55 protein-coding genes (2 of these 55 only partly in view) are annotated in these 57671 nt (G+C 40.6%); 26 read left to right on the forward strand and 29 right to left on the reverse strand.

Annotation, left to right across the window (positions count from 1 at the left end):
* The 3 genes from ilvN to ilvA form a co-directional block, all read left to right on the forward strand.
* Window positions 1-322, forward strand: the 3' portion of a protein-coding gene (ilvN, locus tag F565_RS0107780) for an acetolactate synthase small subunit (RefSeq protein ID WP_035642085.1). Its footprint begins 266 nt before the window's first position; only the last 322 of its 588 coding nucleotides appear in the window; its start codon lies off the left edge, out of view; the stop codon is at window positions 320-322.
* 214 nt (window positions 323-536) lie between these two features.
* Window positions 537-1583, forward strand: a complete 1047-nt coding sequence (gene ilvC / locus F565_RS0107785; protein WP_020212650.1) for a ketol-acid reductoisomerase — start codon at window positions 537-539, stop codon at window positions 1581-1583.
* A gap of 290 nt (window positions 1584-1873) precedes the next feature.
* Complete coding sequence (ilvA, locus tag F565_RS0107795; RefSeq protein WP_020212652.1) at window positions 1874-3139, forward strand: threonine ammonia-lyase IlvA; 1266 nt, start codon at window positions 1874-1876, stop codon at window positions 3137-3139.
* A gap of 42 nt (window positions 3140-3181) precedes the next feature.
* Here ilvA and F565_RS0107800 read toward each other — a convergent pair whose 3' ends face one another.
* The 4 genes from F565_RS0107800 to F565_RS0107815 form a co-directional block, all read right to left on the reverse strand.
* The gene (locus F565_RS0107800) at window positions 3182-4264 is read right to left on the reverse strand and encodes a hypothetical protein (protein WP_154652562.1); all 1083 of its coding nucleotides are present in this window, start codon (window positions 4262-4264) and stop codon (window positions 3182-3184) included.
* A gap of 70 nt (window positions 4265-4334) precedes the next feature.
* Window positions 4335-4751, reverse strand: a complete 417-nt coding sequence (locus F565_RS0107805; RefSeq protein ID WP_020212654.1) for a hypothetical protein — start codon at window positions 4749-4751, stop codon at window positions 4335-4337.
* 50 nt (window positions 4752-4801) lie between these two features.
* Window positions 4802-5257, reverse strand: coding sequence for a GyrI-like domain-containing protein (locus F565_RS0107810; protein ID WP_020212655.1), 456 nt, complete (start codon window positions 5255-5257; stop codon window positions 4802-4804).
* Window positions 5258-5365: 108 nt separating this feature from the next.
* Window positions 5366-5905, reverse strand: coding sequence for a tetratricopeptide repeat protein (locus F565_RS0107815; RefSeq protein ID WP_020212656.1), 540 nt, complete (start codon window positions 5903-5905; stop codon window positions 5366-5368).
* A gap of 182 nt (window positions 5906-6087) precedes the next feature.
* On the opposite strand from F565_RS0107815, the gene rpmH reads away from it, so the two are divergent.
* Window positions 6088-6249: a 50S ribosomal protein L34 gene (gene rpmH, locus F565_RS22650; RefSeq protein ID WP_008464848.1), complete on the forward strand. Its 162-nt coding sequence runs from the start codon at window positions 6088-6090 to the stop codon at window positions 6247-6249.
* A gap of 284 nt (window positions 6250-6533) precedes the next feature.
* On the forward strand, window positions 6534-9386 hold the full coding sequence (gene carB / locus F565_RS0107820; protein ID WP_020212657.1) for a carbamoyl-phosphate synthase large subunit: 2853 nt from the start codon (window positions 6534-6536) through the stop codon (window positions 9384-9386).
* Window positions 9387-9756: 370 nt separating this feature from the next.
* Here the strand turns inward: carB and F565_RS0107825 are convergent, their stop codons facing one another.
* The 3 genes from F565_RS0107825 to F565_RS0107835 form a co-directional block, all read right to left on the reverse strand.
* On the reverse strand, window positions 9757-10221 hold the full coding sequence (locus F565_RS0107825) for a glycosyl-4,4'-diaponeurosporenoate acyltransferase CrtO family protein (protein ID WP_020212658.1): 465 nt from the start codon (window positions 10219-10221) through the stop codon (window positions 9757-9759).
* Window positions 10222-10331: 110 nt separating this feature from the next.
* The gene (locus F565_RS0107830; RefSeq protein WP_020212659.1) at window positions 10332-10829 is read right to left on the reverse strand and encodes a hypothetical protein; all 498 of its coding nucleotides are present in this window, start codon (window positions 10827-10829) and stop codon (window positions 10332-10334) included.
* Between the two features lie 10 nt (window positions 10830-10839).
* Window positions 10840-12831 (reverse strand): S9 family peptidase, encoded by a 1992-nt coding sequence (locus F565_RS0107835; protein ID WP_020212660.1) that lies wholly within the window; start codon window positions 12829-12831, stop codon window positions 10840-10842.
* Between the two features lie 229 nt (window positions 12832-13060).
* On the opposite strand from F565_RS0107835, the gene F565_RS0107840 reads away from it, so the two are divergent.
* Together F565_RS0107840 and F565_RS21330 are read left to right on the forward strand one after the other, a co-directional pair.
* On the forward strand, window positions 13061-14029 hold the full coding sequence (locus F565_RS0107840; protein ID WP_020212661.1) for an ion channel: 969 nt from the start codon (window positions 13061-13063) through the stop codon (window positions 14027-14029).
* A 130-nt stretch (window positions 14030-14159) separates the two neighbouring features.
* Complete coding sequence (locus tag F565_RS21330) at window positions 14160-14735, forward strand: T9SS type A sorting domain-containing protein (RefSeq protein WP_020212662.1); 576 nt, start codon at window positions 14160-14162, stop codon at window positions 14733-14735.
* A gap of 296 nt (window positions 14736-15031) precedes the next feature.
* Here F565_RS21330 and F565_RS0107855 read toward each other — a convergent pair whose 3' ends face one another.
* The 5 genes from F565_RS0107855 to F565_RS0107875 form a co-directional block, all read right to left on the reverse strand.
* Complete coding sequence (locus tag F565_RS0107855; RefSeq protein ID WP_020212664.1) at window positions 15032-16303, reverse strand: adenylosuccinate synthase; 1272 nt, start codon at window positions 16301-16303, stop codon at window positions 15032-15034.
* Window positions 16304-16415: 112 nt separating this feature from the next.
* Window positions 16416-16892 carry a Fur family transcriptional regulator gene (locus F565_RS0107860; protein WP_020212665.1) on the reverse strand — a complete coding sequence of 159 codons (477 nt, stop codon included), beginning with the start codon at window positions 16890-16892 and terminating at the stop codon, window positions 16416-16418.
* 171 nt (window positions 16893-17063) lie between these two features.
* The gene (locus tag F565_RS0107865) at window positions 17064-19289 is read right to left on the reverse strand and encodes a RelA/SpoT family protein (RefSeq protein WP_026299947.1); all 2226 of its coding nucleotides are present in this window, start codon (window positions 19287-19289) and stop codon (window positions 17064-17066) included.
* 657 nt (window positions 19290-19946) lie between these two features.
* Window positions 19947-20696 (reverse strand): SDR family NAD(P)-dependent oxidoreductase, encoded by a 750-nt coding sequence (locus tag F565_RS0107870; protein WP_020212667.1) that lies wholly within the window; start codon window positions 20694-20696, stop codon window positions 19947-19949.
* A 156-nt stretch (window positions 20697-20852) separates the two neighbouring features.
* The gene (locus F565_RS0107875; RefSeq protein WP_020212668.1) at window positions 20853-21125 is read right to left on the reverse strand and encodes an ArsR/SmtB family transcription factor; all 273 of its coding nucleotides are present in this window, start codon (window positions 21123-21125) and stop codon (window positions 20853-20855) included.
* Between the two features lie 260 nt (window positions 21126-21385).
* Here F565_RS0107875 and F565_RS0107880 point away from each other — a divergent pair, with 260 nt between their 5' ends.
* Window positions 21386-21730: a hypothetical protein gene (locus tag F565_RS0107880; RefSeq protein WP_020212669.1), complete on the forward strand. Its 345-nt coding sequence runs from the start codon at window positions 21386-21388 to the stop codon at window positions 21728-21730.
* 854 nt (window positions 21731-22584) lie between these two features.
* On the opposite strand, the gene F565_RS0107890 is transcribed toward F565_RS0107880, so the two are convergent.
* From F565_RS0107890 to F565_RS0107935, 10 genes are all read right to left on the reverse strand, one after another.
* Complete coding sequence (locus F565_RS0107890) at window positions 22585-23142, reverse strand: cupin domain-containing protein (protein WP_020212671.1); 558 nt, start codon at window positions 23140-23142, stop codon at window positions 22585-22587.
* Window positions 23142-23663 carry a hypothetical protein gene (locus F565_RS0107895; protein ID WP_154652563.1) on the reverse strand — a complete coding sequence of 174 codons (522 nt, stop codon included), beginning with the start codon at window positions 23661-23663 and terminating at the stop codon, window positions 23142-23144. Before F565_RS0107895 ends, F565_RS0107890 begins: the two co-directional genes overlap by 1 nt.
* 79 nt (window positions 23664-23742) lie before the next feature.
* Window positions 23743-24261: a hypothetical protein gene (locus F565_RS0107900; RefSeq protein WP_020212673.1), complete on the reverse strand. Its 519-nt coding sequence runs from the start codon at window positions 24259-24261 to the stop codon at window positions 23743-23745.
* A gap of 14 nt (window positions 24262-24275) precedes the next feature.
* A complete protein-coding gene (locus tag F565_RS0107905) occupies window positions 24276-25070 on the reverse strand; it encodes a TrmH family RNA methyltransferase (protein WP_020212674.1) in 795 nt (264 codons plus the stop codon).
* 203 nt (window positions 25071-25273) lie between these two features.
* Entirely contained in the window at window positions 25274-26182 is a 909-nt protein-coding gene (locus F565_RS0107910) for a hypothetical protein (RefSeq protein WP_020212675.1), read from the reverse strand.
* A gap of 33 nt (window positions 26183-26215) precedes the next feature.
* Window positions 26216-27547, reverse strand: a complete 1332-nt coding sequence (locus F565_RS0107915) for a DUF58 domain-containing protein (RefSeq protein ID WP_020212676.1) — start codon at window positions 27545-27547, stop codon at window positions 26216-26218.
* Complete coding sequence (locus tag F565_RS0107920) at window positions 27547-28635, reverse strand: AAA family ATPase (RefSeq protein ID WP_020212677.1); 1089 nt, start codon at window positions 28633-28635, stop codon at window positions 27547-27549. Before F565_RS0107920 ends, F565_RS0107915 begins: the two co-directional genes overlap by 1 nt.
* Window positions 28632-29828, reverse strand: a complete 1197-nt coding sequence (locus tag F565_RS0107925; protein ID WP_020212678.1) for a DUF4350 domain-containing protein — start codon at window positions 29826-29828, stop codon at window positions 28632-28634. Before F565_RS0107925 ends, F565_RS0107920 begins: the two co-directional genes overlap by 4 nt.
* A 1-nt stretch (window position 29829) precedes the next feature.
* Window positions 29830-30618, reverse strand: coding sequence for a DUF4129 domain-containing protein (locus tag F565_RS21335; protein ID WP_154652564.1), 789 nt, complete (start codon window positions 30616-30618; stop codon window positions 29830-29832).
* Window positions 30619-30652: 34 nt separating this feature from the next.
* A complete protein-coding gene (locus tag F565_RS0107935) occupies window positions 30653-31624 on the reverse strand; it encodes a stage II sporulation protein M (protein ID WP_020212680.1) in 972 nt (323 codons plus the stop codon).
* Window positions 31625-31644: 20 nt separating this feature from the next.
* Between F565_RS0107935 and F565_RS0107940 the strand changes: the two genes are divergently transcribed.
* Entirely contained in the window at window positions 31645-32388 is a 744-nt protein-coding gene (locus tag F565_RS0107940; RefSeq protein ID WP_020212681.1) for an RDD family protein, read from the forward strand.
* A 29-nt stretch (window positions 32389-32417) separates the two neighbouring features.
* Here F565_RS0107940 and F565_RS0107945 read toward each other — a convergent pair whose 3' ends face one another.
* A complete protein-coding gene (locus tag F565_RS0107945; RefSeq protein ID WP_020212682.1) occupies window positions 32418-33344 on the reverse strand; it encodes a hypothetical protein in 927 nt (308 codons plus the stop codon).
* A gap of 209 nt (window positions 33345-33553) precedes the next feature.
* On the opposite strand from F565_RS0107945, the gene F565_RS0107950 reads away from it, so the two are divergent.
* From F565_RS0107950 to F565_RS0108025, 13 genes are all read left to right on the forward strand, one after another.
* Window positions 33554-33898, forward strand: a complete 345-nt coding sequence (locus tag F565_RS0107950) for a LysM peptidoglycan-binding domain-containing protein (protein ID WP_020212683.1) — start codon at window positions 33554-33556, stop codon at window positions 33896-33898.
* Between the two features lie 101 nt (window positions 33899-33999).
* Window positions 34000-35928, forward strand: coding sequence for a muramidase family protein (locus tag F565_RS0107955; protein ID WP_020212684.1), 1929 nt, complete (start codon window positions 34000-34002; stop codon window positions 35926-35928).
* A gap of 2 nt (window positions 35929-35930) precedes the next feature.
* The gene (locus F565_RS0107960) at window positions 35931-36329 is read left to right on the forward strand and encodes an OsmC family protein (RefSeq protein WP_020212685.1); all 399 of its coding nucleotides are present in this window, start codon (window positions 35931-35933) and stop codon (window positions 36327-36329) included.
* Between the two features lie 142 nt (window positions 36330-36471).
* Window positions 36472-36966 carry a hypothetical protein gene (locus F565_RS0107970; RefSeq protein ID WP_154652565.1) on the forward strand — a complete coding sequence of 165 codons (495 nt, stop codon included), beginning with the start codon at window positions 36472-36474 and terminating at the stop codon, window positions 36964-36966.
* A gap of 185 nt (window positions 36967-37151) precedes the next feature.
* The gene (locus F565_RS22845; protein WP_154652566.1) at window positions 37152-37496 is read left to right on the forward strand and encodes a hypothetical protein; all 345 of its coding nucleotides are present in this window, start codon (window positions 37152-37154) and stop codon (window positions 37494-37496) included.
* 81 nt (window positions 37497-37577) lie between these two features.
* The gene (locus tag F565_RS0107980; protein WP_020212689.1) at window positions 37578-37814 is read left to right on the forward strand and encodes a DUF3820 family protein; all 237 of its coding nucleotides are present in this window, start codon (window positions 37578-37580) and stop codon (window positions 37812-37814) included.
* A 511-nt stretch (window positions 37815-38325) separates the two neighbouring features.
* Window positions 38326-39966: a CTP synthase gene (locus F565_RS0107990; protein WP_020212691.1), complete on the forward strand. Its 1641-nt coding sequence runs from the start codon at window positions 38326-38328 to the stop codon at window positions 39964-39966.
* Window positions 39967-40014: 48 nt separating this feature from the next.
* On the forward strand, window positions 40015-41919 hold the full coding sequence (gene yidC, locus F565_RS0107995; RefSeq protein WP_020212692.1) for a membrane protein insertase YidC: 1905 nt from the start codon (window positions 40015-40017) through the stop codon (window positions 41917-41919).
* Between the two features lie 351 nt (window positions 41920-42270).
* Window positions 42271-42978 (forward strand): toxin-antitoxin system YwqK family antitoxin, encoded by a 708-nt coding sequence (locus F565_RS0108000; protein WP_035642079.1) that lies wholly within the window; start codon window positions 42271-42273, stop codon window positions 42976-42978.
* A 43-nt stretch (window positions 42979-43021) separates the two neighbouring features.
* Window positions 43022-44209 (forward strand): tRNA 2-thiouridine(34) synthase MnmA, encoded by a 1188-nt coding sequence (gene mnmA, locus F565_RS0108005; RefSeq protein ID WP_020212694.1) that lies wholly within the window; start codon window positions 43022-43024, stop codon window positions 44207-44209.
* A 153-nt stretch (window positions 44210-44362) separates the two neighbouring features.
* A complete protein-coding gene (locus F565_RS0108010) occupies window positions 44363-44908 on the forward strand; it encodes a hypothetical protein (protein WP_020212695.1) in 546 nt (181 codons plus the stop codon).
* Window positions 44909-45662: 754 nt separating this feature from the next.
* Complete coding sequence (locus F565_RS0108020) at window positions 45663-46307, forward strand: TatD family hydrolase (protein ID WP_020212697.1); 645 nt, start codon at window positions 45663-45665, stop codon at window positions 46305-46307.
* A complete protein-coding gene (locus tag F565_RS0108025) occupies window positions 46300-47016 on the forward strand; it encodes a tRNA threonylcarbamoyladenosine dehydratase (RefSeq protein WP_020212698.1) in 717 nt (238 codons plus the stop codon). Before F565_RS0108020 ends, F565_RS0108025 begins: the two co-directional genes overlap by 8 nt.
* 171 nt (window positions 47017-47187) lie before the next feature.
* Here F565_RS0108025 and F565_RS0108035 read toward each other — a convergent pair whose 3' ends face one another.
* The 5 genes from F565_RS0108035 to F565_RS0108055 form a co-directional block, all read right to left on the reverse strand.
* On the reverse strand, window positions 47188-47370 hold the full coding sequence (locus F565_RS0108035; RefSeq protein ID WP_020212700.1) for a CsbD family protein: 183 nt from the start codon (window positions 47368-47370) through the stop codon (window positions 47188-47190).
* Window positions 47371-47461: 91 nt separating this feature from the next.
* Window positions 47462-47932, reverse strand: coding sequence for a hypothetical protein (locus F565_RS0108040; protein ID WP_020212701.1), 471 nt, complete (start codon window positions 47930-47932; stop codon window positions 47462-47464).
* Complete coding sequence (locus tag F565_RS0108045; RefSeq protein ID WP_020212702.1) at window positions 47932-48978, reverse strand: COX15/CtaA family protein; 1047 nt, start codon at window positions 48976-48978, stop codon at window positions 47932-47934. Before F565_RS0108045 ends, F565_RS0108040 begins: the two co-directional genes overlap by 1 nt.
* Before the next feature lie 130 nt (window positions 48979-49108).
* Window positions 49109-50545: a CCA tRNA nucleotidyltransferase gene (locus tag F565_RS0108050; RefSeq protein WP_020212703.1), complete on the reverse strand. Its 1437-nt coding sequence runs from the start codon at window positions 50543-50545 to the stop codon at window positions 49109-49111.
* Entirely contained in the window at window positions 50545-51120 is a 576-nt protein-coding gene (locus F565_RS0108055; protein WP_020212704.1) for an L-threonylcarbamoyladenylate synthase, read from the reverse strand. Before F565_RS0108055 ends, F565_RS0108050 begins: the two co-directional genes overlap by 1 nt.
* 233 nt (window positions 51121-51353) lie before the next feature.
* Between F565_RS0108055 and F565_RS0108060 the strand changes: the two genes are divergently transcribed.
* A complete protein-coding gene (locus F565_RS0108060) occupies window positions 51354-52700 on the forward strand; it encodes a DEAD/DEAH box helicase (RefSeq protein ID WP_020212705.1) in 1347 nt (448 codons plus the stop codon).
* 192 nt (window positions 52701-52892) lie between these two features.
* Here F565_RS0108060 and F565_RS0108065 read toward each other — a convergent pair whose 3' ends face one another.
* Window positions 52893-54005 carry a lactonase family protein gene (locus tag F565_RS0108065; protein WP_026299951.1) on the reverse strand — a complete coding sequence of 371 codons (1113 nt, stop codon included), beginning with the start codon at window positions 54003-54005 and terminating at the stop codon, window positions 52893-52895.
* Window positions 54006-54122: 117 nt separating this feature from the next.
* Here F565_RS0108065 and F565_RS0108070 point away from each other — a divergent pair, with 117 nt between their 5' ends.
* The 3 genes in view from F565_RS0108070 to F565_RS0108080 are tightly spaced (at most 50 nt apart) and all read left to right on the forward strand, a layout consistent with a single transcriptional unit that may run on beyond the window.
* A complete protein-coding gene (locus F565_RS0108070; protein ID WP_020212707.1) occupies window positions 54123-56051 on the forward strand; it encodes a vWA domain-containing protein in 1929 nt (642 codons plus the stop codon).
* On the forward strand, window positions 56048-57301 hold the full coding sequence (locus tag F565_RS0108075) for a dihydroorotase (protein WP_020212708.1): 1254 nt from the start codon (window positions 56048-56050) through the stop codon (window positions 57299-57301). Before F565_RS0108070 ends, F565_RS0108075 begins: the two co-directional genes overlap by 4 nt.
* 50 nt (window positions 57302-57351) lie before the next feature.
* Window positions 57352-57671: the 5' portion of a magnetosome magnetite crystal formation protein family gene (locus tag F565_RS0108080; RefSeq protein ID WP_020212709.1), read on the forward strand. The gene runs 4 nt beyond the window's last position; the window shows 320 of its 324 coding nt (coding positions 1-320); its start codon is at window positions 57352-57354; the stop codon falls past the right edge of the window.

Here is a 57671-nt window from a genome sequence, read left to right on the forward strand (position 1 = left end):
TATGTATAAAGTACCTACCAAGGTTATTGCCGAGCAGGTTAAGGTAGAAAGGCTGCTACGACAGTATGGTGCCAATACGGTTGTTATAAGAAACGATTATACGGTATTTGAAACCACAGGGCACAAGGAGGAGATTGATGCCCTGGCCGAAGCACTGCAACCTTGGGGGCTTATAGAGTTTGTGCGCAGTGCACGTATTGCCATTATTAAGGCAAGCGAAGGCATGCATAATGCTGTCCTTGAATTTGAAGCTGCAGAGCCAAGCGAACCCGCGGCAGAGAATGAGTTCCTTGATAAAAGGGATGGTGTTTTTACAATGTAAAACATTTTTAAAGCGTTCAATTAAAAGTACATACCCCTAACCCCCTCTCAAGAGGGGAACCAGCTTTACCCTGCTGTTAAGCAAGAGTAGTTAAGGGTTTGAGTGCTCCCCTCTTGAGAGGGCTTAGGGGGTATGTTAGTAAAGAAAATTAAAAGTCTGTTAGATTAAATTTCTTACAGGATAAACAAATCAATAAAAAATTAAACAAACAAAGATGGCAAAATTAAATTTTGGAGGAGTAGAAGAAAACGTGGTAACCCGCGACGAATATCCGTTACAAAAAGCACAGGAAACACTTAAAGATGAGGTTGTAGCCGTAATAGGTTACGGTGTGCAGGGCCCGGGCCAGGCGCTTAACCTTAAAGATAATGGCATTACTGTAATTGTGGGCCAGCGTAAAAACTCTAAATCGTGGGATAAGGCCGTTGCCGATGGCTTTGTACCGGGCGAAACACTTTTTGAAATTGAAGAAGCCCTGCAAAAAGGCTCTATTATATGTTACCTGCTTAGCGATGCCGCACAAATTGAGTATTGGCCATTGGTTAAAGAAAACCTTACTGCCGGTAAAGCATTATATTTCTCTCATGGGTTTGGTGTAACATTCAACGGGCAGACAGGCATTGTACCGCCGGAAAATGTAGACGTATTTTTAGTTGCGCCAAAAGGATCGGGTACTTCATTGCGCCGTATGTTCCTGCAAAACCGAGGACTGAACAGCAGCTATGCTATTTTTCAGGATGCTACAGGCAAAGCGTTTGACAGGGTTGTATCGTTAGGTATCGCCATAGGCAGCGGATATTTGTTCGAAACTGATTTTCAGAAAGAAGTATACAGCGACCTTACCGGAGAGCGTGGAACGTTGATGGGAGCTATACAGGGAATTTTTGCTGCACAGTATGATGTACTTCGCAAAAGGGGACATAGCCCGAGTGAGGCATTTAACGAAACGGTGGAGGAGCTTACACAGTCGCTAATGCCATTGGTATCTGAAAATGGTATGGACTGGATGTATGCCAATTGTAGTACTACGGCACAACGTGGTGCACTTGACTGGTGGAAGCGTTTCCGCGATGCTACCGCACCATTGTTTGAAGAATTGTATGATAGCGTTGCCACAGGTAAAGAGGCAGGATATTCTATAGAAAGCAACAGTAAAGAAGATTACCGCGTAGGCCTTGAGGCTGAACTGGCTGAACTTCGCGATAGTGAAATGTGGCAGGCGGGCAAAACAGTTCGTAGCCTTAGGCCGGAAAATAACTAAGAAACCTAATACATCCCCATTGGTCATTGCAACGGCTATCCCGATAGGATGTCTTATATAAATAAATTTACCACAAAGATCACTAAGTTTTTCACGAGGGACACTAAGCTGTACGTTTACAGGCCTGTTTCAGGCTACAAAGAACACGAGGCAGAAGCGCAAAGCCTTGTGTTCTTCAATTCCGAAAACGGAATTGCTATCATTGCGTACTTTGTGAAAAAGCCTTGTGCCCTTTGTGGTAAATTATATTCTGATAATCTGTATGGATGTCAGGATTAAATAAAATATAAATGAATACCCAACCTATTACTTATTTCCCTACTATTGAAGATGTAAAACGTGCTGCCGAAAGGCTTAAACACGTGGTACATAAAACGCAGCTTTCGCCTAACCGCACAGCATCGGAACTGTATGGAGCCAATATACTCTTTAAGCGGGAAGACCTGCAGCAGGTGCGGTCCTATAAAATTCGCGGGGCATACAACAAGATGGCTACCCTTAGCGAAACCGAACGTGCGCGCGGTGTAGTTTGCGCCAGCGCGGGGAATCATGCTCAGGGTGTGGCGCTTGCCTGTAATAAAATGCAGGTAAACGGAACCATATTTATGCCTACGCCAACGCCAGGACAAAAACTGGACCAGGTAGCTATGTTTGGCGGCGAATATGCCCGCGTAGTTTTGGCGGGCGATACGTTTGATGAAGCTAAAGAAGCCGCATTACTGTACTGTGAGGAGCAGGGAGCCGTGTTCATTCACCCGTTTGACGACCCGTATATTATAGAGGGACAGGCAACTATAGGCCTTGAGATACTGGAACAGATGCAGCAGCCTATAGATTACATTTTTGTACCTGTAGGAGGTGGTGGCCTCGCTGCAGGATTAAGTAGTGTCTTCAAAATATTGTCTCCCCATACTAAAATTATAGGGGTAGAGCCTACAGGCGCTCCCAGTATGAAACAGGCACTCGAAAAAGGCGAACCGGTGCATTTAGACCGAATCAATAAATTTGTAGATGGCGCCGCGGTGCAAAAAGTGGGCAGTTATACCTTTGATATCTGCAGGCATACGTTGAGCGATATGCTGCTGGTAGATGAAGGCAGGATATGCCAGGTAATCCTTTCGTTATACAATAAAGATGCTATTGTTATAGAGCCTGCAGGGGCACTATCGGTAGGGGCACTGGCACAATATGCCGATAAGATAAAGGGTAAAAATGTGGTGTGCATCATCAGCGGTAGTAATAACGATATTACCCGCATGGAAGAGATTAAGGAAGGCGCACTATTGTATGCAGGTCTTAAGCATTACTTCCTGGTGAAATTTCCGCAAAGGCCGGGTGCATTGCGTGAGTTTGTAATGAACGTGTTAGGCCCTACAGATGATATATCCCACTTTGAATATACCAAGAAGAACAGTAAAGAAAAAGGTACTGCCGTTGTAGGGATCGAGCTACGGGACGCAGCCGATTATGATGTGCTTTTAGCCAACATGAAAACCTTGGGCTTTTATGTAGATTACCTTAATGATAAACCACATTTGCTGAATTTACTGGTTTGATTTACTGAAGGCACACCCTGTTTTGTTTGGAAGGAAAGGTTACTATTCGTCTCTGAATTTACGTGTTTTACCTTTTATTTTTATTTTAAGGTACCTGAAATTAAAACCATTCCTATTTCGCAGTTCACTGCTGTTATTATAGTGCTCTCTTGTTGCAGATGGTATGGCTGCTGTGTAAAAATAGTTGTCTTTACCCCAAAAGCCATTACCTACAGGCGACCAGGTACTGAATTCTTTATCGGCATAGAGTTGCCAGCTATTATCGCTCCATCTACTGTAATTTACAATAGTTGGCTGGTCGCTAAACAGCTGCCCAACGCTTATTACCGTTTTCCCGTCTTTTGAAAAATAAGGAAAATCTACGGAAGTGTATAATTCCTGTCCTGTTTTTTTGCTTATAACCATATAATAATATTGCTCACAAGCTTCGCAGGTAAGCAGTATTACATAAGCCTGCATTGCCTTGTATTCACCCAGATAATCGTAAGTATTAGGTAAATCGCCTTCGCCCTTATTGTCTTTAAATTCTACACCCGCTATAGTAATTGTACCGTTAACTTTTTTTACAGCGTTATTAATTTTAAAATCGCTTACAGCAGACTTTTCCAGTTTTAAAAATTCCAGCTTTGTAATAGTATCTACCTCCATATCGGGATAATCATCAGGATTGAAAGGCTCGTCAATACCTCCTGTTTTCCCACAGTCTGATGTAGTAAGCAAGCTGTCTGTAGTGTTATCAATATGACTATAAGGTTTGTTCAGCTCTGTTTTAGTAAGTACGATATTTAATTCGTACCCTAACGTTTTTCGTTTAACATAAGAATTATTATCAGTGTTGTTTATTACCGATACTAAACTGTCGCTTACAGTAATTACCCGCAATTCCTGCATAAAAGGAAAGCATCGGCCCCGCTCTTTTAAATCTTTGGTGTACGCTTTCGTTCCGTTATGAGCTATAACATACATGTTAAGTGTGTCCTGCGGATAGGGCGGTGATAACTGCGGGTATATAGAATATAACCTGGATTCTTTTGCATAGTTTTCGGCAACAGAGGTATTCTCATGAGGTTTTCTTACGGTACAAGAACACATTATGACCGTAAGGAAGCATAACAATTTTTTCATTGTTTATTATTTAGGCGCTGATGCGTGGTATAACGGTTTGTGGAATTAAAGATAACAATCCTCAGTAAACCTAATCTGCTATTCCATCCATGCCTTTATACACAAATGATGTATTTGCCGAATTTCGTTCTACCTCAAGCTTCAGGTTTTTAAATTCAGAGCCACCATAGCCTTTTCCTTTAAATTCGCGGAGCTCTTTTAGTTTCTCATCCCATTCGCGAACGGTAACAACGGCTATAGCATCAACTGCTCCTGTTATATTTACATAAAGATAATCGATACCGTCTTTCTGAACGTAATGGTCGAAATAATATTCCAGTTTAGAGGGGTCTGCTTTTTCAAGTAGCGAAGCCAGTTCTTCTTTATAAACTTTTGTTTCCGGCTCATTATTAAGTAAGACTGTATTCGGGGCTTTCTCTTCGGTTTTTCCGCAGGCTACGGTTAAAGTTACTGCGGCAAGAGTTAAAAATTTTGTAAGGTTTGACATGCTATTGGTTTAATACAACAACGTAACGTTACTTAAGATGTTGTGTGTTTTTATTTTACCGATAAATAAATATCTACAATAGCATTTTCCCAGTCGGCGCTAAGCTCATTGTATACCTCAAAGTCATAACCATACACCCTGTCAACGTCCGATTTCCATATTTCCTGCCATGCATTGGCAACGCATTCAGGCATTTTACCTTTAGCGGTAACTATGGCGTATTTTTGATTTGGAATCTCAATGCTTTGTAAACCATTAGGAGTTTCTGTATCAGCATCGACTATACACCCAATGAAAAAAGAGTAGGGTTGGGTATGGTCACCCTCATACTCAAAATACACGGCATAAATATCAGTAGATAGTTTATCGGTAATTTTATCGGCAACAGCCTCGCCCATAAATTTTTGCCACAGGGCGCCGCAGTCTATCGCTGCCTGCCCAATGGCATTAAAGGTTTTTTTATCAAGTTTAAGTCCGGTAAGTTTAAAGTTTTCTTTTGGAGTCATTGTGTGTTGATTGGCTTTCAAAGATACAATCTTTACACTCATTTGTAGCTGCTGTAAAAATCGTTATTAACAATCACCCACAAAAAAACCGCCATCAGGCGGTCTTCATTAATATCTTCTCATTTGTGTTTGAGGGCCTTTCTTTAACTGGGCCTTCATCATGGTTATCTGTTCCTTAAGCATTCCCTGCTTATCGAGTTTCTTAGCGTCTATAAGTAGTTTCTCTGCTTCTATCTTACGGTTCTTGCTCATTGCTATACCGGCAAGATTAAGTTTTGCCATAGCCATATCCTGGTCCATGTTAAGGCCAAGCTCTACTGCTTTTTTCAGGTATTTTTCGGCCTGCGTAAGGTTGGTTTGCGATAACATGATACCTTTAAGGTAGTTATAGTACCCTTCCTGTTTAGGAACAAGGGCGGTATGCGGGTCTTTTATTTTATCAAGGTATTTGTTGGCACCGTCAAAATCCTGTTTGCGCAGTTTAAGGAACGCAAGGAGTATCATTTCGTTTTTAAAATATAGGAATACGAATATACCTGATAACAGTAAGAGAAAAATACCGTTGCCTATGTTGCCTTCTACAAACTGCCAAACGGCTACTAACACTATTACAGCTGTTAAAACCAGCTTCAGATTTTTATTAAACATAATTATGTATAAATTTGCGGTGCAAAGGTAGTAAAATTAAAGAATGCGTTTAAATAAAATATTTTTTATAAAACTACTTGTCAGAAAAAAAAAGCTTTGTATATTTGCACTCGGTTTTAGGGTAGCGATGTCGTAAAGCTGTAAAGATAAGATATTTCAACAAGATTTAAAGATACAAAGCAATGAGCAAGAGAACGTTTCAACCATCAAAGAGAAAAAGAAGAAATAAGCACGGTTTTATGGACAGGATGGCTTCTGCCAACGGAAGAAAAGTACTTGCTCGCAGAAGGGCTAAAGGAAGACATAAACTAACTGTTTCAAGCGAACCTCGCCACAAGAAATAATGTTTGAAAAAACATATATAAAGAAAGGTGTTACTTATTTTTAGTAACGCCTTTTTTTATACCTAAGCCGGAGATTTTCATATCAGGTTCTTGTGTCCTCTCCCTAACCTCCCTAAAGGAGAGGGGATAACTACACTCATAACCGCACTGGCCTCCCCTCTCTGTAGAGGGGTAGCGGGAAAGGACTTAAGCGTAGACTCTATCGGGGCTCAGGTTTTAAAAAAATATCGTAAATTTGCATACCCTTAAGCGGGCACATAATAAACACAACTACAACACATACAATGCCTAAAGACACTTCCATCAAATCTGTTTTAATTATCGGTTCGGGCCCCATCGTTATTGGCCAGGCCTGCGAATTTGATTATGCCGGCTCTCAGGCCGCACGATCTATAAGGGAAGAGGGGATAGAAGTTATCCTTATCAACTCTAATCCGGCTACCATTATGACCGACCCTTCTATGGCCGATCATGTATACCTGAAACCGCTTACCACAAAATCGATAGTAGAAATACTTAAAGCACACCCAAATATAGATGCCGTACTACCCACAATGGGCGGGCAAACGGCTCTTAACCTTTGCCTTGAGGCAGAAGAAAAAGGGATATGGGCAGATTTTAACGTACGCCTTATTGGGGTAGATGTTAATGCCATAAACATTACCGAAGACAGGGAGCAGTTTAAACAACTGCTTGAAAGGATAGGCATACCGGCTGCACCTGCTAAAACGGCTAACTCGTTCCTTAAGGGTAAAGAGATAGCGCAGGAGTTTGGCTTTCCGCTGGTTATACGCCCATCGTTTACGCTGGGTGGTACAGGGGCTGCTTTTGTACACAGAAAAGAAGACTTTGATAACCTGCTTACCTACGGCCTTGAAATGTCGCCTATTCATGAGGTGCTTATAGATAAAGCACTTTTAGGATGGAAAGAATATGAGCTTGAATTGCTTCGCGATAAAAATGATAATGTAGTTATTATTTGTTCGATAGAAAATATGGACCCTATGGGTATCCACACAGGCGATAGTATTACTGTAGCTCCGGCCATGACACTAAGCGATGTTACCTTCCAGAAAATGAGGGATATGGCTATCCTCATGATGCGCAGCATAGGCAACTTTGCCGGTGGCTGTAACGTTCAGTTTGCGGTAAGCCCGGATGAAAAAGAAGATATTGTTGCCATAGAGATTAACCCAAGGGTATCGCGCTCATCGGCACTGGCATCTAAAGCTACGGGGTATCCTATTGCTAAGATAGCCTCTAAACTGGCGCTGGGTTATAACCTTGACGAACTGCAAAACCAGATCACAAAGTCAACTTCGGCTTTATTTGAGCCTACGCTCGACTATGTTATTGTAAAGATACCACGCTGGAACTTTGATAAGTTTGAAGGTGCCGACCGTACGTTAGGCCTTCAGATGAAATCGGTAGGTGAGGTTATGGGTATAGGCCGCTCGTTTCAGGAGGCGTTGCATAAAGCTACACAATCGCTCGAAATTAAGCGTAATGGTCTTGGTGCCGACGGTAAAGGCTACACCAACTATGAGCAGATCATCGACAAACTTACCCATGCAAGTTGGGACCGTGTGTTTGTTATTTATGATGCCATACAAATGGGTATTCCGCTTAGCCGCATTCACGAAATTACCAAAATAGACATGTGGTTCCTTAAGCAATATGAGGAATTGTACAGCCTTGAAAAAGAGGTGTCTAAATTTAAAATAGATACATTGCCTAAAGAATTGCTCCTTGAGGCGAAGCAAAAAGGTTTTGCCGACAGGCAGCTTGCCCACATGATGGACTGCCTTGAAAGCGAAGTGTATAATAAGCGCGAAGATATGGGCGTAAAACGTGTTTACAAACTTGTAGATACCTGCGCGGCCGAATTTGAAGCGAAAACGCCTTACTATTACTCAACTTTTGAAGCCGAAATTCAGCGTCCCGATGGTACCCGCTACGTTCATAACGAGAGTGTGGTTAGTGATAGAAAGAAGGTGGTGGTATTAGGATCTGGCCCTAACCGTATAGGCCAGGGTATAGAGTTTGACTACTCTTGCGTGCACGGTGTACTTGCCGCTGCCGAGTGTGGTTATGAAACCATAATGATAAACTGTAACCCGGAAACAGTATCGACTGATTTTGATACCGCTGATAAGCTGTACTTTGAGCCGGTATTCTGGGAACATATATATGACATCATCCGCCATGAAAAACCCGAAGGCGTTATTGTACAGCTTGGTGGGCAGACTGCCCTTAAGCTTGCCGAGAAACTTGACAGGTATGGTATAAAAATATTAGGTACCAGCTTTGATGCGCTTGACCTTGCTGAGGACAGGGGCCGTTTCTCTGACCTGCTTACCGAGCTTAAAATTCCTTTCCCACGCTTTGGTATTGCCGAAAGTGCTGAGGAGGCTACACAGCTTGCCGACACGTTAGACTTCCCGTTACTTGTACGTCCGAGTTATGTACTGGGCGGGCAGGGAATGAAGATAGTTATTAACAAACAGGAGCTGGAAGACCACGTTATAGATTTGCTTAAGAGCATACCGGGCAACAAGCTACTCCTTGACCATTACCTTGACGGTGCCATTGAAGCCGAAGCCGATGCAATATGCGATGGCGAAGATGTTTACATTATAGGCATCATGGAGCATATAGAGCCTTGCGGTGTACATAGTGGCGATAGTAATGCTACACTTCCACCGTTTAACCTGGGTGAGTTTGTAATGCAGCAAATAAAGGACCATACTAAAAATATAGCGCTGGCACTTAAAACGGTAGGGCTTATAAATATACAATTTGCCGTTAAAGACGATATTGTATACATTATAGAAGCTAACCCAAGGGCATCGCGTACGGTTCCGTTTATTGCTAAGGCATACGGCGAACCTTATGTAAACTACGCCACTAAAGTTATGCTGGGCGCTAAAAAAGTAAAAGACTTTACTTTTAATCCGCAGCTTAAAGGCTATGCCATAAAACAACCGGTGTTCTCTTTTAGTAAATTCCCGGGCGTAAACAAACAGCTTGGTCCTGAAATGAAATCTACCGGAGAGAGCATCCTCTTTATAGACGATCTTAAAGACGACCAGTTTTACGAACTTTATTCGCGCCGTAAAATGTATCTTACAAAATAGTTGTAGACGCGTTTCACTATAACGTCTCTACATATAAATAACTAAAGCCTCACGCAAGTGGGGCTTTCTGTTTAAATATATTCCGCCATAGGTTCAAAGAACGCAAAGCTTTGTGTTCTTCAATCCTGGTTTACCAGGATTGTCATCTTTATGTAAAGGTTTTACTTAGCTTGTGTACTTCGTGAAAAACCTCGTGCTCTTCGTGGTAAAAGAGAACAAAATTGAAGTATCTTATTAAACTAATATCTTTATAAATGGTTCAGCATTATTGCGGGTTTCTTATTTAATAGAATCTGTGTGCGAGACGCAAAGCATTCAATCTCTGCCGGAAATAGGATAATATTATATTAGACGTTGCACAGCAACGTTTCTACCGGGAAATCCTATCAATAATTTTATCCAGCCTCCTTTTGTTATACTGCTGCACCAATGGTGGATATACATGAAATACAATGTTACATACAAGGACAGGGATTATTGCATCTTCATAATAATGTTTTTGGTGCATAACAATCACGGCTATAAATGTACACATCAAAGCAACAAGGTGGCCAACTTCGGCAGTTGTCATTTCGTTTCTCAGCGCATTAAGTTTTGCTTTATCGGGGCGGCCTGCTATTTTCAGGGTCGGGTTTAAATGCTTCCAAAACGATATAACCAAAACTTTTTTAAAAAGTACGACGCCCAGATAACGGTTCGCAGCCTCGCTTTTTATAAAATTAAGGTTAGATATTTTTGAGTAAAATGGCCTGCTCTTTATTGCATGGTTAACCAATAGCCCAATTATCGAAAGGCTAAACGTAAAAGATATGGCGAAAATATAAGTTTTAAGCATGTTTATTTGTTTGAATCCATCAAATAACAAAATCCCCAAATTTGGGGATTCTTTCTGTTATTTAGATGTTACATTGCTACGTCTTACATAGAATATTCCCATTATACTTATTATACGGTAATATAAGATGTACTCATTCCGGGAAACCCTGCATAATGAACCTCAATATTTTCCTGAGGAAAACTTTCATTAAGCAACTGTATCATAAAATTTAAAGTTGATATTAAACTTTGAGTTTGTATAGGAAATGACCATGACACCTTAAAGTAATCATCTTCTTTTTTCTCTTCCAGATCATTTAAATATTTAATTGATAGCTGACTGCCTAAAGCTGCTATAATTTTTTTAGTATCCTGAAGCACATTGATCATTGTGTTTATCTCATTCGGTTCAATTATATAAGCGTCGAATAAAATAGTTACCATTCCTGCATTTATCCCTGATGTATTAGAATCACAGTTCTTATATATTTTTACCAGATTTTCATTAAAGTTATGCAAATCGCTTTTCAAAAATGCATTGCATATAAAATGGCTTAGAACCTCAATATAGGATTCCGGGATCCAAAATCCACTTTGTTTGTACTCTATAAAAGTTTCATGCGCCATTATATTTCAATTACTTAAGATACTTTGCAAAGAACCCAATCATGCATTGGTACAACTCGATCTGGTTTTCTTCGTGGCCAAAACCGTGGCCCTCATTGTACTTAACCATGTAAGGCGTAGCCACACCTTTAGCCCTTAGTTTAGATACTATCTGGTCGCTTTCATCTATATTAACCCTTGGGTCATTAGCGCCCTGAGAAACAAATAACGGCTTGGTAATCTTATCAATATTAAGCGCAGGAGATACCTCTGTCATGATTTTTTGGTCGGCGGCACTATTTTCATCATACCACTGCTCATACACCTGAGCAAGGAATGGTTTCCAATATGCAGGGAACGATTTAAAGAAGGTAAACAGGTTAGATACCCCAACGTAGTCGATACCGCATTTATAAAGGTCGGGTGTTTTTACAAGGCTGCCCAGGGTTGCAAGGCCACCATAGCTTCCGCCGTAAACTGCCACTTTACTGCCATCAATAAAATCGAGTGTTTTGGCGTATGCCACACCATCTTCCAGGTCTTCCAGCATTTTGCGGCCTATCTGTTTGTTTCCGGCAACAAAAAATTTCTTGCCATACCCGCCAGATCCGCGATAATCTATTTGTATCGTAGCGTAACCACGGCTTGCAAACAGTTGGGTTTCGGGGTTAAAGCCCCAGTTATCCCTAACGCCATAAGGGCCACCGTGCGGGTTAACTATCAGCGGCACTTTTTTAGATTTAGAAGCCTCTTTAGGAATGGTAAGGTAACCGTAAATAGTAAGCCCATCGCGCGATATAAATTTAATAGGGCGCATCTCTGCCATATCAGTTTCCTTAAGCTGCGGGGCAAGGTTCATTATTTCTTTAAAGCTGTCTTTAGCAACGTCATAAGTGTAGTATGTACCGTAAAGTTTATCACTTGTAACATAAACAAGATATTTATCTTCATTGTCGGTTATTCCGGCAAGGCCAAAATCTTTACCGTCAAACTGCTTTTCTAAACGGGCGTGCAGTTTTTTGTAGGTTGCACTTACCGGTATTGTATGGTCTTTTTCGCCACTATAGTAATAATAGTCTACCTCATAGCCACGTTTGCGCGACGTTACTAAACCACTTACATCAAATGTTGGGTTGCTGTATACCTTTTTAATGGTTTTCTTCAAGGCAAGGTCATATAATATAATCTCCCTTGTATTACTTTCTGTATTGGTAACTACAAACGCATCATTAGGATTAGGGGTCGTATAGTCGAAGGCAATGATAGAAAAATCGTCCTTCCAGGTAGTTTGTATCACTTTTTCAAAAGGCTTGTCGTTACCTGCCCTGTAGTACAGGGCATTCTCAGTGCCATTTTGTTGTTGTGTGTACGCTTTAAGGTTACCGTCTTTATCAAAGTCAAAACCACCAATAGGGTTTGCAATATCTTTGTTTTCAAACAGCTTAACCGCTTCGCCCGTTTTAATGTTTATTTTATAAGGTTCAAAAACCTGAGGGTTTTCCTTATTCATCTCCACGATCATGTAATCAGGCTGATCTTTAAGTATTTTGCTAATGCTGGCCTTAACACCATCAAAAGGGGTAAGGTCTTTTTTATTGCTGCCATCAAGGTCTACTGCATAAATATGGTAATTCTCGTCGCCACCTTTATCCTGCATATATACAAGGCGTGTATTTCCTGCCCAATTATAACCGCGAATAAGCTCATCCTTTTCTTCTATAATGCGCTTAACCTCGTTAGTAGTGGTGTTTTTTACGTATACATGGCTTTTACCTTTTGCATCTCTTTCTTTATAAGAGAGGTACTGCCCGTTAGGCGAAAACTGGAACGAAAACTGGGAAGGCTTTTTAAAGTAATCGGCTACGGTATATTTGTACGTGCCTTTCTCTGAAGCTGCCAGTTTAGCAAGTTCGTCTTTAGATGATGCCAGTGAGGGGTTTCCCGGCTGTGGTTTTTCTTTTTCCTGTGCGCCTGCAATGCTGATAGCACTGAAAGCCAGGATGGTTGCAACTACGTTTTTCATTGGTTTTTTGATTGATGATTAAATTAGTATTGATTGGTTCATATCAAATGTAACAATTAAAATTTTACGCCTGATTATGTTTGTTGTTTATATATGTAGGTGTTTTTTAAAATATGTTACACAATGCAGGCTCATTTTTCTCACAACTGTTTGCTGTATTTGTTACAGCAAGCCGTGCGTTGTAAATGTTGAAGCATTATTGTTACATTTGAAATACAATTTAGCACACATGGATATTTTTAGGAAAAAAGTAAATACTCAGGCAAAAACTATCGACACCTCTGGTTTTGGTACCAATCCGTCGAGCTATGGCGGGCGTTTTATAAATAAAGACGGGTCGGCTAATATAGAGAAACGCGGACTTACTTTTTTTAGCAGAATAAGCTGGTACCATACCATGCTTAACATGCCGGGATGGAAGTTCCTGAGTTTACTCGTAACCTTTTACATGGTGGTTAATTTTATATTTGCCCTATTGTATTATGCTATTGGTATAGAATATCTCGATGGGATAGACCCTACGGGTAACGAGTGGCTTAAATTTGGTAAGGCTTATTTTTTTAGCGCCCAGACGTTTACTACAGTAGGGTATGGCCACATAAGCCCAAGCGGATTTTTAACCAGTGCACTATCTGCTGCCGAAGCGTTAACCGGATTGCTTAGTTTTGCAATTGCTACAGGTTTATTTTATGGACGTTTTAGCAGGCCAAAGGCATTCCTTAAGTTTTCGCACAATGCCCTCATTGCACCCTACCATGGCGGTACTGCTTTTATGATACGGTTTGCACCTTTTAAAAACACTAAACTTATAGATGCCGAAGCCCGTATGACACTGGGCATGACGGTTATGGGAGATGATGGCATACCGGTAAATAAATTTTATGTTCTTCCGCTGGAGATGGAAAGGATTACAGCGCTGTCATTAAGCTGGACACTCGTACACCCCATTACAGAGCAAAGCCCTTTTCATGGTTTTACCAAACAGGATTTTGCCGCGGCACAGGGAGAAGTTATTGTATATGTAAAAGCCTTTGATGATTTGTTCAGCAATACTGTTGCAATAAGCACATCATATACTTTTGATGAGATTATTTACGGTGCAAAATTTGAAATGATGTATGCTGAAAACGAGGATAATACTAAAACGGTTTTATATCTTGATAAGCTTAATGCTTACAAGCCTGTTCACATAGGTTAAAATCGTATACTAAATGAAAGTGTGCATATTCTAAGTTGAAAGCTGCTTATACTCAATGGATATGGATTACCGGTTTTAATTATTGTTAATTTGTTATTGGACAAATTATACATTTTAAAACAACACAACAATGAAAACAAAATTACTTTCTTTAATGTTCCTTTTCGGAGCCTTTACCATGAATGCCCAGGAAACCCACATGATTAACTGGTTTTTTAATGTTCCTGCGGCTCAGGCAAGTATGACCATTAACCAGGGCGATACCGTGATGTGGATGCTTACAGACGCTATGCCTCATACAGTAGAAACATCTGCCGGTGCAGTAGAATCTTTTGCAAGTGGCAACCTTAATGCAGGAACTACTTATTCTCATACTTTTAACACTGTAGGAGCTGTACCATATATTTGTGCTTATCACAGCAACATGAGGGGCACTATTACAGTATCTGCCGTTGCCGGTGTAAAAGATGTAAAAACTACGGCTATTAAATTTTTCCCTAACCCTGTAAACGACATCCTTACTATAAATGCTAAAGATGTTGTAGACCAGGTAAGTGTTTACGACCTTACAGGCAGGCAGGTATTAACCAGTGTAGCAAGTACTACAGTTGTAAAATTATATATGGATAACTATCCTTCAGGTACTTATGTGGTTAAAGTAACTTCTGCCGGTAAAACCGAAAGCATGAAGGTTGTAAAACAATAGTACACGCTTCTTACACATACAAACAACGAAAGACCCGCAATTGCGGGTTTTTTTATGCCCTGTTAAATATATCTTTTACGACTAGGTTCAACGTGCGCGATGCTCTCTACATGAGACTTTGTGTTCTCCCGCCAAAGGCGGAAAGTGTGAATGCTTTATTCACACAGCCTGGTGTTCTTTGTGAAAAACTTCGTGACCTTAGTGGTCAAAAACATATCAGTATGAACAAGTACAAAACAATTAATTTCTGATTGCTGTATAAGAAAAGCCGCTCTGTAATGGGAGCGGCTTTAGTATTATTTAGTAATGGTCTGGGTCCTGTCGGGGCCTACAGATACTACTTTGATGGGCACTTCAAGTTGCTCTTCAATAAAAGCAATGTATTCTTTAAACTCCACCGGAAGTTCGTCAAAATTTTTGATTCCGGTAAGGTCGGCAGCCCAGCCTTTTTTCTCAACAAAAATAGGCTCTACGTTTTCAGGCTCAATGTTGTAAGGGAAATAGTCCGTTTCAACACCTTTATATTTATAAGCGGTACAAACTTTAAGGGTTTCAAAGCCCGAAAGTACATCGCCCTTCATCATGTATAATTGTGTAACGCCGTTTACCTGTACGGCATATTTAAGAGCCACAAGATCTAACCAGCCACAACGCCTTGCACGGCCTGTAACCGATCCAAATTCATTGCCTACTCGTGCCATGGTAGCACCGTCTTCGTCAAACAGTTCGGTTGGGAAGGGGCCACTGCCCACACGCGTAGTGTATGCTTTAAATATACCAAACACATCTTTTACCTTGTTAGGGGCAATACCAAGGCCGGTACATGCACCCGCCGCAGTAGTGTTAGATGATGTTACAAATGGGTACGTTCCAAAATCGATATCAAGAAGCGATCCCTGTGCACCTTCGGCAAGAATGGTCTTACCTGCTTTCATGGCTTTGTTAAGGTATTCTTCGCTATCTATAAAAGTAAGTGTTTTAAGTACTTCTACCGCAGCAAAAAACTCAGCCTCAAGTTCTTCAAGGTCATACTCAAGGGCAACATCATAAAACGCTATCATGGCCTGGTGCTTATCTGCAAGGGCACGGTAGTGGTCTTTAAAGTTATCAAGCTCTATATCGCCTACGCGGATACCGTTCCTGCCGGTTTTATCCATATATGTAGGGCCAATACCTTTAAGGGTAGAGCCTATTTTTGCCTTACCTTTAGAAGCTTCGCTGGCAGCATCAAGCAGGCGGTGGGTAGGTAATATAAGGTGCGCTTTACGCGAAATAAGCAGGCGCGATTTAATATCAATATTAAATTTCTCCAGGCCTTCCAGTTCTTTCTGGAAAACTACCGGGTCCATAACAACGCCGTTACCTATAATGTTAATCGAATTTTTGTGGAAAATACCCGATGGTATCGTTCTAAGCACGTGCTTAATGCCATCAAATTCTAACGTGTGGCCTGCATTAGGCCCGCCCTGAAAACGGGCTATAATATCATATCCTGAAGTAAGAACGTCAACAATTTTTCCTTTGCCTTCGTCGCCCCACTGTAATCCGAGCAGTAAATCTACGGTCATTCCTTATTAGTTAGTTGTTTATGTTGTAATTATTGTTCGTTAGTATCCTTAAAAACAAAAACCAATCCTTATTCAGGGTTGGTTTGCTTTTGCTGTTTATAGTCAGCCGCTATTAACTTTCGGCCTTTTCTACCTCGGCAGCAGGAGCAGGTATTGCTTTTTTGTTGCCGTAAAGGTATAAAGAATGGTTATGAATTTCAATACCAAAAATTTCTTCTATCGTTTTTTTGATGCTTTGTATCCTTGGGTCGCAAAACTCAATTACCTCGCCGGTATCCGTCATGATAATGTGGTCGTGCTGCTTATCAAAATACGATTTTTCGTAGTGTGCCTGGTTCTGGCCAAACTGGTGCCTGCGCACAAGCCCGCATTCCAGCAGCAGCTCTATCGTGTTGTACAGCGTAGCACGGCTTACACGGTAGTTCTTGTTCTTCATTTTAATATAAAGCGATTCTATATCAAAATGCTCAAGGCTGTTGTAAATTTCCTGGAGTATAGCATAGCGCTCAGGTGTTTTCCTATGCCCTTTGTCTTCAAGAAATTTTGTGAAGACATTTTTTACAATATCCTGGTTTTTATTATTTTCCATGGTTTATTAATCAATGTACAAAGATAAGCTAATTTTTTTTAAGTGAAAGATTAGTTGGTTAAAAGTCGGTAGTTACAAACTATAAATGTCAACCACGAATTACACAAATTTGCAAAAATTTTTACTAATTGATGAAATTCGCGTGGATTTGTGCAATTCGTGGCTTTAAAATCAACTATTATAAATCCTTGTTACCTTATCTATCCCATCAATTTTCTTAATGGCCTCAATAAGTTTTTTAAGCAGGGCGTTGTTTTGCACCACTACGGTAAGCTGCCCGTTAAAAATACCGGCATCGCCACTAAGCGATATGCTTTGTATGTTAACATGCATGTTGTTACTAATAACCTTAGTAAGCTCGTTAGTAAGCCCCAGCGAGTCCATACCTGTAATTTTAAGGGTAGCCTTAAACTCTTCCTGAGACGAGTCTATCCACTTGGCAGGCATAATGCGGTAGGCATAATTGCTTTGCAGCCTTATAGCGTTAGGGCAGTCTTTTTTGTGGACTTTTATACCTTCATTAATGGTCACGAAACCAAAAACATCATCGCCGGGTATGGGGTTACAGCAACTTGCCAGTTTATAATCAAGTTTATCTTCGTTCTTGCCAAAAACAAGCAGGTCATAATTGCGGCTTATCTCGTCTTTCTGAATTTGCTCCTGCGGCAGGTTAGGCGTACGCTTAATTTTACCTTTAAAGAAATTCATAAAGGTATTGCTTTTAAGCGCGGCATAATCCTTAAGCTGCTGATTGTCTATAGAGCCTACGCCCACACGGTAAAATAAGTCGAGGCTGGTTTTAAGCTTAAGATAGCTAACGAGTTCGTTTATAGTGGTTTCGTTAAGCGATATTTTAAGATGGCGAAGCTTGCGGGTTAGGAGTTCCTTACCGTCTTCGGCAATTTTTTTAGTGTCCTCGTTAAGTACGTTTTTAATTTTATTCTTGGCGCGCGATGTAGTAACATAATCCAGCCAGTGCTGGTTGGGCTTTTGGTTTTGAGAGGTGATAACCTCTACCTGGTCGCCACTGTTAAGCACATGGTTAAGCGGCACCAGTTTGCCATTTACACGCGTACCACGGGTACGTATGCCAATCTCTGAGTGGATGCTGAAAGCAAAATCCAGTGAGGTAGCACCCTTTGGCAGCGATTTTATTTCGCCCTTTGGTGTAAACACATAGATCTCTTTAGCGTAGAGGTTCAGTTTAAAATCCTCCACAAAATCTACCGCGTTGCTCGACGAATTTTCCAGGGCTTCCTTAAGCAGGTTAAGCCAGGTTTCCAGCCCGTGCTCCTCTGTGTTGGCTCCCTGTTTATATTTATAGTGTGCGGCATAACCTTTTTCGGCTACCTCGTCCATACGTTCGCTGCGCACCTGTATCTCTACCCAGCGGCCTTTAGGGCCCATAACGGTAATGTGCAGGGCCTCATATCCGGTAGATTTAGGCGATGATATCCAGTCCCTCAGCCTGCTTGGGCTTGGGCGGTAATGATCGGTTACTATCGAGTATATTTTCCAGGCGAGGAATTTTTCATCGTGCTGGTTTTCAGATTTATAAATAATGCGCAGGGCAAACTTGTCATACACTTCATCAAAGCTAACGCCTTGTGCCAGCATTTTGCGGCGGATGGAGTATATAGATTTTGGCCTGCCTTTTATAGTGTACTCTATACCCTCGCTATCGAGCGATGTTTTCAGAACGTCAGATATCGCCTTAATGTAAGCATCCTGCTCCTCTTTGGTTTCCTTCATTTTGCCCACAATATCGTGGTACACAGCCGGCTCTGTATATTTAAGTCCAAGGTCTTCAAGCTGGTTCTTAATGTTGTACAACCCCAGGCGGTGGGCAAGGGGAGCGTAAATGTATAAGGTTTCAGATGCTATTTTGGCCTGTTTATAATCGGCCATGCTTTCCATCGTCTGCATGTTGTGCAGGCGGTCGGCAATCTTAATAAGTATAACACGCACATCATCATTAAGGGTAAGCAGCATCTTACGGAAGTTTTCTGCCTGCATGCTTATTTCCTGGTCGGTCTTAACCTGTGCAATCTTGGTAAGCCCCTCAACAATTTGTGCAATTTTGGGGTTAAACATACGGCGGATGTCATCTACCGTAATATCAGTATCCTCAACCACATCATGCAACAGGGCAGAGGCTATGGATGTAGCACCAAGCCCAATCTCCGACGCTACAATTTTAGCCACGGCAATAGGGTGAAAAATATATGCCTCACCACTTTTGCGCCGCTGGTCTTTGTGGGCATCTACAGCCACATCAAAAGCCTTACGTATCAGTTTCTTATCCTCCTCTGTAAGAGTTTGGTAACTAATACGCAGTAATTCCTTGTATTCTTTGGCAATCGCCTTGTTTTCCTGTTCTATATCAATCTCTACCATAGCATCTTTCATGTGCTTTAAAAGTAATGAAATTTTTGCGATATCCAATATGTGAAACAAAGATTCTATCTATAGTAGTATAAGAAAATCAGTGTTTATTTAAGCTCAAATTTTTTATTCACAGCGGCTGGTTAAGTGCATTTTTACAAACGCCGGTCCCGCTTTCGCCTTTATCCCTTCGCTATGCCACGCCTGCGGCAGGCAAGCTATGGGGATGGCGGCTCTATCGGGGCTAAGGGTATGGATTGGTCGTTGAACCTCACCCCAGGATATCTGTCGGGAATCACCTCTGCCTATCTTTTGGGCACATTTTTCTGTCATCTCCCCAGCCTCTCCGAAGGAGAGGGTGCAGCTACATTCGAATGTTTCTGGTTAAATTAGCCTGATTTTGCATTAATTTTCTCGAACTATACCCTTTGTTGGCTCCCCTCTCCTTCGGAGAGGGGCTGGGGGTGAGGACACTATTCAATTATAAATAAGAGTATGTGTAGCCGCTCCCCTCTCCTTTGGAGAGGGGCTGGGGGTGAGGTCTGGTAAACAAATACTTTCACATATTGGCTCGATCTGCGAAAATCCGCGAAAACCGCATTCCATTAAACAAAAAAAAGGCAGGGAATAACTCCCCGCCTTTAACGAACTGAATTTTAAAACGATAAATTATAAACCTCCCGAGGCGTTTACCCTTTGTCCTGTAATCCATCCGGCATCGTCCGATGCAAGGAAGGTTACAATACCGGCAATATCCTGCGGCTGACCCAAACGGCCCAGTGGTGTTGTAGCTACAAGCTGGGCCTCAAACTCGCTGCCTATAACTCCGGCGGTGTGTGTGCCTTCGGTTTCTGTAATACCCGGCGATACCGTATTTACCCTTATTTTTTTAGGGGCAAGCTCCAGTGCCAGTGTTTTTGTAAGGGTGTCAAGCGCACCTTTTGTTGCTGCATAAACTGCGGCATTAGGGCTTGGGCTGGTGGCTATTACAGAGCTGATGTTAATAATGCTGCCGCCTGTTTCCGGGAAGTGTTTTAAAGCTTCGCCTGTGGTAAGGATGGGGCCCAATACATTGGTGTGAAACTGCCTGTCAAATTCTTCAGCAGTTACATCCTGTACCGCGTCAAATTTATAGATACCTGCATTGTTTACTACAATGTCTATATTGCCAAAGGCTTCCTTTGCCTGGCCAAAAATGCGTGCAATGTCTTCGGTGCTGGTTACAGACCCCTGAACGGCGATGGCCTGGCCACCGCTTGCGGTTATTTCGCTAACGGTTTTGTCTGCACCCGCTTTATCTGATGCATAATTTACGGCAACTTTTGCGCCTGCATTTGCTAAATCTTTTGCTATACCGGCTCCAATTCCTTTTGAAGCTCCGGTTACGATGGCTACTTTGCCTTCTAATTTTAAACTCATCTTGTGTTGACTTAAACTTTTAAAACATTTATATATTTAAATAAATCAATGTATTTTAATATAGCTTTTTGCTTTTATCCAAATACACAACAAATGTATATCTATTAATTTATATATTTATATTTTTCTATATGTTTTTTTTCAAAAAACAGAAGTTTATTGTTTAAGGGTGCTTAAAAAGGTAATGTAGCCATCAAGGACTTCGCTGTCTATAGAGTATTTTATATTGCGGCCTTCCTTTTCGGATATAAGTAATCCGGCATCGCCCAGTTGCTTAAGGTGATGCGAAACAGAAGGTTGTGCGAGGTCTACAAGTCCGCAAATATCAGCACATTGCATCCATTCCCGTTGTTTTACCTCCTGGAGTATGCGCAGGCGGGTGGGGTCGCCCAGCGCTTTCGATATGCGTTCTATATCTTTAGCTTTCATAGTAAAATTTATATATGCAAATTTATCAATTTAAATGACACGAAACTGTTAATGTGTTTTTGTGTTATTTGCCACTAATTTGACTTATTCACTATTAATTAAATTAGGTAGCGTATGGGCTTAAAAGAAATTAGTTGAAATGATGGCTTCAGTAATTAGAATTACTATTTTTTTACCTTTGCAGCCACGGATTATAAGTGCTAATTCTATTCAATACTTCCCTACAATCTTTCCCACGATATTTGCCTTACACAAAAATTATGTGTTACGCATCGCAACCTGTTACCCGCAAAGTATTCGACTATAATGCCTACATACAAGGCCGCCTGCGTGGTGAATATGTAGTTATTTACCATACTGTTGTAGAAGAACCTGAAGATGTTGCGTCTGATATTCAATTAGATATAACAGACATGCCGACTTTTGATATACAGCAAACGACTGTAATCCCAATTATTTCTTTCAGTAATAATATTCATTCTGATTTAATTTGGGCAACAACAATTTCCAGGGATATATTCTCAGACTATTACTACACTACAAATCTTACTCTTCCTATCAAAGCAACCTCCATCAATTGCCGGGGTGCTCCACATTTATTGTAACGATTATTTTTTTCCACGGCTAAAAACCGGGGTAGGTTTCTATTGCCATAATCGTTCTTTGACATATTGAAATATTAATGAGTGCACATGTAGCTAAGCCCCGGCGGGGCGAAATGTTTATAGCATTATTTAGACCATAGTTTTTGAGTTCCGGCGGAACGGCATGTAAAATTATGCCGCTCCTCCGGAGCTCTAAGCTGCGCGATTGTTAGTTTTCTATAAACATGCCGTTCCTCCGGAACTTAAAAGATAATATTCCTCAACATACTCTCATTTCCATATAGCCTTGTGCCCATCCGGCTTTAGTCGGTTTTCCTTGTGTTCTTAGTGTTTTTGTTGGTTGTGATTAACCTGGTGATCTTTGTGGTTAATCGCTTATGGGGTACACAGTTAATATAAATTATGGCGTTCTTCCAGACTTATTTCCGTACAGCCCTGTGCCTTCCGGCTTTAGTCGGTTTTCCTCGTGTCCTTAGTGTTTTTTGTTGATTGCGATTAACCTGGTGATCTTTGTGGTTAATTGCTTATGGGGTACACAGTTAGTATAAATTATGCCGTTCTTCCAGAACTTATTTCCGTACAGCCCTGTGCTCTTCTGGCTTTAGTGAGTTTTCCTCGTGTCCTTAGTGTTTTTTGTTGGTTGCGATTAACCTGGTGTTCTTTGTGGTTAATTGCTTATGGGGTACACAGTTAATATAAATTATGCCGTTCTTCCAGAACTTATTTCCGTACAGCCCTGTGCTCTTCCGGCTTTAGTGAGTTTTCCTCGTGTCCTTAGTGTTTTTTGTTGGTTGCGATTAACCTGGTGTTCTTTGTGGTTAATTATTCGTAGTTGCATTGCCCCCTTCTTTGTGTTATAACTTTTCTTCACAATACCTTTCCAGCAAATCCTTTTCAATCCCAAGCTTTACTGCACGTTTATAAAACAGCAATACAAGAGGAGAGAATAATTTAAACAACGGGTTAGTAAGGTGCGTATCGCCCCATTTAAAGGCAACGGCAATATGGTAAATGTTTTTCGGGATCTGGTTTTTGGTAATGGTTTTACCGTCGTTCACTAAGCCAAACATCATTTTTAAGAAATTCTCAAAATTGGGTTGGCCCTTAGTTAGCCTGACCCTGAAAATTATGGGTTCATCGGCATCGTTAAAAAAGCGGTGGTAATGGCCCGGGGGAACAACTGCACTTTCGCCGGGCTTTAAGTAGAGTGTGGTTGTCCCTTTTTGCAGGCCGAGTAAACCTTTTACGGCAAAGAACTCTTCGGTAAATTTAGTGTGGTAATGCAGCGGGTTGCCACCTCCTGGCGCGAGGCTAACTTCAAAAAATGTATACGCCCCACCAGTATCTGCAGAACTTTTTAGTATGGTGGTATACTCGCCGTTTATAGGGTTGTGGTAAGTTTTAGGCTGCATTACTTACATATGTAATGGCACTCTATACTCTTAAGCTTGTTGTCTTTAAAGAAAAACCACCACTCATAATTTTCGGCAAGGTCATCAGGCATTAATATAATACGTTTAAGTGCTTCCCCATCTACCGTTTCGTAATCTTCTATAAACTCCGATTCTTCGGGATAATTTTTTGTAAAACTTTTAAGAGAAGTAGTGTGGTCAAACCAGTCGATGGAAGTCGACATGTACATGTGCTTTTTCTTAGAAAAATCTATAGCCTTAAAGGTTAGCGTTCCGTTATCCAGCTCAAACGTTATGCCCCTGTAATATACCATCTTTACGTCGGGGCTTTTGCTGCACGTCTCGCCGGCATAAGGAGTTGCGGTACTGTCGGCAGCCCTGTAGCGCTCTATGAATTCGGTATAGGGCAGGGAGAGTTTTATCTTGTCGTTTATGCGTGCCTCTTCCCGCGATATGGTTTCCTTGTTTTGTGCAAACATCGAAAAAGACAGGAGTAAAAAAAGGCAGGTACTAATTTTCATGCTAATAAAACTTAAAGTGTAAAGGTAAGCATTGCTGCCCATATACTACAACGGCATTTGGTTGTGGTATGTTATAAGCCTAACACGAAAATTTGCATTCTATAATGGCAAGCTTTCCATTTTTAAAATAAAAGAACCATTCGCTGTCGTCACCCGATTCGGCAGGGTCCAGTTTTATTATTTTGTATACTTTGTCTTCGCAGTCCTGTAATGCGGCACCGGCATTTGGGAAAAGCTTTTGCACATCGGCCAGCTTTGTGTTCCCGTTAAAGGTAATGCCCTTATGTACAAAGAACAGCGGGGCTTTTGGTGCCGCGCTTAAATTAATCTCCCTGAAATTCATGATGCCGTTATCCATTTCAAACATCAGGCCTTTATAATATACGTATTCAAAACTACTATCAGCATCGGCACCACATACTTTAGAGTAATCCGGCTTTATAATACTGTCAGCTTTTTTATAAATTTTGTCAAATTCTCTCTTGGCAATTGTAAGTGTAAGTTTGTTGCTTATGGTAGCGTCATCCCACGAAATGGTTTCGGTTTGAGCAAAGGCAGGCAGGGAAAGTAAAAAAAGTAAGTAAATGAAAAATTTCATGAAAAAATAAATAATTAAATAGAGAATCCTCTTTGCCTTTTGGCCTCAAAAATTAATACGGCTGCCGCTACCGATACGTTCATGGAGTCGATCTCGCCCTGCATGGGTATTATAATATTTTGGGTAGATGCTTCGCGCCAAGGTTGGGTTAGCCCTGTAGCCTCTGTACCTACAACAAGTGCGGTAGGGGTGCTGTAATCCTGCTCATGGTAGTATGCCGAATCCTGTAATGTGGCGCAGTATATATTAATGTTATTTTCTTTAAGGTAAGCAATAACTTCTTCTGTACTGCCGGTAGCTATCTGGTTAGTAAACAGGCAGCCCACACTTGATCGTACAATGTTGGGGTTGTACAGGTCGCCTTTGGGGTCGGCTATAATAACGGCATCCAGTTTGGCGGCATCGGCGGTACGCAATAGTGCGCCAAGGTTACCGGGTTTCTCTGTAGCCTCTGCAACAAGTACTAATGGGTTAGTGCCCAATTGCAAATCGTTAAGCGATAGGCTTTTGCTTTTTGCTACGGCAATAACACCCTCGGTAGTATCGCGGTATGCCAGTTTCTGGTATATCTCGCGGCTTATCTCTATCACTTCGGCCTGCCTTCCTGCCAAGGCGCGCACTTCGGTTTCCGATAATAATTCCGGGACAAATAGTGCCGTATCAATTTCGTAGCCGCCTTTGCGGGCAAGAAGCAGTTCGCGCTGCCCTTCTATTAAAAAAGTACCGCTTTGCCTGCGTGCCTTAGCTTTTTCCTGCAAGAGCACAAGTTGTTTTATATAGGGGTTTTGGGCGCTGGTTATTTGTTTCATGAAAATGCCAATGTTGCAAAGTTACAAAGCCGCAAAGTTACATTATGTTATATGATTAATTATATGCTAATATACTATTTTGTGGTATTGTCACGCAGAGACGCGAAGACGTAAAGCTGTGCCGAAAATTGTATCTGGAAAGCAGTTGAAAAGTCGCAAAGGTTTGTGGCTTTCAGCCACTTTAGTAGATGCAATTATCAGAATTAACGGTAATCAGGGGTAGTATCGGCAGTGAGTTTGGCTATAAGTTTGTCCTGTTCTTTTGCCACGGCTTTAGTAATCTCATCTTTTGTGCCTTTGGTTTCGGTTACAATTTTTATTAAGGCTGTTGTAGGGCTGGACGGATTGGCAGCGATAAAGGCTGCAAATTCCTTAAGGTTTTCGGGATAAATGCTGTTGTCGGTTACCTCTATAGTTGGCGTGTTATCTTCACCCAGTAAAAAGCCGTATTGGTACATTCGGTAAAAATCAATAGCTTGAGGGGTTAACTTGCTGTAAGGGTGTTTGCTAATGAACTTCTCCCAACTAAGCATACGCTTTCCTACAGCATTAAACGATATGGCAATCCCGGCATCTGCCGAATATAAATTTTCATCGTCTTTAGCCAGCAGGGCAATAAAATCTTCATAATCTTCAGTAACATGGCCTTTAAATTGCGACAGGTAAAAATTGGCTACAGTGCGAATTTCTACCATGCCTTCGCCAATTTCCCAAAACTCTATACCGGCACTTTTAAGCAGTGCTTCTTTCTTAGCAATAGAGTCGGGTGCCGCTTTAGGGTTTCCACGATCGTCTGAATAATATTCGTAATAATGCTCTAAAATATTCTGCTCATTATGTTCCAGTTGCCTCATAATGCTGTCATTCTCTTTTTTGTAAGAGTCATACAGGTCATTTGCCTCTTCAGCAGATAAGGATGAAAGTTTACGCTGCACCTCCTTTTTTTTCGCCAGGAATTCAGCAATAAGCGTGGGTGTTGTGACGGCAGGTTTACTAACCGCCGTTACCGTTGCCGGTGCTTCTGTGCTTTCGGGGGCAGCCTCTATGGTTTCGTTGTCTTTTTTACACGAATACAAAAACAGCAGTGCTATTGCTAAACAGATCGTTTTCATAACCATTATTATTTTATGTAGAGAGTGTTATTGTTATAATAACCCGCGTGCCTTAATTTCCAGGTACTTATTAATACTGTCTATAGTAAGGCTTTCCGGTTTTGTAAGCACCGAGTAGATGCCATATTTGCGAAGCTCGTTTACGATAAGCCTTTTCTCAAAAGCAAATTTTTCGGCTATAACCTGGTCGTAAATTTCCTGTATGTTGGCAGCCTTTTGGTTGGTAAGCTGTTCCAGTTCTACGTTTTCAAAGAATACTACAACAAGCATGTGGCTTTTAGCGATACCTTTAAGGTAGGGCAACTGGCGCTTAAGCCCGTCGAGCGTTTCAAAATTGGTATATAAAATAATAAGGCTGCGCTGGGTAATGTTCTTCTTAACATCGGCATACAGGCGGCCAAAATCACTTTCAAAAAAGTCGGTCTTAATGTTGTACAGCGTTTCCAGTACCTTTTGCATTTGTGTAGAACGCCTCTCGGCAGCCACACGGTTCTCTACCTTGCGCGAAAATGCAAACATACCCGCTTTATCCTGCTTTTTAAGGATAATGTTGCTAAGTACCAGCGTTGCATTAATGGCATAATCCAGCAGGCTAAGCCCGTTAAAAGGCATCTTCATTACACGGCCTTTATCTATAACCATGTATACACTTTGCGAGCGCTCGTCCTGAAACTGGTTTACCATCAGCTGGTTTTTCTTGGCCGTCGCTTTCCAGTTTATGGTACGGATATCATCGCCGGATACATATTCCTTAATCTGCTCAAACTCCATAGTGTGGCCTATGCGGCGAATTTTCTTAAGACCATAGTCAAACAGCCTGTTAGAAAACGCCATCATATCATACTTGCGCAATTGCTGGTAGGATGGGTAGGTGGGCACCAGCTGGCCTTCGCCAAAAATAAAGCGGCGTGCCACGAGGCGCAGGGGGGATGATACATAAATATTTAGTTTGCCAAAGTAATATTCGCCACGCTCACGGGGGCGTAAAAAATATTCGAAAGCATCGTGCCCGCCCGCAGGCACCTTACGGATAACCTGAAAATCACGCACCTGAAACTGGAACGGGATCTCGTCTATTACCTTAAGGCGAACCGGGAAACCGTAGCCATTCTCTATTTTTAGCGTAACAGCATTTTCATCGCCGTTGCTAAATTTTTCTACCGTTTGCCTGTCGCCGGTAAAACGCTGGTTGCTGGCAAAGAGCAACAGGAAATCGATTACCAAAAAGGCGGCAAAAATATAGAGCAGCAGCCATGTGGCCTGGTACAGTGCCGGAAAAATATAAGCCAGCACAAAACATACCAGTATGCCTATAAAAACATAAAAGGTAAAATTGTTAAGGTATATGCGGTTTAGCCACTTCATTAACGTGGAATTTCTACAGTGTCTATAATCTGCTTAATGATCTGCTCGCTGCTAATGCCTTCCATTTCACGCTCCGGTGCTACAACCACACGGTGCCTTAGTACCGGCACGGCAGAATCTCTTATATCATCGGGCGTTACAAAGTCGCGGCCGCGCAGTGCAGCATACCCTTTGGCAGCATTAAGTATGGCAATAGATGCCCTTGGCGATGCGCCCAAATATAAAAAGGCGTTCTCGCGGGTGTTTATCACGATCTTGGCAATGTACTCTATAAGCTGTGGCTCTACCATAACCTGTTTTACAAGTGCCTGGTATTTAATAATGTCTGCCTGAGAGAGTACACGCTCTATTTTTTCGAGCTTGTTACGGTCCTGCAATGCATTTTCGCGTTGTAGTATCGATATTTCCTCGTCGAGCTTAGGGTAGTCTATAGTTATCTTGAAAAGGAAACGGTCAAGCTGCGCTTCGGGCAGGCGGTACGTACCTTCTTGTTCTATAGGGTTTTGTGTGGCAATAACCAGGAAAGGAGCCTCCATAGTGTAGGTAGAACCCTCTACGGTTATCTGGCGCTCTTCCATAACTTCAAAAAGGGCAGCCTGCGTTTTTGCAGGGGCACGGTTTATCTCATCAATTAAAACAAAATGAGAAAATATAGGCCCTTTTTTAAACGTAAATTCCGACTTGGAAAGGTCGAATACCGATGTACCCAAAATATCCGACGGCATTAGATCGGGCGTAAACTGTATACGGCTAAAGTCCAGCGAAAGTGTTTTGCTTAACAGCTTTGCCGTGATGGTCTTTGCCACGCCGGGTACACCTTCAAGCAGTACATGCCCGTTAGACAGTATGGCTACAAGCAACTGGTCTATCATTTTATGCTGGCCTACAATTACCGTGTTAAGCTGCTGCTTTACGGCATTGATGCTGCGTTGCAAGTTAGAAAGGTCTGTACGGGCACCAAAAGTTATATCCTCGCTTTCCGGCTCTGTGGCAGGTGGTACAGGTTTAACATCGGGGGTGGTATCCTTTTCTAAATTAATGTTTTCCGGTTGATTTTCCGGAATATTATTGTTGTCAAATTCTGTCATATCCTTAAATTTTCTATAGCGTTGTTTACTGCTGCCACATCGGCCTCTGTACTGGCAAAGTTATGGCGGTGTTTTTTTATTAGGTTTATTGCGGTTTGTATTTCTTCTACAGGTTTGCCGGTCTTAAGGTGCAGCTTTTCGGCAAAGGCATCGTCAAGGCTGTACGTATCTATAAGGTACTCTGTGCGCACCTGTTCTAAAAAGTAAATTATTTTTTTCTCTATAATAGTATGGTGGTCGCCCTCCATAAAGTAAAGGTTGCCTATGGTCTTGGCAAAATCTATAGTAGTATTGCGCAACGGGGCAATTTCCGGGATAATGCGCTGCTTTCTTTTAGCGTTAAAAAATATAAATACGGCAAGCCCTAAAAGCCCAAGGTAGTAGGCCGCCTTAAGGGCAGGCTGTTTTAATATGTAGCCTAACGGCGAATCGTTCATGGTGCTTGTTGCATTGCCGTCCTGCCAGTAAAGGGTACCGCGCGGTATTAGCGACACTACGTCCTGGGTATACTGGTAATGGTTGCCCTTAAGCAGGTAATAATTACTAAAAACGGCAGGCTGTGTATGCAGCAGTATGCGGCCATTGCCAAAGGGCACCTCTATAAAATTAGGCAGTTTTTTGCCGTTGTCTATCTGGTAGCCTAATATTTTTATACCGCTTTCTTTTATTTTCTGGGGCGTAAGGCTGTCAAAAAAAGTAACGCCAACCCCTTCATTATACCAGTATTTTTTTGCAGGCGATTTTTGCAGGTTAAACTGTATAGAGTCGCCAAAGAAACGCGATTCGGCATGTAAATCAAGTGTATCTGTAATTTTTTGCGGGAACTGTTTCATGCTCAGCACAACCGTATTGCCATAATCGGCAAACGACAACAGCTCTGTAGCCGACTGGCTGTCTATTTCATCAACTTCGCTAATGGCTAAAAAGGTACCCTTTATGGTATATTTCTCGGTATCATAGTCGTATTTTTCATCAAAATACTCGTAAGGTGTAATCCTGAATTTCTCGATGCTGTCGCCTTTAACTAAACCGTTCACTTCCTCATTAAACACATAAAGCCCAAGCGGAGCCTTTGCGCTGGTAGAATAAGTGGGTGTCCAGTCTATAGGATCGGGGCTCGATGCATCGTCATAAATAAGCAATCCTGCAATAATAACCACTATGCCTATATAAAGTATGAGTTTCCTGTTCATTTTATAAGGTGTTTAGGGTTTTCTTAAACGATCGTTCGGCTTTAGCAAATGACCTTTCATCTATAGGGAAATCGCCATACCAGCTGTGGTCATACACATAGGAGAGGTACTCAAAATCCCTGCGCAGGGTAGTGTCTTTTATTTCATACAGGTAATCGTTGTTGGTCTTGTCGCGGTCCCAGCCAATAATTTCGCGGTACGACAGCATTTTTAGCACCCATAAATAGTAGTAGCGCAGTGCCAGCCTGTAATTGCCGGCTGCTTTTGTTTCTTCTATAAGCTGCTTAAAGTCGGTTTCATGGATGTTTACAGCTTCGTGCTCATCATTGTCAGGGCCTATTTTGCCGCGCGAACGTCCAAAAATCCACATCCCCTGTTTGTTAAGGATAAGGCGTACAATAAGGTATACCACAAACCCTATGATACCAAAGGCTGCTACTTTAAAAACAGGACTAAGCCATTGCAGGTTTACATTGCTTTTCTTTTTACTACCACCAAAAAGCCATTCTAAAAAGCGCTGCCATAACGACTTTTTAGCCTCCTGCTCTTTGTATATAAAATCTTCGTCATCATATTTTTTCTGGTAACCCGGCGCAAAGCTTCGTTTGCCATAAACGGGCGCTTCATAAATAACAGCGGGGGTTTTGGGTTGGTTAAGGGTATCCGCTATGGCAATATCAATATCAATATCTGCCATAGGCGGCGGATCTGTCAGCGTATCCTCAGTTCCCTGTGCCATGGCACACAAGGAACTGCAAAGGAGTAGTATGTAAAGTATAAATTTGTTCAAGGTTAGGTTTGTTGGTGTGGCGTGTATTGTTGTTTTATTTAGCAGGCTGAGCAATCCTTTTATTTACCTTATAAGGGTATATAAGATAGTAGTAGGTAATTGCTGCAAGGGTTATTAGTATAATGGCAATGTTAAGAACGCGTGGCATATCTGGCGAATAGCGGGTTACAAAACCCTCCAGCACACCGGCGGCAAAGGTAAATGGCAGGGTGCTTACCCATATTTTAAGACCGCTTTTAAAGCCTGTTTTAAGCGACTCTACTCGCGAGAATGTTTTAGGGAACAATAAGGCTGCGCCAAAAATAAGCCCGGCGGCACACTCCATTACCATCCCAAAAATTTCCATGCAGCCGTGTATCCAGATACCGCGAACACTTTCCCAAAAGACTCCTTTTTCGTAAAAAAAATACTGGAAAGACCCAAGCATTACTGCATTTTGAAACAGGAAATACATGGTCATGATACCGCCTGTAATCCCGAAAATGAACATATAGGCACCTACTTTTAAGTTGTTTAGCGTTATGCCTATAAAGCTGCCCACGCTGCCACCGCTTTTATAAACGGCTACGGGGTTGCCCTCGTCTATATTTTTAAGGGTCATGTTTACATACTCGTCGCCCAGGATAACGCGCACAAAGTTTTCGTCTTTACTGGCAGATAGTACACCTATTGCCGTAAAGATAAAAAACATGATAAACGCATACAGCACGTAACGCCTGTTGTTGTAAACAATTAAGGGAACTTCGGTTTTAAAAAAGTAGGCCACCCTGTTAGTTTCCTCACGCTTAGTCTTATATATTTTTTGATAGGTAAGTGCGGCAAGGTGGTTAAGGTATATAACCGTTTTACTTTTAGGGTAGTATGTTTGCGCATACGAGAGGTCGTTAACCAAATGTATGTACAGGCTTGCAATTTCGTCAGGATTTTTTTTAGCTTTACCAAAAATTGCCTGCTCAAATTCGAGCCATTTTTCTTTATTTTGTTTTATAAACGCAACTTCTCTCATACATAGCTAAAATATAAAATATGCCACAACTATCTATAACAACTACACAAAATGTTAACATTAATTTTAATACGGCAAACGTAGGCGAGCGCGTAGTGGCTTACTTGCTTGATGTGGTGGTGATTGCGGCCTATTATTTTGTGGTTTATTTTTTAATAGGACAGCTGCTGGATGTTACCCGTATGGTAAATAACCTGGACCAGTGGGCAATTATAGCCATTAACGGGGTTGTATCGCTGCCTGTTTTGTTGTATACCCTGCTGCTGGAAAGCTTTTTTGAGGGGCAAACCATAGGAAAGCGCATCATGAAAATTAAGGTTATTAAGATAGACGGCTACCAGGCAGGCTTTGGCGATTACCTTATAAGATGGCTTTTTCGCATTGTAGAAGTTACCGGATTAATGGGGCTTGTGGGCTTAATAGCCATGAATGTGAGCAAAAAGACCCAGCGCATAGGCGACATGGCTGCGGGCACGGCGGTAATATCTCTAAAAAATGATGTTACTATTAACCATACTATCCTGCGCGATATAGGCAGCAACTATGTACCGGTATATCCGCTTGTTATTAAGCTTAGCGACAACGACGTGCGTATTATTAAAGAAACTTACGAAACCAGTTACCAGACTGCCGACTTTGATATGATACTTAAGCTACAGGAAAAGATAGAAAATGTAACAGGGATAAAATCTACCAGCCTTAATGCCACCGCTTTTGTAGATACCATACTTAAAGATTATAACTACTACACGCAGAATATGTAGGAGGAGATTTTTAGATTATAGATGATGGATTAAAAGGTATAATTTTTTAAAACAGTTTTCTTTTTAAGCTCAATTATATCTTCAATATAGTTACCATATACAGGGATGACTTCATTACCCCTAATTTCGTAATATGGCGCAGGGAAATTTTCTTTTACCCAATCCTGAGAAGTATCAGTAGTTAGTATTTTAATTGGCTGCCTGAATTTTATTATTTCAGGGCTAAGAATTTCAGAAGCATTAAGTCCATCGTATAAAAAGGGATTGTAAGGAGCTGCCCATCGACCATCTTCTGTTTTGTAAACATCTGTAAACTGGTACTTTACCAGTACAGGCTTCCCACATAAATCTGCAATATAAAGTAGCAGTATATCATAATTATACATGGAGGCAATGCCATTGTGGCTGTAAACTTCAAAATTGATAATGTCTTTGCTAAAATTTCCATGCACATTTTTCAGTACTTTATATTCAGCATTGTATTTAGAATCGAAAGCAACCACGTTAGGACAATTAGCTGTGTTTACACGCGTTAATTTTAATTTTTTTGCTACAACAATATTTAATTTTGGATGGGCTTCATCACACTTTACATTCTCTAAGCAAGGTACCGGCTCTAAAATTATAAAGCTGCTCTTTTGTTGAGCCAAATCTGCTACTCTAAATTTTTTTGAAATATAATTTGGACTTATAAAATATAGCGAATCGTTCATGTAAGCTTTAATTTTAAATTTTCCGTTAACATCAGTTTTTGCAACATACTTTCTATTGTCATAAATTTTATTAATCGTTTTTATACTGGCATATTCAGTTTCAGCATACTTAGATAATGTATCATTTAATACAACAAGAACCAGATTGCTTTTACCTTCAGTAGCTGCGTTGCCTTTAACTACAATTTTAGAAGAGCATGAACAGGATATAACGGCAAGCAAAACAATTAGAAATTTTATCATTGTTTAAAATATTCATTTTAGGGATGTTAGCAATATTATAAAAATCGGGTAATAATTTTTGGAAGTGACTTCTTACATACCCGTAAATTTAGTAAGATTAATCTTTACCAATTGATTTTTAACATGTTAAAGTTAAATATTATTTAAAATTTAAATAATTTAATCATAAATTAGCTTTAGAGGAATGCGAAAAATTAACGTGATTGAGTATGAGAAAGAAATTGTTAGTGTTAGGCGTGGCTATTTTTTGTAGCTATTTTAGCGCAGTTGCGCAAACGGAAAAAGAGGATGACGTAAAGCAGGAGAACGTAGTTTCCCACAAAGTAGAAATGGGCGAAACGGTAATGCTCATAGCAAAAAAGTACCGCACCACGCCGGAGAATATTTACGACCTTAACCCGGAGGCAGTACATGGCATAAGCTACAACACCGTTTTGCAAATACCTGCCGATAAGCGTTATGTAGCAAAAGATAAAGCTAAAAAAACGAACAGGATTAACAATGATGCAGTTTATAACAACGGCCACCAAACAGCCAGTGTGCCAAAGGGATAATAAAAAAACTGTTTTAACTTAAAATTATGGGGTTTATTAATGCAATTAGCCGTTACAAAAACTAACTTTGTAGCGGCTTAATTTTTGTTAAAAACTGTTGTATGAAATACATTTTAATTTTATTTTTTTCGTTGGCATTGCTTTCAACCCCTGCTTATGCTCAGGATCTTAAAAAACACAAGGTAGCTAAGGGCGAGACTGTAGTGAGCATTGCAAAACAATATAAAATTACACCTTACGATATTTACCGCCTTAATCCCGATGCCAAGAACGGGCTTAAGCTGGATAGCGTGCTGCTTATTCCTAACAATCCGGTAAAACCGCTTCCTGCAAATGCTGCGGTTAAAGAGCCTGCTACAAAAGTGGTGAACACCACCCACGAAGTACTTGCTAAAGAAACCCTTTACAGTATTGCAAAAAAATATAAGGTTACCGTTGCCGACCTTGAAAAAGCAAATGCCGACTTACTTAAAGACGGGCTTAAAAACGGCCAGCACCTTATTATACCTGTAAAAGGCAGTGGGGTAGAGGCACAGGCTAAAATTGCCGAAAAGCAACAGGATAAAAAAGGCGAACCGTCTTACATGTTCTACACCGTTGCTGCCGGAGATACCAAGTATGCCATTGCAAAAAAATACGGCATGACCGTGCAGCTTATAGAAGAGCTTAACCCGGCTGTTAAAGATACTTTGCCATTAGGCTACAGGCTTAAACTGGCTAAAGACGCTGTTATTGCCGAGGCTAAAGTGCCGGAACCTGCGGCTACGGCTGCTGTAACTGCGGCACCCCAGGCAGATAAATACATTGATTATACCGTAAAGCCTAAAGAAACCCTTTACAGCCTTACTAAAGATACCGGCCTTACAGAGCAGGAACTTTACACGCTAAACCCCGCGCTTAAAGATGGCGTTAAAGAAGGTATGGTGCTTAAACTTCCGGTGGCATCGGTACCGGTGCAGGGCGTTGGTGCAGTGGTTAACCTTAACAGTACCTTAAAAAAATCAGATACAAAAGAGCTTGCCCTGCTGTTGCCGTTTAATATGTACCGTATAGAGAGCGATACCGTTAAGGCTAAATTATTGCGCAGTGATAAATTCCTGAACCTTACGTTAGATTTTTATGCTGGAGCACTTATAGCAATAGATTCGGCTAAAACACTTGGGCTGCCGCTTAAGGTTAAAATACTTGATGCCAAAGAAAATTCTAAAACATCGGATGTAGCTACCCTTAAAAGCGGGTTAACAAGTGCCAGTGCTGTTATAGGCCCGTTCTTTCAGGGTAATGCAGAGAGTGCCGCAGCTTTACTGCCGGGCATCCCTGTAATATCGCCTATGGCAAAAGAGGGCGGTAAGCCGTACCCTAACCTGTACCTGAGTATACCAAGCGACGAAAACATGCGCCTTGCCATGCTTAGCTACCTGCGCAGCAAGAACGGTAATGTTGTGGCAATTGTAGATAAAAAGAAAACAAGCTCCCGCGATTTTATAAAGGCTAACTTCCCCGAAGTTAAATTTTTAGACGGTATAACCGGAGATGGTATTCGTGCACTGCTTGTTAAAGATAAAACCAATTATGTAGTACTGGATACCGAAGCATTAAGCTCTGTAACCGGTGTTACCAAATTGCTTACCGAGGCACAAACTGACTTTACAATTCAGCTTGCTGTATTAGACAAAAGCGATAAGCTTGATAATGATGAGGTGCCGCTGGAAAGGCTTATTAAGCTAAAAATGCTGTACCCGTCTATTACCCGCGACGATGATAATGCCCAAAGCCTGCTGTTCCGTAAAATTTTCAGGGAGAAGAACGGTTATAACCCGTCGCAATATGCAGTACGTGGGTTTGACGTAACGTTCGATGTTATCATGCGCCTTTTCCAGCCTGAGGGTATTGCGGCTACGTTAGAGGGTAAATCGTCGGCACAGGTAGAAAATAAATTTGCCTACAATAACGTAAACGGCGGCAACTATAATAAAGGAGTTTATATATTGCAGTATGACGAAGGCATGCTGGTAAAAGAAGCACAATAATCATGACATCAAAAGTAACCTACCTGGGAGATTTAAGAACCTCCTCTATACACCTGCAATCGGGCAGCGAAATAATATCCGATGCGCCACTTGATAACAATGGCAAAGGCGAGGCATTTTCGCCTACCGATACTGTGGCAAATGCCCTGGCAAGCTGCATGCTTACCGTTATGGGTATCAAGGCCCGCGACATGGGTGTGTCCTTAACAGGGTCTGTAGCCGAAGTAACAAAATCAATGCAGGCAGAACCCCGCAGGATATCGGGTATTAAAGTGGTGTTTACCATGAAAAGCGATGCCGATGAAAAAGCTAAAACCATATTACAGCGTACGGCACTTACCTGCCCGGTACACCAAAGCCTGCACCCGGATATAGTAAAGGATGTAACGTTTAACTGGTAAAAGACAATCTTTCACTGAAATATAAACAAGGAAATCCTTGTTAAACGATTCTTAAAATACCTATTTATAGGTATTTTTTTTTGGTTTTAACATTCTTAGATTTGAGTTAACCAATTCAATTATAGTAATTAAAACCTTACTTATGAAAAAATCACTCTTTGTAATATTTTTATTATTAAGCTTTTCCTGCAATACTTCGTTCATAACAGCAACCATAAGAAACAGAAATGTTTACAAAACAAAATCTAATCTTCGCGTTAAAAAGATTTATAAAATAGATCGACCAGTGACAGATCCAAGGGATTTTATAATTTCACCTAACGGAGCTGTAAACGCTACAAAAAAAACGACTGTTACTACTACAGAGCCAGCCGTAGAAAGTCCAATCTATTTAAGAGAACAATTAAAACTGAGGAAAATAGTTACGACTTCAACAAGTACAAATCCACCATCATCTGTTACAACTACATCTACAACAGCTTTTATGGCTTTTAACGGCAATTCTAAGTCCAAAGTTTTAGTTACTGAATACGTGGATATTTCAAATCAATCAGAAAATAAATTTATTCGTTATAAGGTTTTGTCTGACGAAGGCGATTTTAAGTATATAAAATACTATCTGGATGCAAATTCGTAACTGATACTATAATAGAACTTGGTATAGAAAATGCAGAATCGAAGCCTGAAAGTTATATTTATAAGGTATCCAAAAAAGAATTAGAGCCTAATACGCATTATTTAGCAAGTAGTGCATTATTAGGTAAAATTGTAACCTTACCTCTGAAGATCAGAAAACAATACTGGGATAATAATAACAAAGTTGTGGAGGGTACATTATCTTTAGGTTATAGTTTTGGATGGAAATATAAAATAGGTAACCATCCTTACAGGTCGCATTATGTTTCAACAATTCTATACGCAGCAGGAATTAGTCAACAAAAATATTTCAGTATTGTAAAAGATTCGATTACATTAAAACCTGTAGCAGGAATCAAATCTGATGAATTTGCAATTACCTATATGTGCTTCGGTGTGACTTATGAATATGAAAAATTTAATATTGGAATTTTCACGGGTAAAGATAAAATGTTCGGTAATTTAAATGATTGGGCATATCAGAACAAGTGGTGGTGGGGACTTGGAATCGGATATGATTTGTTTAAATAATTAAACTATTTACTTCGAAATTAAACTCATTAATTCTATATTTATATACCTTTGCCCCTTAACCATAAGGGGCAATTTATTTTGGACGACCAGCAAAAATTCTTAATTACACTCGCACATACAAAGATGCCTTTTGGCAAATATGAAGGCCGCTTTCTTATAGACCTGCCCGAATATTATGTAGTGTGGTACCATAATAAAGGTTTTCCTAAAGGTACGCTTGGGTTACAATTACAGCTTGTTTATGAACTTAAGCTTAACGGGCTGGAAAGCCTGATACATAATATAAAGAAACAATATCCTAAGGGCGTTAAGTGATTATTAATTGCTTAATGTAGCAATTGGTGGGTGAGGTTTAACCGTAGAGACGCAATGCTTGCGTCTCCCACAAGAATTGAAAATGATCTGGTAGTGATGTTTTTCCCGAGCTCATTTTAACCAAATTAAGCTATTTCTATAAATATCCCACTTCTCCGAAGCTGAAATGCTTATTATATAATCAGGATACGTAAATGACGTACTGTCATTTAAAATTTACCATACTTTATCATCTCATCAATAAATTTGAGCCATCAGCGACACATTGCCATGTAATGTTAAATTTTCTTAACGTGGTATAAAATTTGTCAGGTAAAATATATGGCCGGGTTTATAACCCGTAAGATAACATGGTATGCAGTATTTTTAGAGTATTGCGGCAACTTGTTTATTTTTAAAATGTTACATTAAGTAATTGTTACATGGGGTATTTCCTTTTGCAATCAATTAATTTTCGTACTTTTGCCAAGTTTTTTACAGAACTACAACACAACAACAACAGCATACCATAATGAATCAGACAAAGTATATTTTTGTTACCGGAGGTGTTACATCTTCCCTGGGCAAGGGAATTATAGCGGCTTCGCTGGCAAAACTATTGCAGGCCAGGGGATACAGGACAACCATTCAGAAGTTTGACCCCTATATTAATGTAGACCCCGGCACGCTAAACCCTTACGAGCACGGAGAATGTTATGTTACCGACGATGGTGCCGAGACCGACCTGGACTTAGGCCACTACGAGCGCTTTTTAAATGTGCCTACATCTCAGGCTAACAATGTTACTACCGGCAGGGTATACCTTTCGGTGATAGAGAAAGAACGCAGGGGCGAATTTCTTGGTAAAACGGTGCAGGTTATACCGCACATTACCAACGAAATTAAGGAGCGCATGCAGCTCCTGGGCCACACCGGCGATTATGATATTGTAATTACAGAGATAGGTGGTACGGTAGGTGATATTGAGTCGCTTCCGTACATAGAGTCGGTTAGGCAATTAGTTTGGGACCTTGGGGAGAGCAACAGTATTGTTATTCACCTTACCCTGGTACCGTACCTTGCAGCAGCAGGCGAACTTAAAACCAAGCCTACACAACACTCGGTTAAAACATTAATGGAGAGCGGTATTAAAGCCGATATCCTTGTGTGCCGTACAGAACACGAATTATCATCTGACCTTAGGCAGAAACTTGCACAGTTTTGCAACGTTAAGCGCGAGGCGGTTATACAAAGTATAGATGCATCTACCATTTATGATGTGCCTAACTTAATGCTGGAAGAAGGCCTTGACAGGGTTACCCTTAAAAAGCTTGACCTTCCTGAAAAAAACACTCCCGATTTAAAACCATGGAACGAGTTCCTTTTCCGACTTAAAAACCCTAAGCATACTGTAAATATTGGCCTTGTGGGTAAATATGTAGAGCTTCAGGATTCGTATAAGTCAATTCTTGAAGCGTTTATACATGCAGGTTCGGCTAACGAAACTAAGGTTAATGTAATAAGCATTCATTCAGAATATATAGACGAAGATAATGCTGCCGATAAATTTAAAGGTCTTGATGGTATTCTTGTTGCACCGGGCTTTGGTGGCCGTGGTATAGAGGGTAAAATAGAGACTGTTCGTTATGCAAGAGAGAATGGTATACCTTTCTTTGGTATATGCCTTGGTATGCAAATGGCGGTTATAGAATATTCCCGTAATGTTCTTGGCTGGAAAGATGCCAACTCTACCGAGATGAACGAGCATACTGCTTACCCGGTTATCAACATCATGGAAGAGCAAAAAACAATTACCGATAAAGGCGGTACTATGCGCCTTGGTGCATGGGCGTGCGACCTTACCACAGATACCCTTGCGAGTTCTATATACAGCGGGCAGCCGCAAATTATGGAGCGCCACCGCCACCGTTACGAGTTTAACAGTGCTTACCTTGAAGATTTGCAGGGTGCAGGCTTAATAACAAGTGGTGTTAACCCCGATACCGGCCTTGTAGAGGTTATAGAGCTGGCTGAAGAAACACACCCATTCTTTATAGGGGTACAATACCACCCGGAATATAAAAGTACAGTAGCTGCGCCACACCCGTTATTTAAAAGCTTTATAAAAGCAGCGGTGCAAAAAAAAGTAGGTAATACCGAAGTAAAAGCATAATTACGGCACAACCGTAAACGCATAAAGTGAATCAATTTTAAAAACTAAATGGAAGAAAAAAAGTTAGACTTAAAAACCATTGTAGGCTTTGGGCTTATAATGTTGTTGCTGTTATGGATGATCTATAACTCATCTGCAAAAACAGAAGCAGAAAACAAAGCTAAGGCTAAACAGGAGCAACTGGACAAAGCTAAAAAAACGCAAATACCGGAGCAGGCTTCTGCATCAGTTGTTAAAGATTCCACTATAAGCGATTCGGTACAGGTGGCACAACTAAAAAGTTCCTTAGGTGCTTTTGCCTACAGTGCTACACTGCCATCTGCCAAAAATAATTTTACAGAACTTAATAACGATGTGCTTTTACTGCGCATTGCTAATAAGGGCGGTTATATTGCAGAGGCTAACCTTAAGAATTTTGAACAGTTTGAAAAAGGTTCTAACAAAAGGGTAGAGCTTATAAAAGATAATAACGCCAGTTTTAACCTTCAGTTTAAAACTAAAGACAACCGTGTGCTTAATACTAAGGATATGTATTTTGAGCCTGTTGTTACTAAAGAAGGCGAAAATCAGATACTTACCTTAAGGCTTAAAGCAGGGCCTGAGCAGTATTTAGAGTATCGTTATACACTTAAAAAAGACTTTATGCTAGATTTTTCTATCCGTACGCAGGGCCTTTCTCAAATAGTGGATACCTCTAAACCAATAGATCTTGAGTGGCAGCTAAAATCATACAGGAACGAAAAAAGTGTAAGCTATGAAAGCCGTTATACAGATCTTGTTTATGAATTTGAAGGTGGTAAAGACGATAAGCTGGGCCAGGGTAAAGATGATAAAGAAACTGTAGATGATGTAACGTATGTTGCTTTTAAACAACATTTGTTCGTATCGATACTACTTACTGATACTCCTTTTAAAACTGCCGACCTTACCTCTGAAAATCTTGTTAAGGAAGAAAAGACCGACACTATTTTTACTAAAAACTTTACAGCTAAAATGCCTCTTGCTTACAAAGGTGGAGAACTAAGCTATAACATGAACTGGTATTATGGCCCGGCCGATTATAAAATACTTAACGACTACAACCGTAACCTTGATGAGGTTATACCACTGGGTTGGGGTATTTTTGGCTGGATAAACCGTTTTGCGTTTATACCGCTATTTACATTCCTTGCTAAATTTTTACCTTACGGTATTTCTATTATAGTGTTTACTATAATAATCAGGTTGTTAATGTCTCCGGTAACGTACAAATCATACCTGTCTCAGGCAAAAATGAAAGTGCTTCGCCCGGAAATTACAGAGCTTAACGAGAAGTACAAAAAAGACCCGATGAAAAAACAGCAGGAAACCATGAAGCTGTATACCACGGCAGGCGTAAACCCTATGGCAGGCTGTTTACCGGCGGTAATGCAAATTCCGGTGTTCTATGCACTATTCCAGTTCTTCCCGTCGTTCTTCGATCTTAGGCAGCAAAGTTTCCTTTGGGCAACCGATCTGTCATCTTATGATGTTGTATACCGTTTTCCTAACGGCATCAGGATTCCGTTTTATGGCGACCACGTAAGTTTGTTTCCTATACTTGCCTCTGTAGCTATCTTCTTTTACATGAAGATGACATCGGGCGACCAGAGTATGGCTGCACCACCGCAGGAAGGCATGCCGGATATGAGCAAGATCATGAAAATAATGATATACATATCGCCACTAATGATGCTTGTATTCTTTAACAGTAACCCATCGGGCTTAAGTTTATATTACTTTATATCAAACCTTATTACAATAGGTATTATGTATGTAATTAAAAACCACATTGTAAAAGAAGATAAGATACATGCCCTTATCCAGAACAACAAAACCAAGCCTAAAACACAGGGCCGTTTTCAGCGAAAAATGCAGGAGATGATGGAGCAGGCACAGGAGCAGCAAAAAAATAAGCCGGCCGGCAAAAAATAATTTCTTAAAAAGCACTCTCCGGGGTGCTTTTTTTATAGTAGTTTATGGTAAAATATTAATGCTGCCATTTGATTATGTATTATGTTTCAATTGGGATTATATGTCACGCAAAGTCGCGAAGCCGCAAAGTTTAAAACGGAATATTTTTTGTGGAAGAAGCGACTGTTAAGTCGCAAAGCTTTGCGACTTAACAGTCGCTGTTGTTCCAACTTATTAAACACTACAGCTTTGCGGCTTCGCGACTTTGCGTGAAAAAATATTTGAACCATATTATATTTTCATTTGGTATGCCTGTTTTTTGAAACAATAAAAAAAGTATATTCGGGTTTAATTGATAAACACACTTTAATAATGGAAAAAAGACTTATAACCTTCTTGTTTTTACTTGCTGTTTCTACCGGTATGATGGCGCAGGCCTTAAACAAACACGATAACGATGGCAAACGCCACGGTGCCTGGAAAGGTATTTATGAGCCTTCTAAAAAACCACGTTATGAAGGTACTTTTAGCCACGGCATGGAAACCGGCACCTTTAAATTTTTTGCAGATGATGCCACGTCGTCGTTAATGGCAACACGCAAGTTTGAAAAAGACGGTTCATGTTACACCATATTTATAGACCCTGCCGGTAATAAAGTAAGCGAGGGCCGCGAGGTTAACCGCCTGCAGGAGGGCGAGTGGAAATATTACCACAACAACTCTAAAGCCTTGATGAGTGTAGAAAAATATAAGGAGGGAAAGCTTGATGGGCTTCGCAAAGTATTTTATGACAAAGGAGCTGTTGCCGAAGAAACTAATTACGTTGCCGGTATTAAAGACGGTGCTTATAAAAAATTTACAGAAAAAGGTATAGTGCTGGAAGAGGCTACTTATAAAAACGGCGAGTTTAATGGCCCTGCCATTTACAGGGACGAAAGTGGGAAAGTAGTATCTCAGGGTACGTATACTGATGGGCTTAAAACCGGCGTATGGAAATTTTATGCCGATGGTAAACTTACTAAGGAGCAGAACATGAGTGCCAAACGCAAGTCGGCCACCAGGAAAAAGGCAACCAATTAGTTTTTGTCGTATTTTTGCATAAATTATTTAAGGAGACAAGAAGATGAAACGTGTTGTAGTAGGGCTTAGTGGCGGAGTAGACAGTAGTGTGGCAGCATATCTTTTGCAACAGCAGGGGTATGAAGTTATAGGGCTGTTTATGAAGAACTGGCATGATGAGGCTGTAACAATATCTAACGAATGCCCGTGGCTGGAAGACAGCAACGATGCACTTTTAGTTGCCGAAAAGCTGGGTATACCTTTCCAAACGGTAGACCTTAGTGAGCAATACAGGGAGCGTATTGTAGACTATATGTTTAGTGAATATGAAAAAGGGCGCACGCCTAATCCCGACGTTTTATGCAACCGCGAGATTAAGTTTGACGTTTTTATGAAGATAGCCCTTAGCCTGGGCGCTGATTATGTGGCTACCGGTCATTATTGCCGCAAGGATACCATTGTTGTAGATGGCAAAGAGGTACACCAGCTATTAGCCGGTGCCGATGGTAATAAAGACCAGTCGTACTTTTTGTGCCAACTGTCGCAGGAGCAGCTTAGCAAAGCATTGTTCCCAATAGGGGAGTTGCTAAAGCCGCAGGTTCGTGAAATTGCTGCCGAAATGGAGCTGGTTACTGCCGAAAAGAAAGATTCGCAAGGGCTTTGCTTTATTGGTAAGGTTCGCCTGCCCGAATTTTTACAGCAGCAATTACAGCCTAAAGAAGGTGTTATCTATGAGGTTAATGCCGAACTGGACACGTATACTACAGATAAGCCACAGTTTGCATCGGTAAAAGAGCAGCTGGCATATCAGGCAAAAAATATAGACTATAAACCCGATATGGGTAAAGTAGTGGGCCGCCACCAGGGGGCACATTATTATACCATTGGGCAACGTAAAGGCCTTAATGTAGGCGGTACAAAAGAGCCACTCTTTATTATAGCTACAGATGTTGCTACTAATGCCATTTACACCGGCCAGGGGCAAAACCACCCGGGATTGTTCCGTACGGCATTGTTTATACAGGAAAACGATATACACTGGGTACGGGAAGACCTTGCCATAGCCGATGGCGAAACTATGGATGTCATGGCACGCATACGTTACCGCCAACCCCTGCAAAAAGCTACGCTGCACAAGTTTGATAACGGCATGTACATATCTTTTACAGAGCCGCAAAGTGCCATTACCGAAGGGCAATTTGCTGCATGGTACCATGGCGATGAGCTTGTGGGTAGCGGTGTAATATCGTAACCGCAGCGTCATTGCGAGGAACGAAGCAATCTAAAAATTTAAAATACCCAATACAGCAATGTGTTGGGTATTTTTATTTGATTAAATAATATATTTGTAGAAAAAAGCCTGATGAAACCTCTGTACTATTTGTTCATTATCGCCTTCATACTGATGATTTCATGCAATTCTAAACCGGAGGAAAAAGTTGCAACTCCCGCTATAAAAACTGAAAAACCTGCTATGCTTCCTATAGAACTTAGCGGTACTACTTACTTTTTTGGTCCTCATTTTAATGAGAAAAATTGCGAAGCTTTGGGAGAATGTGATTGCTGCACTTTAAATTTCTTATTTATAGACAACGAAAATTTTGTAATGGTGTGTCCTTGTGAAAGTGACGAATCTTTAATGAGAGGCACTTATAAAATATTAGATAATAAGGTTGTTTTAAATTATGATACGCTTCAGGTAGACAGGGATTATAGTTGGGAAGCTGATGCCGATACAACCCAAACCTTAAAACCGGAATATGTTATTACAAATAAAAAGTACAATGTTTCTACCCTTACGTTAGAGCCATCATACTGTAATGGCAAGCTGTATTTTAAAATCAAAGCCGATGGCGAAATAACTTACGGAACTATTGATACTCAATACTCACTTAATGAACGTGTTCAGCAACTAAAAGATGAGGGCGTTTGGGACGAGATTCAGCAGTAAAATGTTCTAATGTAATGCGGAACTGCAACGTGTGAATTTTCATATTTTTAGACGCAAATCAAACTCACATGAAACGTTATTACCTGCTCTTGTTGTGTTATGATGGGATGCGGCAGTAAATTTAAAAAATTCTACCATTGACGGAGGCCAGTTTACCGCAGGGTATATTGGCGATGAACTTGGATGTAGCGTGGTAATATTGTAATCGCAGCATCAATGCGGGGAGCGAAGCGATCTAATATATTTAATGCTCAATGCAGCGATGTATTGAGTATTTTTATTTCTAAATTATATATTTGCAATAAACATCTGACATGAAATTAAATCCTTTCAAATTTACTATTTGTATCTCATTGTTTCTTTTATTGTATAGTTGTACTGATCGTAAGGCAATGGATTGTTCGATGTTACAAAATGGTGTATTTAAATTAGTTTCCATGTCAAACCAAAAGGAGTATATTATTACAAGGACTTCTACATGTCAGGTTGAAAGAAATTTTGGTACAAATAATGATCTCAAGTTTGATATTAAATGGACGTCTCCCTGTGATTATATATTATTTAACGGTCGCAAAATTAGTGGAAACAGAAAATATAAAACCAATAAAACAGATACGATTTACTGCCGGATTATAAATGTAGATGGTAATACACATGAAGTTCTAACCTATAAATATAACGAGGTTAAACAACATAGATTTAAATTGCAAAAAGTTAAAGTAATTAGTAAAAGGCTCTAAATATTTAGTTGACGATGCTCTACAATCTCCATACCCATTCAGCTTCCGGTAATCACGATGTTCTCGAAATCGTAAACCGCTACCCTTGTGAAGCTATAGATGTGCCTTATTTTTCTACAGGAATACATCCGTGGCATATTAACGAGGAGAAGATAGACGAGCATCTTGCTATAATAGAAGAGCGCCTGCAACAGGATAATTGTATTGCCCTTGGCGAGTGTGGACTGGATAAGCGTACTGAAATTCCGTTAAATGTTCAGGTAAAAGTTTTTGAAAGGCAGTTACTGCTTGCAAAACAATATCAAAAACCCGTAATTTTGCACATCGTTGCCGCTTTTCAGGAGTTGGTGGAAATTAAGAGTATGCTGCAGCCGGGAGTACCCATGATTGTGCACGGATTTTCTAAAAATGCGCAGGTGGCAAAGCAATTGCTGGATAATGGTTTTTATCTTTCATTTGGTAAATACCTGTTGCGTAACCCCGAACTAAGTGAGGTGTTTGCAAGCGTGCCGCAGGACAGGTTCTTTTTTGAAACCGATACTATTGAGGAAGGTATTGCCGATGTGTATGAAAAAGCAGCATTGGCACGAAATATGGATATTGAGGATTTGAAAAATAACATAAGCAAAAATTTTAAAAACATTTTTAAGAATGGCTGAATGGACAGAAAGGGCCGAGCTTTTATTTAAAAAAGAAGGGCTGGAGAAATTAAAAAATGCACATGTAATGGTAGTAGGCCTTGGTGGTGTAGGCTCTTTTGCGGCCGAATTTATTGCCCGTGCCGGCGTAGGTACCATGACCATTGTAGATGGCGATGTGGTAGATATTACAAATATTAACCGCCAGCTGCCTGCCTTACACAGTACTGTGGGTGCACCTAAAGTTACCATTGTGGGCGACAGGCTTATGGATATTAACCCGGAGCTTAACCTAATCCGTGTAAAAGAATTTCTTTCGCCGGAGCGTGCTTACGAACTGGTAACTAATGAGTATGATTATGTACTTGATTGTATAGACAGTATTACGCCTAAGCTTAACCTTATATTATCGGCAAGGCGTAAAAAAGTTAAGATAATAAGCAACATGGGTGCAGGCGGCAAGTATGAGGCATCTAAAGTACGTGTTAGCGATATAAGCAAGACTGATGTATGCCCACTGGCAAAAACAATACGCAAGCGTTTAAAAAAAGAAGGTATTACTAAAGGGGTAAAGGCAGTATACTCTGCAGAAGCACCCGACCAAAGCAGTCTTAAAATGACCGATGGGTCTAATTTTAAAAAATCGTTCTTTGGTACTAACAGCTGGATGCCGGCATTGTTTGGACTGCATGCCGCCGAAGCTGTTGTAAAGCATATTATAGGTAAGTAAAAATAAATACAAGGTGTTATAAGAGAACCCCCATCCCGGCTTGTTTACAAAAACAGCAAGGATGGGGGTTTAATATTACGTATGGTATATAACAAAAAAAAACTGTTCGGCAAACAGGTAAATGTTTACAGAACAGTTTCGGGAATGCGGTATATCCTTAAAGGAAATGGTTTACTGAAATAAAGAAAGAATTTCTTTTTTCGCTTTACCTAATTTCTGTTCAAGTTTTCCCCACATTTCATCGTCTTTGCCTTCCTCATATTTCAGGTCATCATCTGTAAGTTCGGCATATTTTTGTTTTAATTTTCCTTTAAACTCGTCCCAGCCTCCCTGGATTTCTGTTGAATTTGGCATAACTAATATTTTTTAGTGTTTGTTTCTATTGTAAAACTACAACATCAATTGCCAAATTATTGGTAAGGAAAATGTAAAGGTTTGCTAAATTTTATTTATGCTTATAATATTCTTTAGAGAAAACAGCAGGTTCCCTCATAAATTTTTGCAAGCGAAGTTTGCCTTTGTCACATTCTTTCTCCCATAAAAGACGGAGTAGCCTGTTGCGTATACGTACCTGCTCACTATCCGAAAGTTGCGGAGAGAGGCCATGAACCGCAGAATATGATATGGCAGGGTTAAAAGCAACCCTAATAGATAATCCGTCAAATCCGATTATTTCTTTAGGAGTTTCATCAAAATATACAATATATTCAGGAGTTAAAAAATGATTTTTTACATCTTGCAGGCCATCAATAAACACAGGATCCAGTATTTTATCTATGCTATGTTTCTGCTCAATGTCCTGCAGATCCTTTTCTGTAATGCAGGTCCAGTCATAACTACCAATTTCAGATGTTTCACTATTTACGCCATAACATCCTGCTAAAAGCAAAGATATTAGTAAAACAGCAACCTTCATTAACCTACTTCTTTTTGTATTACCACACTCCTATTACTCTCTAATATCATATAAAACTGTAAACCAAATAATATTGAGGCTGTTACAACGTGTATGGTTTGAGATGCAAACGGAAAATCAAAATTATACATGGCAATTCCTGTAGCTATCTCAATTAAAAGCAATACCAGTACCCACGATATTTTACGATAACCAAGGGCAAACTTTTTGTTGCGGTTAAACAGGATAATATTAGTAAACAGCACTACGATAGAAAAGCTGCGGTGAATATAAAAGTTAACCGTAGGTTCATCCATTACAAGGGCAATGTTTTCATGGCCTAAGAGTTTTATCTGTTCGTCTACAAACTGGCGTACCTGCGTGCCCATTACAATTTGTATTAGGGTAAGTATTAATGTGAACCATAACATACGCTTAAACAATACATCGTGCTTAAACACTTTTAAATGGTTTGTAAAGTCTTTAGACCTGTCTAAAATATACAATATAACAGCAACAATGAGCAACGCCACCACCATGTGTACGGTTATTTTAACCGGGTTAAGCACGCTGTACACCACCGTTGCACCAAGCCATGCCTGAAACCCCATTAAAAATACCGATAACCACGACAAAAATATTATGCTTGATTTTTTGTTAGAATATATAAGAGATGCTCCTGCCATTACTAATACTGCTAAACCTGCCAGTGCTCCTGCGAGCCTGTTTATATACTCTACCCAGGTATGCAGCGGATTAAACTCGGCATAATCATGCTTAGTATAATTCTCCCAGTCGGCTTCATTATAGGCAGTGGCGGTTGTAAATGTTTTTCGGGCAACATGTAATTTTTCATCCTGAATAATGACCTGCCCGCGCTTAAACTCATGGTTGGGAGAGAATTGCAGTTCCTTAATATCTGTAGGGGGTATATAATACCCAAAACACCTTGGCCAGTCTGGGCAGCCCATGCCAGACCCCGTCATGCGCACCAGTGCACCGGCTACTATTACTAAGTAAACAAGGATAAGGGCAGTTTTAGTTATTTTCTGAAAGTTGATTTTCATATGGTAAGTTGCAAAGTTTAATTTCCTGCAAGGTCTTAAAGACCTTGTAGGTATAATATGATAAAAGTCATTCCATCTGTGTAAAACCTACAAGGTTCTTGAAACCTTGCAGGTTGCGAGCGGAAACTGCCTATTGCAAATTGCCTATTGTAAGCCCCATCTTCTTCGCTCTTTCCATCATAAAATCATAAGCTGCCTGGTAGTCGTTATGAATTTCGCCTTCCAGTATCGCTTCTTTAATAGCTTCTTTAAGGATGCCAATCTCCCTGCCCGGTTTAATATTGAAAATCTCCATGATCTCCTCGCCGGTAATAGGCGGCTGAAAGTTGCGCACGTGGTCGCGCTCCTCAACTTCCACGATCTTTTGGCGTACGATCTTAAAGTTATTATGGTACTTTTTAAACTTATTGGGGTTCTTAGTGGTAATATCTGCTTCGCATAGTGTCATCAGGCTTTCTACATCTTCTCCGGCATCAAACACAAGGCGACGCACAGCACTATCGGTTACTATATCCTGCGCCAGTACAATAGGGCGGGAGCTAAGCATTACCATTTTAGATACAAATTTCATTTTATGGTTTAGTGGCATGTGCAGGCGTTCAAACAGTTTCTTTACCATTTTGCCACCTACAAATTCGTGCCCATGAAATGTCCAGCCTACTTTTTTGCTGAATTTCTTCGTTGGTGCTTTACCTATATCGTGAAGCAGCGCAGCCCAACGCAGCCATACATCTTCGGTATTTTCAGATATATTGTCTACTACTTCCAGTGTGTGGAAAAAGTTATCCTTATGCGTTTGCCCCTCTACTTCTTCAACCCCTTGCAGATCGGTAAGTTCGGGTAGTATAATATGCAGTAACCCGGTTTGGTGCAGTAGTTTAAACCCAACAGACGGTACCGGTGTTGCCAGTATTTTGTTAAGCTCGTCTACAATGCGCTCGCCGGTAATAATTTTTATACGCTCTTTATTACGTTCTATGGCCTTAAGCGACTCTTCCTCAATGGTAAAACCTAACTGGGTGGCAAAGCGTATGGCACGCATCATGCGCAACGGGTCATCACTATAAGTAATATCAGGGTTAAGCGGCGTGCGTATAATTTTATTTTTGAGGTCTTCTATGCCATTAAAAGGGTCTACCAGTTCGCCAAAATTATTTTCGGATAATGATAGTGCCAATGCATTTATGGTAAAGTCGCGGCGGTTCTGGTCATCTTCCAGCGTTCCGGTCTCTACCAGCGGGTTGCGGCTGTCTTTGTTATAAGATTCTTTTCGGGCACCTACAAATTCTATATCAATATCGTCAAAGCGCAGCATGGCAGTGCCGTAGGTTTTAAAAACCTGCACTTTAGGCTTATGGGGTAAGGAGGCCGACACTTTTTGTGCCAGGTCTATACCGCTGCCCACAGCCACAATATCTATATCTTTTTTAAAATCGCGCTGCAGCAAAAAATCACGTACAAACCCGCCTATAACATAACTGTCTACGTTAAGTTGTGCAGCGGCGTGCATGGTAATTTCAAAAATGCGGTTGTTTAGGGCTTCTTTGTATGAAGTTTTGTTTTCCATTAAGGTCGTATCACTTTTACCTGCAGGTCATTACCAAGTTTTATGATGGTAGATGGCCTTGGGGCAATTTTTTCGTGGTGCAAATTTACAATATAGTCTACGCCATCCAAAATATGACGGTCAATTTGTTTAAAAGAATTAGGGGTAGGCAGTCCGCTTATGTTTGCCGATGTAGAAACCAGCGGTTTTTTCATGCGTTCCATAAGCTTAAAGCAAAAAGGCTCTTTAGTAATGCGTATGCCCAGTGTTTTATCTGCCGCTATAAGGTTAGGTGCTACATTGCGGGGGTTATCCAGTATTAGGGTGGTAGGCTTTTCAGAAAGGTCCATGATCTGGAAGGCAACATCGGGCACTTCCTTAAAAACATTGTATAGCATTCGGTCGCTGTTCATAAGCACGATCATGCTTTTGCTTTCTTCGCGCTTTTTAAGGGCATAAATTTTTGCCACAGCTTCGGGGTTCGTGGCATCGCAGCCTATACCCCAAACGGTATCTGTAGGGTATAATATAATGCCGCCATTCTTTATTACCTCAAAGGCGTTATGTACTTCTGTATTTATATCGGGTGTGCTCATGATAATTGTTGTTGCAGTAAACTGGGTGTAAATTTACGTCATTCTGATAAATTTAAAGATTTTGAATGAAACCTTTTATTAGCAAGATCATAATGAGCCGGTTTAAACATTTTAATATTGTGGCAATAGTACTTAATTTTTAGCATAGCAATAAGGGGGTTATTATTCACTAATCTAAAAATTCAATGCGGTAACCGCCTAATTAAGCTATCTTTGCACAAAATTTAAATGTAATGGCCAAATTTACCGACTTCGACTTACCAAAATCGCTACAAAAAGCTCTTGATGATATGGGTTTTGTAAATGCTACACCCATACAGGAGCGCGCTATGCCGGTAATACTTAGCGGGCGCGACATGATGGGTATTGCACAAACAGGTACGGGTAAAACCTTTGCTTACCTGTTGCCTATACTTAAGCACTGGAAGTTTGCAAAAGTGCATGTGCCACGTGTAGTAATTATTGTGCCTACACGGGAGCTTGTGGTTCAGGTAGCCGAAGAGGTGGAGAAGCTTACTAAATACATGTCTGTACGCACAGTAGGTATTTATGGTGGTGTTAATATAAACACCCAGAAAACACGTGTTTATGAAGGGGTTGATATTCTTGTGGGTACGCCCGGCAGGATGATGGACCTTGCTCTTGACAATGTTTTGCGCTTTGATGAGGTGCAAAAACTGGTTATAGATGAGTTTGACGAGATACTAAACCTTGGTTTCCGTACCCAGATAACTGCCATATTTTCGATGATGAAAGCCAAGAGGCAAAACATATTGTTCTCTGCTACCATGACAGAGGATGTAGATGATATGCTTAGCGACTATTTTGATTTTCCTGAAGAAGTTTCGCTTGCAGCATCGGGCACACCGTTAGACCAGATAGAGCAATTAGGCTATCATGTGCCTAACTTTCTTACCAAGATAAACCTGCTAAAAAACCTGTTGCAGGACGAGAGCCTGGAGCGCGTACTGGTTTTTGTAAACAATAAAAAAACTGCCGACCTTGTTATGGATGCCCTCGAAGAGGATCACGACGGGCAGTTTGGCGTTATACACTCCAATAAATCGCAAAACTACAGGCTTAACACTATGGCATCGTTCCAGGCCGGAGAGATACGTGGTATTGTAACTACCGATGTTATGGCGCGTGGCCTTGATATATCTGATATATCGCACGTTATTAATATGGAGTTCCCGGAAGTGCCGGAGCAGTACATTCACCGTATTGGGCGTACAGGCCGTGCCGATAAAACAGGTATTGCCATAAGCTTTATTGCCCCGTCTGAACAGGAGATACAAATAGAGGCAGAGGTACTGATGGAAAAAGAGCTTAAATTTTTAGAGCTGCCTGAAGGCCTTGAAATAGCTGAAAAGCTACTGGAATTTGAGAAAGATAAAAAGAAAATGAAGGTACTGCTTCGCACGCCTAAAAAACCGGATGATGGTGCCTTTCATGAAAAGAAAGAAAAGAATAAAAAAGTAAACCTTGGTGGCCCCGGCAAAACAAAACCCCGCAAAACCAAGCCTACAAACCGTGGCATAGAGCGTACCCGCGATGCAAAACGTAAAAAGAAGAAGTAGAAAGTTATTTTATTATAACACAAACGCCTGGTCTATGCCGGGCGTTTGTGTTATATATAGGTTCAGTACTCTAAGATTTAATGATTAAGCAATATAAAAGACTGCTTTGTAATATTTTTCAAGTCCTGCAAAATACCATTAGTTTGTATACATAGTGAAGCTCAATCTAAAATCTGAAATCTGAAATCAAAATTACTTATTGGCAGTAAACACTAAACAAACCGGAGAGCATAGCTCAATTTTCTTTTTGGTATCGGTAAGCATGCCGGTGCTTTTGTCTCTTTTAAAAATAGTAATGTTATTAGTGTTCTGGTTAGCCACCAGGATGTAACTATCGGTAGGGTCTACGGTAAAGTTACGTGGGCCGGCACCTTGTGTGCTTATTTGCTGTACAAGGTTAACCAATCCATTGGCATGAACCCTAAAGACCGATATGCTGTTAGCATCCATCCTGTTAGTAGCATACAGGTATTTACCATCATTACTAAAGTGAATATCGGCACTGCCATTTTTAGCCATAAAACTTTCGGGCATTCCTATAGTGCATACCTGTATTTGCTCCAGTTTGTCATTCATATAACTAAATACGGTAAGCGATCCGTCCATTTCGCTAAGCAGGTACATAAATGTCCCGTTAGGGTTAAAAACGAGGTGGCGTGGGCCACTGCCCGGCTTTACAGATGTTGTGCTTTTTAAAACCAAGGTTTTATCGCCACCGTTAGGGTTGTAGCTGTACATATAAACCTTATCAGTACCCAGGTCGTTAGCAAAAACATATTTTTTATCGGGAGAAAAATACACCATGTGTACGTGTGGCCCTTCCTGTCGCGATTTGTCGGGGCCTGTGCCGGTATGCTTAACTACCTGTTTAGCATCGTTAAGGCTGCCATCGGCTTTCTTTTCAAAAACGGCAATTGTCCCACCGCTGTAATTGGCAACAATAACATTTTTATCGTCGTTAATTATATGGCAAGGGTCGGCACCCTTAGAATCCTTTTTGCCTAAAAAATCCAGTTTGCCACTTGCCGGCGCATATTTAAAAGCGCTCACGGCACTGTTCTTACCGTCTTCGTTAACGCTGTATACAAACTTTTTATCGGCACTAACGGTTAAATAGCTTGGGTTAATCACGCTGCCATCTGTGCTGGATTTTAGTTTAAAATCGAGTGTATTGGCATTAAAATCATATACATAGATACCTTTACTCGTGCAGGCATTAGTATACGTGCCCACAATAAGGTTGTAATTATCCTGTGCAGAAACATTCATAAAAGTGAGTAGGAGTAAAGCGAAGACAGATTTCATATAGTGCAATTTAGTATCTACAAATGTATAATTTTTAAGTAGTATCTAAAATTTATAGCCTCCATTTGGGGTTTTATTTACAATAAAATTGTGTATTTTTGACAAACTTTCAAACGAATGCAGTTTAAACACCCGGAAATCCTTTACTTTTTATTCCTGCTGGCAATCCCCATCCTGGTACATTTGTTTCAATTGCGCCGTTTTCAAAAACAATATTTCACTAATGTGCGCTTCCTTAAGGAGCTAAGCATGCAAACCCGCAAAAGCTCGGTCATAAAAAAGTGGCTGCTGCTTGCCGTGCGTTTACTGTTGCTTGCCTGCCTTGTAGTAGCATTTGCACAGCCATTTTTTAAAGCAAAAGATAACGCCAACACCGGCAACCAAATGGTAATACTGCTGGATAATTCGTTCTCTATGCAGGCTAAAGGCAGCCGTGGCGAACTCCTTAAACGCGCCGTTCAGGATTTATTGGAAAATACGCCCGAAGGCCAGCAATTCTCGTTAGTAACCAACACCAATGCGTATTGGGATACCGATATTAAATCGATACAAAAAGACCTCCAGAATATTACGTATACGGATGTGCCTTTTCGCCCGGATTTTTTACTGACTAAAGCTCAGGCTAAAAACCCGAATACGGGCAAAGATGTAGTGCTAATTACTGATGCAGTGAACCTCGACAGTAAAGATATAAGCAAATTTGGCGGAGGCACCCCTGTATATGCCATAACATCCGGAGCAGAAAATAACAGGAACATCTCTATAGATAGCGTTTACATATCGCAAACTATGGATAACTTTTATGAGGTTAAGGTAGATATGCGTGCGTATGGCGAATTTGAAGATGATGTGCCCATTGCTTTATACAATGGCAAAAACCTGACAGCAAAAACACTGATTAAATTTGATGCCGAAAAGAAAAGCAGCACATTTACTATACCTAAAAAAGATTTTCACGGATATGTAAGCATTACCGATGGCAGCCTTGATTATGATAATACCTATTATTTCAGCATCTCTAAACCTTTAAAATCTAACGTAGTTGCTATTGGAGAGGCTGCAAAAAATGCATTTTTGTCCCGCATTTACACGCCGGACGATTTTAATTTTACAGATACTCCCTTAGCCACTTTAGACTATAACAGCCTCGAAAAACAGGATGCTATTATACTGAATGAACTAACCGAAATTCCGCAGTCGTTAATTACTACCCTTAAAGATTTTTATGCCAAAGGGGGTAATATTGTAATCATACCTTCGGCGCAGGGAAGCCTTCAAAACCTTAATGCTTTGCTGGCTACATTTGGCAATACGGTTTATAAACCGTTTACAACAGGAGAAAGGTTGATTACTAAAATATCGTTTAACCATCCGCTGTACCAAACAGTATTCGAAAAGAAAACCGAAAATTTTCAGTATCCTAAAACCAATGCCGGCTTTACATTAACTGGCAATGCGCTGCCTGTGTTGTCTTACAGTGACGGTACACCATTTCTTGCATCGTTAACTAACAGGCTGGGTAACGTGTATGTGTTTGCTGCACCTATAAATAAAGCCAACAGCAACTTCCAGAACTCACCGCTTATTGTGCCTACATATTATAATATGGCATTGAGCAGTGGCAAGACAGGTATTAGCGCAATAAAAATAGGGCAAAACCAAAGTTTACTGTTAGATGCAGTACTCTCTAAAGATGAAGTGCTTGCCGTTAAAAACGATAAATCCGATTTTATACCCATGCAGCAGGTACTCAACAATAAAGTGAAGCTGTCTTTTGGCGACTATCCTGAAGTGGCGGGTAACTACGGCATTTTTAAGGGCAGCGATAACCTTAAGAATATAAGCTTTAACCATGCCCGTACAGAGAGTAACCTTAACCTGCAAAATACTGCTGTGTTGAGCAACTTTACTAAAGCTGATTCTGTAGCTACGGTATATAACGATATTAAAAGTGGCCGCACCGCCAGCGAAATGTGGAAGTGGTTTATTATAGGCACACTGATTTTTTTATTACTTGAATTATTTATACAAAAATTTGTAAAATGAACCTGATATTTAAAAACGCCGTTATTATAGATGCCAACAGCCCGTTTAACAAACAGGCTGTAGATATTAAAGTGGAAGGCGGTATTATAAAAAACATAGGTACTAACCTTGAAGCTGATGGCTTTGATGTAATTGAGCTTGATAACCTGCACATATCTAACGGTTGGTTTGATAGTTCGGTAAGTTTGGGAGAACCCGGTTATGAAGACCGCGAAACCCTGGCTAACGGACTTAATGTAGCAGCGAAAAGTGGCTTTACCGATGTTGCGCTTCAGCCTACAGGAAACCCAATTGCCGATAAACAGGCAGATATTGCTTTTCTTGTAAATAAATCATTGCATGCTGCTACGGCAGTGCACCCTATTGGCGCACTTACAAAGAACAGCGAGGGCAAGGATATTGCCGAACTTTATGACATGAAAAACAGTGGTGCGGTAGCATTTGGAGATTATAATAAATCATTATCTGATGCTGCGATCCTAAAGATAGCATTACAGTACGTTCAGGATTTTGACGGGCTGGTAATAGCCTACTCGCAGGATGATAAAATAAAAGGCAAAGGCGTTGTTCATGAAGGGGAGGTAAGTACAAAGCTTGGCCTTAAAGGCATCCCTACACTTGCCGAAGAATTACAGATAGTACGCAACCTGTACCTGTTGGAATATACAGGTGGTAAGCTGCACATCCCTACAATATCTACGGCAAAATCGGTACAGCTTATTAAGGAAGCAAAAGCTAAAGGGCTTAATGTTACCTGCAGCGTTGCCGTACACCATCTTATTTTTACCGATGATGTGCTTACTGATTTTGACAGCCGTTATAAAGTTGCCCCGCCATTACGCCCCGAAACCGAAAGGCAGGCATTAATTACAGGCGTATTAGACGGAACGATAGACATAATAACGTCTGACCATAACCCTATTGATATCGAGAATAAAAAACTTGAGTTTGACCTTGCTAAAGATGGTACAACAGGTTTTGAAAGTGCTTTTGGAGCCTTACAAACGGTACTGCCTTTAGAAGTTATTGTAGAGAAATTAACCGCCGGTAAAGCAATTTTTGGCCTTGCCGAAACTACAATTACAGAAGGCGCTGTGGCATCGTTCTCGCTTTTTAACCCAAATGCAGAATGGGTTTTTACAAAGAAAGACATCCTTTCTAAATCCAAGAACTCGGCATTCCTTAAACAGGAAATGAAAGGCAGGGCCTATGGGATTTATAATAGGGGAAAACTGGTTTTGAGGTCTTAATTATAGTATATTAAATTGCTACGCGCTGCGTATCAAATTCAAAAAATAAAATGAATAACACAATTGAAGAAGGAAAAAGCACGGCTATAACCGCCTATATACTTGTTGTAGGCGCACTGATAGCTATGTCTATGAATGCCGAACATAAAAACCCGTATGCATCGTTCCACATCAGGCAGGCTATGGGTTTGTCGATACTTTTTGTGGCGATAGGCTACTCTATAAGTGGTTTTGCCGACCCAATGATTACCTATCCTTTCTGGATATTTATGGCAGTACTGTGGAGCTACGGTATCATTACAGCCATTAAGGGTGAAACTACGCCGATACCGTTGATAGGTAATTTTTTTCAGAAATTTTTTAAAAAGCT

This window comes from Flavobacterium rivuli WB 3.3-2 = DSM 21788 (genome assembly GCF_000378485.1).
Classification (GTDB): Bacteria; Bacteroidota; Bacteroidia; order Flavobacteriales; family Flavobacteriaceae; genus Flavobacterium; species Flavobacterium rivuli.

What these genes read in the sequence shown, in the direction of transcription:
- F565_RS0107815 (WP_020212656.1), bottom strand. Translation starts at nt 5,905, where the DNA reads ATGTTTAATAAAAATCTGAAGCTGGTTTTAACAGCTGTAATAGTGTTA.
- F565_RS0108065 (WP_026299951.1), bottom strand. Translation starts at nt 54,005, where the DNA reads ATGAAATCTGTCTTCGCTTTACTCCTACTCACTTTTATGAATGTTTCT.
- ilvC (WP_020212650.1), top strand. Translation starts at nt 537, where the DNA reads ATGGCAAAATTAAATTTTGGAGGAGTAGAAGAAAACGTGGTAACCCGC.
- F565_RS0107880 (WP_020212669.1), top strand. Translation starts at nt 21,386, where the DNA reads ATGTGTTACGCATCGCAACCTGTTACCCGCAAAGTATTCGACTATAAT.
- F565_RS0107830 (WP_020212659.1), bottom strand. Translation starts at nt 10,829, where the DNA reads ATGGCGCATGAAACTTTTATAGAGTACAAACAAAGTGGATTTTGGATC.
- F565_RS0108000 (WP_035642079.1), top strand. Translation starts at nt 42,271, where the DNA reads ATGGAAAAAAGACTTATAACCTTCTTGTTTTTACTTGCTGTTTCTACC.
- carB (WP_020212657.1), top strand. Translation starts at nt 6,534, where the DNA reads ATGCCTAAAGACACTTCCATCAAATCTGTTTTAATTATCGGTTCGGGC.
- F565_RS0108075 (WP_020212708.1), top strand. Translation starts at nt 56,048, where the DNA reads ATGAACCTGATATTTAAAAACGCCGTTATTATAGATGCCAACAGCCCG.
- F565_RS0108055 (WP_020212704.1), bottom strand. Translation starts at nt 51,120, where the DNA reads ATGAGCACACCCGATATAAATACAGAAGTACATAACGCCTTTGAGGTA.
- F565_RS0107870 (WP_020212667.1), bottom strand. Translation starts at nt 20,696, where the DNA reads ATGAGTTTAAAATTAGAAGGCAAAGTAGCCATCGTAACCGGAGCTTCA.
- F565_RS0107940 (WP_020212681.1), top strand. Translation starts at nt 31,645, where the DNA reads ATGCCACAACTATCTATAACAACTACACAAAATGTTAACATTAATTTT.
- F565_RS0107895 (WP_154652563.1), bottom strand. Translation starts at nt 23,663, where the DNA reads ATGAAAATTAGTACCTGCCTTTTTTTACTCCTGTCTTTTTCGATGTTT.
- F565_RS0108050 (WP_020212703.1), bottom strand. Translation starts at nt 50,545, where the DNA reads ATGGAAAACAAAACTTCATACAAAGAAGCCCTAAACAACCGCATTTTT.
- F565_RS0108070 (WP_020212707.1), top strand. Translation starts at nt 54,123, where the DNA reads ATGCAGTTTAAACACCCGGAAATCCTTTACTTTTTATTCCTGCTGGCA.
- F565_RS0107950 (WP_020212683.1), top strand. Translation starts at nt 33,554, where the DNA reads ATGAGAAAGAAATTGTTAGTGTTAGGCGTGGCTATTTTTTGTAGCTAT.
- F565_RS0107970 (WP_154652565.1), top strand. Translation starts at nt 36,472, where the DNA reads ATGAAAAAATCACTCTTTGTAATATTTTTATTATTAAGCTTTTCCTGC.
- F565_RS0107920 (WP_020212677.1), bottom strand. Translation starts at nt 28,635, where the DNA reads ATGACAGAATTTGACAACAATAATATTCCGGAAAATCAACCGGAAAAC.
- F565_RS0107990 (WP_020212691.1), top strand. Translation starts at nt 38,326, where the DNA reads ATGAATCAGACAAAGTATATTTTTGTTACCGGAGGTGTTACATCTTCC.
- rpmH (WP_008464848.1), top strand. Translation starts at nt 6,088, where the DNA reads ATGAGCAAGAGAACGTTTCAACCATCAAAGAGAAAAAGAAGAAATAAG.
- F565_RS0108060 (WP_020212705.1), top strand. Translation starts at nt 51,354, where the DNA reads ATGGCCAAATTTACCGACTTCGACTTACCAAAATCGCTACAAAAAGCT.
- F565_RS0107910 (WP_020212675.1), bottom strand. Translation starts at nt 26,182, where the DNA reads ATGAAAACGATCTGTTTAGCAATAGCACTGCTGTTTTTGTATTCGTGT.
- F565_RS0107945 (WP_020212682.1), bottom strand. Translation starts at nt 33,344, where the DNA reads ATGATAAAATTTCTAATTGTTTTGCTTGCCGTTATATCCTGTTCATGC.
- yidC (WP_020212692.1), top strand. Translation starts at nt 40,015, where the DNA reads ATGGAAGAAAAAAAGTTAGACTTAAAAACCATTGTAGGCTTTGGGCTT.
- F565_RS0107825 (WP_020212658.1), bottom strand. Translation starts at nt 10,221, where the DNA reads ATGCTTAAAACTTATATTTTCGCCATATCTTTTACGTTTAGCCTTTCG.
- F565_RS0108040 (WP_020212701.1), bottom strand. Translation starts at nt 47,932, where the DNA reads ATGAAGGTTGCTGTTTTACTAATATCTTTGCTTTTAGCAGGATGTTAT.
- F565_RS0107925 (WP_020212678.1), bottom strand. Translation starts at nt 29,828, where the DNA reads ATGAACAGGAAACTCATACTTTATATAGGCATAGTGGTTATTATTGCA.
- F565_RS0107955 (WP_020212684.1), top strand. Translation starts at nt 34,000, where the DNA reads ATGAAATACATTTTAATTTTATTTTTTTCGTTGGCATTGCTTTCAACC.
- F565_RS0107810 (WP_020212655.1), bottom strand. Translation starts at nt 5,257, where the DNA reads ATGACTCCAAAAGAAAACTTTAAACTTACCGGACTTAAACTTGATAAA.
- F565_RS0108045 (WP_020212702.1), bottom strand. Translation starts at nt 48,978, where the DNA reads ATGAAAATCAACTTTCAGAAAATAACTAAAACTGCCCTTATCCTTGTT.
- F565_RS0108035 (WP_020212700.1), bottom strand. Translation starts at nt 47,370, where the DNA reads ATGCCAAATTCAACAGAAATCCAGGGAGGCTGGGACGAGTTTAAAGGA.
- F565_RS0107875 (WP_020212668.1), bottom strand. Translation starts at nt 21,125, where the DNA reads ATGAAAGCTAAAGATATAGAACGCATATCGAAAGCGCTGGGCGACCCC.
- ilvA (WP_020212652.1), top strand. Translation starts at nt 1,874, where the DNA reads ATGAATACCCAACCTATTACTTATTTCCCTACTATTGAAGATGTAAAA.
- F565_RS0107900 (WP_020212673.1), bottom strand. Translation starts at nt 24,261, where the DNA reads ATGAAATTTTTCATTTACTTACTTTTTTTACTTTCCCTGCCTGCCTTT.
- F565_RS0107805 (WP_020212654.1), bottom strand. Translation starts at nt 4,751, where the DNA reads ATGTCAAACCTTACAAAATTTTTAACTCTTGCCGCAGTAACTTTAACC.
- F565_RS0107915 (WP_020212676.1), bottom strand. Translation starts at nt 27,547, where the DNA reads ATGAAGTGGCTAAACCGCATATACCTTAACAATTTTACCTTTTATGTT.
- F565_RS21330 (WP_020212662.1), top strand. Translation starts at nt 14,160, where the DNA reads ATGAAAACAAAATTACTTTCTTTAATGTTCCTTTTCGGAGCCTTTACC.
- F565_RS0108010 (WP_020212695.1), top strand. Translation starts at nt 44,363, where the DNA reads ATGATTTCATGCAATTCTAAACCGGAGGAAAAAGTTGCAACTCCCGCT.
- F565_RS0107865 (WP_026299947.1), bottom strand. Translation starts at nt 19,289, where the DNA reads ATGGTAGAGATTGATATAGAACAGGAAAACAAGGCGATTGCCAAAGAA.
- F565_RS0107840 (WP_020212661.1), top strand. Translation starts at nt 13,061, where the DNA reads ATGGATATTTTTAGGAAAAAAGTAAATACTCAGGCAAAAACTATCGAC.
- F565_RS0108025 (WP_020212698.1), top strand. Translation starts at nt 46,300, where the DNA reads ATGGCTGAATGGACAGAAAGGGCCGAGCTTTTATTTAAAAAAGAAGGG.
- mnmA (WP_020212694.1), top strand. Translation starts at nt 43,022, where the DNA reads ATGAAACGTGTTGTAGTAGGGCTTAGTGGCGGAGTAGACAGTAGTGTG.
- F565_RS0107935 (WP_020212680.1), bottom strand. Translation starts at nt 31,624, where the DNA reads ATGAGAGAAGTTGCGTTTATAAAACAAAATAAAGAAAAATGGCTCGAA.
- F565_RS0107905 (WP_020212674.1), bottom strand. Translation starts at nt 25,070, where the DNA reads ATGAAACAAATAACCAGCGCCCAAAACCCCTATATAAAACAACTTGTG.
- F565_RS0107800 (WP_154652562.1), bottom strand. Translation starts at nt 4,264, where the DNA reads ATGAAAAAATTGTTATGCTTCCTTACGGTCATAATGTGTTCTTGTACC.
- F565_RS0107890 (WP_020212671.1), bottom strand. Translation starts at nt 23,142, where the DNA reads ATGCAGCCTAAAACTTACCACAACCCTATAAACGGCGAGTATACCACC.
- F565_RS0108020 (WP_020212697.1), top strand. Translation starts at nt 45,663, where the DNA reads ATGCTCTACAATCTCCATACCCATTCAGCTTCCGGTAATCACGATGTT.
- F565_RS0107960 (WP_020212685.1), top strand. Translation starts at nt 35,931, where the DNA reads ATGACATCAAAAGTAACCTACCTGGGAGATTTAAGAACCTCCTCTATA.
- F565_RS0107860 (WP_020212665.1), bottom strand. Translation starts at nt 16,892, where the DNA reads ATGGAAAATAATAAAAACCAGGATATTGTAAAAAATGTCTTCACAAAA.
- F565_RS0107855 (WP_020212664.1), bottom strand. Translation starts at nt 16,303, where the DNA reads ATGACCGTAGATTTACTGCTCGGATTACAGTGGGGCGACGAAGGCAAA.
- F565_RS0107835 (WP_020212660.1), bottom strand. Translation starts at nt 12,831, where the DNA reads ATGAAAAACGTAGTTGCAACCATCCTGGCTTTCAGTGCTATCAGCATT.